Below are 57,671 nucleotides of genomic sequence, written 5' to 3'. Positions count from 1 at the left end.
CATCTCTTGACTCTTCAATTGTTCTATCTTCAATCGTTACATCCATCGGGACAAGGATGGTTGTTCCATCTTCGGATACTACTTGTTCTTCAATTCTTTCATCTGCAGTAAAGTTTAGAATATTAGAAACGCCTAAGGCTTCTTGTTGTTCTTCCAATTTGGAAATGACGTCTGCCACTTCATTCTTTTCCTGATCAGTTAGTGCTTGCTCTTCATGAAAGACTAATACACCAGAAATAGTATTTTCATCATTATCTTCAGACATTTGTCCTAATAATGCGGATGCTTCAGAAGATGAATATCCCTCAGGTACCCCAATTTGTCCTTTTTCTCTAACTAGCTCTTGTAAGTTAGGTGAAAAAAGTAATAATGATACTGCGGTTACAATCCATAAAACAAAAATGGGCCACCGAAATTGTAAAATCTTTCTCATCTAGCTAATCCCCCTTGATTAATTCTCTCTTAAAATGCGTACGAGTTTCTCTAATGATTGAATAAAGGTTTCTATTTCATTAGAATCAAACTCCAATAAAATATCCCCTAGCACGTCATAAAGTTTTTGTGTGCCGTCTTCCATTAATTTTTTACCTTCAGCTGTTAAGGATAAATAAACGATTCTGCGATCGTCTTGATCCCGCTTTCGATCAATCAGTCCTCTTTCGTATAAACGGTTTACCTGCGCAGTTACCGCGCTTTTACCTATCGAAAACTCATGTGCTATATCGGAACTCGTACACGGCTGTTTTTTTTGTAAAAAACGTAATGTAGAAAATTGGTCGGTTGTGAGCTCCTGATGGACTTGTTCATTCATCAACACATTTACTCGGCGATTTACCTCATTCATAGAAGAAGTGTACGTTTCAATGATTTCATTTAGCTTCCTATGTTCCATAGCTACACCTCCATTATATAGTTTAGTTAATGAATAGTTTAATGGGTGAACTATTATAAATTACCATCTTCTATAAATAAAAGCAACATTAAGTTCCTATTTGTTCTTCTTATGTCCAAGTTGTTATAATAGAGGAAATGAAGTAGAGAGGAACGAATGGATGACTCCGAATGTTTGCAGATATTGTCATAAAGAAATTAAAGATCGAGATCAACTTGTAATGGGATCAAACTTCTTGCGTTTACAGCCTTTTCACTACGTCTGTTTTCAGGAAGTTGAAAAAGAAGGAACTACGGTATGGAATTACTGGAAACCACTAAATGGTCCATCCGGAAATATACGAATTATTCTTATGGCGGTTCTAGCTATAGTTTTACTCGTTACAGATTTGCTGGGGGAAATTGGAGATCTAGTAGCCATCTTATCTTTATATCCAGTACTTTTGAGAGTTATATCGATCTTTTTTTTCGAATTAAAGATACCGAAGCAAAAACACCACTAATCGTGGTGTTTTTTTTGCTATTTTCAAAAAAAATTGCATTCAAATGCCAGAGTTGATACAAAATGCGGCGTAACTATCTCCACCCGCTCCACAAGTGCAATTGGCTCCCTTTCCGAGGAGGAATCACGAAAAATCCCAGAACCCGGATTTTTCTAAGTACAGATTCCTCTTGCGGGCACGGCCTCAGCTAACTCAGTCGCAAAGTGCGCTCCTGAGTGGATCTTCGGCTCGCGCTGTTCCCGTAGGAGTGTCGCCAATTGCACTTGCTCCGCTAATAACTGCTTTAATTAAAGTCGAACTTGTGCTGTTCCAAAAGGAAGCCTATGCATTTTCCTCAATTGATTCCTAATTTATCTTAACAGTTGATTTAAGTGAATACTCGCATGATCAAGACATATTACTTCTCACTCTAATAGAAAGCCAATCCTAGCGGAGGAAAAACACGAGACTCCTGTGGGAAAGGAACAGTCTGAAGATCCCGCAGTGAGCGCTTTTTGCGAGCGAGGAAGCTGAAGCGTTCCCCACAAAAGGAATCTGAACTTAGAAAAAGCCATGGGTTAAGGCTTTTTCGTGATTCCTCATAGGAAAGCGAGTGTTTTTCCGGAGCGTTGGATTTCCACTCATCTAAAGAAAGTTACGACGCAGTTTATACAGAATCCGTCCTAAACAAAGAGATTCCTCCTAGAACAACAAAGATGTTATTTACTGTATGGTTTAGCATGTCTTGTACATATTAAAAATAAAACAGATAAAGGAGACACAAACATGAAAAAATTATTGTTATTATTATCGACTATATTTCTACTAGTTCTTGCTGCTTGTGGCGGAACAGATGAAGGAAATGATGCAGGAGAAATTGATGTGGAACAATTAGACACGATTGTTTTGGCTGATGCTGGATGGGATAGCATTAGATTTCATAACAGTGTTGCGAAAACGATAATTGAAAATGGATATGGTTATAGTACAGATATTATTCCAGGTTCGACTGCTGCTACGGTGCAAGGTTTACGTGAAGGGGATGTAAACGTCTATATGGAAGTTTGGACAGACAATATCAAGGAAGTATATGAAGAAGCATTAGATGAGGGAGACATTGAAAGAGTCTCTACTAACTTTAATGACAATACACAAGGATTGTATGTTCCAAGGTATGTGATTGAGGGTGATCCAGAACGAGGTATCGAACCTTTAGCTCCAGACTTAAACACGGTAGAAGACTTGAAAAAGTATCCGGAAGTTTTTGAAGACCCTGAAGACCCGGGGAGAGGGCGTGTTTTAAATGCTCCAAGTGGTTGGGCTACTGCTGAGATAATTGATCAAAAGTTTGAAACATATGGGCTTGGTGAAACGATGAATAACTTCATGCCAGGTTCTGATGCTGCTATTGTAACTTCACTTGCAGATGCATACGAAGCAGGTGAAGGTTGGGTTGGTTATTACTGGACTCCAACTGCCGTATCTGCACAATACGATCTTAGGTTGTTAGAAGAGCCTGAATATGATGAAGAGACATGGGAAGAATCAAAAGCAACCGAGTTTCCACCTAATGATGTCGTAGTTGCTGTACACAAAGACTTTCCAGAGCAAGCACCAGAAGTATATGATTTCTTATCTAATTACGAAACAAGCAGTGCTTTAACAGAAGAAGCTTTAATCTATATGGCTGAAAATGATGTAGATGCAGATGAAGCTGCAAAATGGTGGATGAAAGAACATCAAGATCATTGGACAGCTTGGGTACCTGAAGATGTAGCAACTAAAGTGCTTGAAGCCATTGAGTAATTAAAATAGCTGGCCTCCACGGCCAGCTATTTTTCCTCTAAAAGAGAATATGTTTATCAGATTCCATCATACTAAAAGCATGGTGACAATGATTACTAAAAAGAGAGGTGAAACGACTGCGTTTATGATGCAGTTATTCCTATGGGTAACTTTCCTGATATTGAATTCAAATTAGGTGATTACGTTGAAGATTTTGTTAATTTTTTAGATGAAGTATTAGAACCATTGTTTGATTTAATCTTTTTTATTTCATCAAGGTTTATTGGTGCAATTAGTGACGTTTTAACTTGGATACCTTGGTGGGTTTTTATTATTTTAATCTTTCTACTTGGATGGTATTTTAAATCGATCCTATCAGGTGTGTTTTACGCGGTCTTTATTTTCTTAGTTGGTACATTTGGGCTATGGGAATATTTAATGATGACGATTTCGATTGTCCTGACAGCTGTGATTATTTGTTTAGTAATTGGAGTTCCAATCGGTGTGTGGATGGCATTTAGCAAAGGATTCTCGTCAGTAATGCGGCCGATATTAGATGCGATGCAGACGATGCCTAGTTTCGTTTATTTAATTCCGGCCATCTTCTTCTTTGGTTTAGGTAATGTTTCAGCCATTTTTGCAACATTAATATACGCATTACCACCAGTGATTCGTCTTACAGAATTAGCTATACGAGGAGTCGATCCGGAGGTCATTGAGTCTGCACAATCGTTTGGTTCGTCTAGATGGCAAATGTTAAAGAAGGTACAACTTCCACAAGCCTTACCAACGATCATGGCTGGGGTTAACCAAACAACGATGATGGCATTGGCAATGGTAGTCATTGCTTCTATGGTTGGTGCAAAAGGCTTAGGGGAACAGGTGTTAATCTCAATTAACCGTATCGATATTGCATTAGGTTTTGAAGCAGGGATAAGCATTGTCTTTTTAGCAATTATAATTGACCGTGTGACTGGTGGGGTTGCTGACAAGTTTCAGAAACATAGGAGGGCTAAGTAATGGCGAAAAATAAAATCAAGATTGAACATGTTTCTAAAATTTTTGGCCCAAAACCAAAATCAGTTATTCCGATGGTTAGAGATGGCATGAGCAAAGCAGAAATCCTGAAAGAAACAAATCATACGGTTGGTGTGTATGATGCTTCCATGGAAATAAATGAAGGCGAAATTTTTGTAATCATGGGGTTGTCTGGCAGCGGTAAATCGACATTAATCCGTTGTTTTAACTTATTAAATAAACCGACAGATGGTGCCATCAAGGTAGATGACGAGAATATTGTAAAGTACAACGCGTCTGAGCTTAGAAAATTTCGTCAAGATAAGATTGCTATGGTATTTCAACATTTTGGATTATTTAATCACCGTACAGTCATGGAAAATGTCGAGTACGGCTTAGAAATTAAAAATGTATCAAAAGAAGAAAGGCAAAAGATTGCACAAGATAATATAGAAATCGTTGGGCTGAAAGGGTTTGAAGATAAATATCCAGAAGAGTTATCTGGTGGTATGCAGCAACGTGTAGGTTTAGCTAGAGCATTAACGAATGATCCTGATATTTTACTCATGGACGAACCTTTTAGTGCCCTAGACCCACTAATTAGAAGAGATATGCAGTTAGAATTACTTGATATTCAAGAGCGACTGAAAAAAACAATTATATTCATCACACATGACGTTAATGAAGCATTTAAGATTGGTGACAGAGTAGCTGTTATGAAAGATGGTAAAGTTGTTCAGGTTGGTACACCAGAAGAGATATTAGAATCACCAGCTAATGAATATATTACTGACTTCATTGCAGATATTGACCGTTCAAAAATCTTACAGGCTGAGAATATCATGTTTAAACCGAATGCACTTGTTTCATTGAAGGATGGTCTGAAGGTTGCGATTAAAGAAATGAAGGAAAATGGGATTTCGAGTGTGTTTGTTGTTGATCGCGGCCGCCATTTAAAAGGAATTGTCACCATTGATGCAGCGATTAAAGGTGTGAAAGAGAAAAAGACATTAGAAGATGTGTTGGACACGGATGTTTCGGTTGTAAAAAAAGAAGAGTATGTCAATGATATCATTCCGAAAGCATTGGAATCTAAATTTCCTTTAGCAGTTGTAAATGAAGATAATAAATTAGAAGGTTTAATTTTGCGCGTGCATGTTCTTTCTGGATTAGTTGCAGATGATGTGGAAGAAAGTAGAGAATATCACGGATACATGCAAAATAATGAGGTAAATGAATAAAGAATAAAAAGAATCGCGCTTGGCTTTCTGGGTATCCAAGCGCGATTCCTTTAATGAACGAAACTACCTCTTTAAGTAATATCATTTCTAATATGTGTGCGATTCCTTTAAACTATAGGTGAACATACTTAATATGGAAGGGAGTAATGAAAATGAGCTTAACAACAACAAGCAAATTACATAATGGTGTTGAGATACCATCCCTAGGACTTGGTGTGTACAAAGTGGAAGATGGACAAAGTGTTTATGATACCGTCATGTCTGCCCTAGAAATTGGCTATCGTCATATTGATACAGCCTCTTTTTACGAGAATGAAGAAGGGGTTGGAAAAGCAATTAGAGAAAGCGGCATACCTCGTGAAGAGATTTTTGTAACAACGAAAGTATGGAATGATGAACAAGGGTATGAAAATACAAAACAAGCATTCCAAAATAGTCTAGATCGCCTTGGACTGGATTATGTGGATTTATATCTCGTTCACTGGCCAGTTCCTGGAAAATATAAAGAAACGTGGAAAGCACTTGAAGAATTTTATGAAGATGGAAAAGCAAGAGCAATTGGTGTAAGTAACTTTCTGCCACATCATTTGGAGGACTTACTAAGTGACGTGAAAATTAGACCGATGATCAATCAGATAGAGCTTCATCCACAGTTAACACAAGTCGAAACAAGAGAGTATTGTAAAAAACATGATATCTTAATACAGGCTTGGTCACCACTTGGAAAGGCTAGATACTTAGATGATCCGACGCTAACCGAATTAGCAGAAAAATATAGCAAAACGCCAGCGCAAATCATTATTCGATGGGAATTCCAAAGTGATATCATTACAATTCCTAAATCTGTGCATGCCAAGAGACAAAAAGAAAATGCTGATATTTTTGATTTTGAGCTTACCAGTGATGAAATAAAACATATAGATGCTTTAGATCAAGATAAACGAACTGGACCACATCCGGATGAATTTAACTATTAAAAAAACTGTCCTTCTCCAAGTGTAGGGAAGGACAGTTTTTTACATGCGGTTATTCCGTTATTCCGTGTCGTAAAATGCTAACATTAACATCAAAGGATACATTTATGCTTGGGTACTTTTCTCGCCATTCCTTATCTGTTAAATCTTTACCTCTAACGGTGGAATCATATATATTTCCAAACCCAATGGGATCGACATTAATTTCTTGCAGTTTTGCTACTAAATCATTCAACTTGTTACTAATTGTTTTTTCAATCTCTTTTTCAAATTCATTTAATTGTTCTTTGCCTTCTATTTGAATCTTTTCAGAAATTTCCATTATTCTTGTTTCTATATCTACTTTTACACGAAAGTTTAGGTCTGTTTCGGATTCTAAGGAGATTTTCTTTTTACTTCTCAACTCGCTTAGCGTTACACTTATTTGTTCGGTATTGTTGTTATTAGCTTTTGCCTGAATATCAGATTCAAATGGTTCTTTTAGTATTCCTAATTCCAATTGCCCTGCTTTAAATTCTGAAGAAAGTAATTTTATAAAAAAACCCTCTTGCTGTGACGCTGTTGCTACCCACCTATCATTCTGAAACAACGCAATATTTTTAATGATTGGCTTTTGATTTTCGGTGGTAATCAGAGGTAGAACTGGATCCATACCTGGATCGTTATACTCATGCATAAATTCACGAAAAGAGCTGCGCATGATAATCTCTCTTTTAATGTTGTTATCAATTAATTCAAACAAGTATTCTTCTGCCTGAATGGAATTGTTTTTATCTGCGGTCATGAGTATATCTTTCGCCGTTTGTTCTGTAGCTGCTAGATACATCGTATCCGATAGTTTAGGGTCTCTCGTAAAATTATCGAGTACGGTAATTAATCCTTTTTCAGCTATTGCCTTACCAAATATAGCTAGGCGTAATTGTCCATTTACAAGTTTTAAGTTTGATTCTAAATTTGCACGGTCTTGTGCACCCTTTACTGTATTAGCTTTGGTCGAAGTTGTCTGGGATTGTTCTTTTCCAGTAGGGTCAAATTTAAAAAAATTAAAGGTGGTTTCAATTTCACCCTGCTCTATGGCATCAACACCTATAATACTTATGACACCTAGTTCCTCAATCGGATACATAGGTACACAACCAATTAGTAAGATGAGGCATATGAACGCCAGTAAGCTCTTCTTCATTTCGACTTCTCCTTCATCTTTACTAGTTTCCTTTTAATTAAAACAAGTGGTAGCAAAATTACTGGATAGACAATGGCAATGATAAATCCAATATTCGAAATGGTAGCGATGAACTGTGAAATGATCGTCTGTTTCTTTATATAGATGATTCCAATCAATAATAATGTCGCTATTGTGTACAGTACCTTTCTTTGACTTATGCCGTAAAGGCGCTTCATACTATAAGTAATAAGCCATGCAAAAAGGATGAAATTCGGGAAAATAACCATTGCCCATTGTGTTACTACAATGAGGTCAAACCTTTCAATGATTGGATACTCAATTATTTTGTACATCGAAAGCGCAGGCCAGATTAAATGTTCTAAGGTAATGGATGTAAAAAAGCCAACCGATATGACTGTGACTACTAAAAGTAGGATTGTCGTAGACGCAACACCTGCATGTACTGGCATCGAAATCTTTTTTTTGTTTTCAATGAACGGGTAAATAAAAAAAAGTATTTCTAACCCTACATAAGAATAGCCTGCTTGATAAGAACCGAATAATAATTCCTTAGGGGTGGCCTCCAGCATCGGTTTAAAGTGATTGAGATCCATTAATCTAGCTGGTTCGTATAAAAAGAAGAATAACCAAAAGGATAAAAAGAAAAAAACAAATGTCACACCTACCGCTACTCTAAAACCACCTAATACGGTATAAACGATTAAAAGAATCAGCAGAGCTCCTAATAACCAAGGAGGCATTTGTGGATAGATAAACACTTGAACTATTTGAATATAGTTAATTAAAGAGCTTAGCAAAACGCCAAAGATATAGAGGATATACACTGTACCTAAAGCTTTTCCTATCCATGTACCAAATACATCCACTTGGATGCCAAGTATATCTGCACTCTCATAATTCTTTAATATGATCACCATTACGACAACTACTACATGCATAATGACGCCACCAATTAATACGGATATCCATGCATCTTGTTTCGCTTCTTGGAAAATATGACGTGGTGCACCAAGTATGCCTAATCCGGTTTGAATATTTAGTATAATAAAAAACAAATAAAATGCTCTTATCTGTAGGTTAGGTTTAACAACATGATTGACTTCCATATAACCTAACTCTCCTATTCATCAATGTCTTTTTTCGTTTGGGCTTTCTGCTTAGGATAACGTCTCATATCTTTAGGTTGAAAGGATGTAGACCTAGTGTTACTAAGCGTGAAAGGTAAACGGAAAAAGGAGTTATCCATGTCCTTCCAATTAAAAGGATAAGCAGGTAGAAGGTATGGTCTACCTAAAGACGTCATGCGTATGAGATGAATAAAGAAAAAACAAATCCCTAATGTAACCCCGATTAGACCAATCAACCCAGCTATAATGATCAATGGAAAGCGAATCACCCGTATCGCGGAGCCCATTATATAACTAGGTGCCGTAAATGATGCTAATGCACTGCTAGCAACAACAATAATAAGCACGTTACTCGTTAATCCAGCCTCAACTGCAGCTTGACCTAATACAATACCACCCACAATACCGATCGTTTGGCCAACCTTGGTTGGTAATCTCGCCCCAGACTCCCTTAGCAATTCAATCAGAAGTTCTAATAAAAGTGCTTCAATTATGGGAGGGAATGGCACTTGAGCTCTCGATTGTCCAAGTGAAGCTAGGAGTGGTGTCGGTAAAACTTCATAATGAAAGGTGACACACGCTACGTATGTAGGTGTTACTACAACCGAGATGAACATGGCAACAAAACGAAGTATACGAAGAAATGATCCGACGTTCCACCTCATATAGATATCTTCTGTTGATTCAAAAAAACTAAAAAAAGTACTAGGAGCAATAATTGATGTCGGACTCTTATCAACCAACACACCAATTCTGCCTTTTCCAATTGCGTAACAAAGCCGGTCTGGTAGCTCTGTTAAATAAAATTGAGGGAAAATAGACGTACTGTTATCTTCAATGTATTGAGATAAAATGGAGGAATCTTCTAATTCATCCACAACTAAATTTTGAAGCCTTTGTCTCATCGTTTGGACGTCTGTGTCATTGGCAAGCGTTTTTAAATAAACCATCCTTACTTCAGATTGGCCCCGCTCACCGATGATGAATTTTTCTGTTACTAAATCATGTGTGTTGAGACGCCAACGGATTACATTTAAATTAGTTGCTAAGGATTCTGTGAATGATACCTGTGGACCAAGTACTAGTGATTCTGTTTCTGCTTTTTGCAGATTTCTTTTTTCTTGCTTCGCTATGTTATAAGTAATTGCATCTGGTTCACCTACAACATAAACACCTACTGCACCAGCTATTAATTCCGTTACCATTTTATCTATTTTCGTTTGTTTTGTTCCATTTCCAATAGGAACTTCATTTAAGATCTTATCTGTACTCCACTGTATATCCCTATTTAAAATGGTATCTAACAGGCTATCATCTAATTGCTTTTTGTTAATTTGATAATCAATGTAAAAAATGAGGATGTCTTTTTCTTGTATTTGATATTGTTGAAATAGAATGTCGGGAATGTTTTGTAACTGTTCTTTTACCTTCTGTTTTAACACTTCTATGGACAGAGGAAAATCACTATTTTTTCCATGCTTTATCCTAATCGGTTGCTTTCTCATGATTGCCCCTCCAGATTACAGATAATAATAGTATGGATGGAAATGATGGAAAATATGTAATAGTAATACAAAATAAAGGATAAAAAATCCTATAAGAAAATAACGAAAGGAAAAGCTTACATGAGGATTTTAACTTAGGCATAAATAAAGCGGACTTATGATAAAGTCCGCTTTTTTACATTATTTGTGAAGATGACGATTTAATACCCGTTTTTGACCAAATCTAATTTTCCGGTATGTGGATCAATGACAAGCCCATGGACTGGAATGTTAGGTGGTAATAGTGGATGCTGTTTAATCACACTAATTGATTTTTTTACAGATGCTTCGACATCGTCAAAACCTTGTAGCCATTCATGTAAATCAGTATCAATCGATTCGATTGCACTTTTATCAATACCTCTTTCTTGTATTTTTGAGATAAATCCTTCGGTATCAAAATGATTCATACCACATCCATGATGGGCAATGACAAATATTTCATCTGCTTTTAATGCATGGACAGCAACTAACAAGCTTTTCATAACACTATCATATGGATCCGTTAAGATAGCTCCCGCATTTTTTACAAATTTCACATCTCCATTTCTTAAATAGAGTGCCTTTGGAAGCAGTTCAATAAGCCTTGTATCCATACATGTGAAAATAACAGCTCGCTTATTTGGGTAATTGTCTGTTTCATATGGTTCGTAATCTCTGTTATCTACAAATTGCTCGTTGTATTTTAGGATGTCTTCTAATAACATGTGATAAATTTCTCCCCTCATTTATCATAATATAGTAATTAATTACTTATAATAAAGGAAGTGAAAAAAGGTTGCAATTTATATATACTGAAGAGTTCAAATTTTTAATAGATTTAAAGAATAGTAATATTTACAAAAATATGAAAAATTGCATTGACTTACCAAATGAAGCGTACTATAATTTAGAAAGCAAATATTACAAAAGGAGGTCGCCAAAAATGGAAAAAGTAACAGTAGTAAGTTTAAAACAATTGTATATACGAAGTGGCCTTCAGGTAATAGAACAGTAATCATAGGATAAAAGTAAGAACCGTTTTAATCGGTTGATAACTTTTATATGAATTATGATGTTTATAACAAAAGGCCACACCTTTGTCCGTGGCCTTTTTTCTATTTGAAAACGCATGCGTCTAGGGACGTGTGCGTTTTTTTGTTTCTTGAAGGAAAAAAATGTAAAAGTGTTTAAAATCTGGATTTTCCAGTTTTTAATATAAATCAAATAAGAAAAGGGAGAGATGATCAAATGATTTTTAAATTAATATCTAAAGGTATGGAAGAAAGGAACGAAGGCGGATAAGTGCACAATAAACAACAAAGTAGGTGATTGGATGTTTTCTATGTTTAGGAAGGTCGATTGGTTTTTTACTGACTTTATCAAACGATACACATTTGTTTTTGTCGTAACGTTTAAAAAAGACTTGCCATTAATTGATCAAATGGTATTTATTATTTCAAAAAACTAATATGTAAATCTTTTAATGATGGAAAGGAGAAATGAAAGATGATGAAAGTTACAAGGAGAATGGAATTGTTAGAAGAATGGAAAGAAAGCGGATAGTGAATCTAGAGAGGATGGTGATTGGATGTTTTCGGTATTTAGAAAATTAGATTGGTTCTTTAAACAGTATTGGAAAAGATATACGTTTGCAATTCTTGCTTTAATTGTTGCAAGTATCATTGATATTATCCCACCTAAGTTAATTGGAATGGCCATCGATGAAATACAATATAGTACATTAACAATGGAGAGTTTATTAGATATCTTAATGATCTATGGGATACTGATTGTTTTAAGTTATACTATATCCTTTTTATGGGATTATACGTTGTTCGGTGGAGCATTTATTATGGAAAGGTTGATGCGATCGAAGCTAATGCGTCACTTTTTGAAAATGACACCAACCTTTTTTGGGAAATATCGAACTGGAGATTTAATGGCTAAAGCAACAAATGATTTAAAAGCGATATCGATGACAACAGGGTTCGGAATTTTAACTTTGGTCGATTCAAGCATTTTTATGTTTATGATTATTGCTGTAATGGGATTTACAATTAGTTGGAAATTAACATTAATGGCGCTCATTCCATTGCCAATTATGGCAGTAGTCATGCATAAATATGGGAGCATAATTCATGAACGATTCATGAAAGCACAAGCTGCTTTTAGTGATATGAATAATGATGTATTGGAATCGATTCGAGGGGTTCGAGTCATACGAGCATATGCTCAGGAGAAGCAAGATGAACAACGTTTTCAGAACATGACAGAAGACGTTTATCACAAAAACTTAGAAGTAGCTAAAATAGACGCCCTATTTGAGCCGACCATGAAAGTATTGATCGGGATCTCCTACACGATAGGAATAGGATACGGCGCAACGCTAGTTTTCCATAACCATCTAACATTAGGTCAACTCGTATCCTTTAACGTCTATTTAGGTATGTTGATTTGGCCAATGTTTGCCGTTGGTGAGTTAATTAATGTGATGCAACGCGGAAATGCCTCACTTGATCGTGTTAATGATACGTTAAGCTATCAGAGTGATATTAACGTACCTTTGAATCCGAAAGATATTAGTGTTCCTGAACATATAAAGATGGATCATGTAAGTTTTGCTTATCCAGATAGTAAAACATGGAGTCTCTCAGACATCAATATTACAATTTATCGAGGTCAAACAATTGGAATTGTTGGCAAAACGGGTACAGGTAAGACAACACTGTTAAGACAATTATTAAGAGAGTACCCAGGAAAAACAGGAAATCTGCTTATATCTGGTACTCCAATTGAAGAAATAGCACTAGATAAAACCAGAGAATGGATCGGATATGTTCCCCAGGATCAAATCATGTTTTCAAAGACGATCAGAGAAAACATTCAATTTGGAAGAGCAGATGCAACGGATGATCAGATTAAACACGTGATGAAAATGGCGCATTTTCTAGATGATATAGAAAGTTTGCCAAAAGGATTGGATACAAAAGTAGGAGAAAGCGGTGTAACGTTGTCGGGTGGGCAGAAACAAAGAGTTGCACTTGCTCGAGCATTTATTAAAGACCCAGAAATATTATTGTTAGATGATGCATTATCTGCAGTTGATGGGAAAACGGAATCTATGATTATTGACCATTTGAAAGAACAACGGAAAGGAAAAACAACGTGTATTACTGCGCACAGGCTTTCTGCAGTTATGCACGCAGACCTTATTGTTGTTTTAGATGAAGGTAAGATTATAGAATCAGGCACACATAAAGACCTTATGAAAACGCAAGGTTGGTATTGTGAGCAATTTAAGTTACAACAATTGGAACAACAGGAGGTGGTTTCCTGATGAATGGATCTACAGAAAAACGTTTGTTCCAATATGCTCTATCTTATAAAAAGACAATTATCATAGGACTTCTTTGTTTATTAGTAGCCGTTTCACTTGAGTTGGCAGGACCTTTTATTGCTAAGCGAATCATCGATGAGCATATTACAGGCATTGAATCGATATGGTATCAAGTAGAGCAAGGCACTGACACTAGCCGACTAGTAGAATACAACAACGCATGGTATATTCGTGCAGACCGATTAGATGATGAGGAAACAACAATTATAGACACCTCTACTATTCTACAAATAGGTAGGGATTATTATTGGGTGAATGAGGAGATTCCACTTCAAGGTAATCGAAGTGTTGATAATGGCATAATTACGGTAGAATCGCCAAATGAAACTTTGACAATTGAGTCAGATAAACTATCGATCAATGAGCTGTATTCTTTCTTTAAACCTGAACAACAACCGATTGTCTACTTACTAATTTTATATGTGGCTTTATTATTGATTGCCGCTATTTTTCAATTTGGAAAAACATTTTTGCTTCAAAAAGCATCGAATCGAATTGTTCAAAAGATGCGAAATGATGTATTTAATCACACGCAAAAAGTGCCAATCAATTATTTTGTCGACCGTCCAGCTGGTAAGATCGTAGCAAGAATTACAAATGATACGGAAGCGATACGAGATTTATATGAACGTGTATTATCTGTATTTGTAACTAGTATAATTTACATGTTTGGAATCTTTGTTGCTCTATTTATATTAGATGCAAAATTAGCTGCTTTCTGTTTGCTACTCATTCCAATCATGTATGGATGGATGAAGTTTTATAAGTACTTTGGAACTAAATACAATAAAGTTATTCGTTCAACAGTGAGTGAGATAAATGGAAATATTAATGAGTCGATTCGAGGAATGTCGATCATACAAGCTTTTCAGAAAGAAAACCAGGTAGAGAAGGAATTTGAAGCATTAAACCAACGTCATTTTCTTTATCAGAAAAAACTAGTTCGACTGAGTGCATTAACTTCACATAACCTAGTAAATGTTCTCAGGAATCTGGCGTTTGTAACGCTAATTTGGTATTTTGGTTCCTCTTCACTGGGTGTTGAAAGTATTATTAGTGCAGGTGTGCTGTATGCATTTGTTGATTATTTAACGCGATTATTCGGGCCAGTCAACGATGTGGTAAACCAATTGCCATTGCTAGAACAAGCGCGCGTAGCATCTAGTCGTGTTTTTGAACTGATTGATCATGATGGGGAAGAGATAAATAATAAACCAGTACCCAAGTTCAAGGGGCATATCGTGTTTGATCATGTGTGGTTTGCGTACGATCAAGATGAGTATGTACTAAAGGATATTCAATTGGATGTTCAACCAGGTAAAACCGTGGCGTTTGTTGGTCACACAGGTTCAGGTAAGAGTTCGATTATGAACTTACTGTTTCGTTTTTACGATCCTCAAAAAGGGAAAATCATGATTGATGGAATTGATACGAAATCGATGTCGAGACAACAAGTAAGAAGTCACATGGGTATTGTATTACAAGATCCATTTCTTTTTACAGGGACAATTTTGTCGAATGTCACCATGAATCACCGAGAGATTTCCCGGGAAATGGCGATTAGGGCTTTAGAATCGGTAGGGGCAAATCGATTTATCGCGAAACTTCCAAATGGGTACGATGAACCTGTTAAAGAAGGCGGATCAACATTATCAATGGGGGAACGTCAGTTGATTTCATTTGCTAGAGCGCTTGCTTTTGACCCTGCAATTCTTATTTTAGATGAAGCTATGGCAAATATTGATACAGAAACAGAAGCGGTGATTCAAAGAGCCTTGGAAGTGATTAAACAAGGTCGAACTACTTTAGTCATTGCGCATCGTTTGTCGACGATACAACAAGCAGATCACATTTACGTATTAGATCATGGTATAATGAAGGAGCAAGGTAATCATCTCGAGTTGTTAGAGCAACAGGGAATCTACTACCAAATGTATCAAATGCAACAAGGGAAATTACGAGAACCAGCCATCTAATATTACCTGTGATACCTTATTATTGTTGATGGTCTCCATGCGAGGTGTGAAAATGAAGGAATCAGATAACTACCATCAAGATATTATAGATGAAGATTTATATGAGGAAATAGATCATGAAGAGCTAATAGAAATATTAAAAGTGGAGAGAGAAAATGCTCTGCAAAAGGAAAAAGAGGAAAAGCATGAAGTAAAGCGACCTTTTCCTAAATGGGCTTTTTGGTTAATTGCAATTGCAATGCTTATCAATGTGGTTGCGATTTTACCGCGGACATTTTCAATACCAGCAATTGATTTTCTTGTCACGTCCGCGCAATTAATGACCGATCCTACGATTGATGAATATCAAGAATCGGTAGTTGTCGTTCAATTACCCGAAAGTAAAGGAACAGGTTTTTCTATTTCTCCTGATGGATTGATTATTACAAATCACCATGTAATAGAAGCGGAGAAAATAATTACAGTAGCTTATCCAGAGCAAGGACTTTATGATGCAGAAGTAATCCATGAGTTTCCAGATATTGATTTAGCTGTACTGCAGGTAAAGGGCAATGATCTTCCTTATTTACCATTGGCAAACGATTCATCTTTCTCTGACCATGAGCATATTCACTTTATTGGTAATCCATTGCAATTTAATGGCATTGCGAACGAAGGAGAACTAATCGGATATACCGACCTAAAAGAATGGGATCAAGAAGTGATAATGATGAAAGCTCCTGTCTATCGAGGGAATAGTGGTAGTCCAGTGATTAATAGCGATGGAGAAGTAATTGGTGTTATCTTTGCAACATTAAAGCACGACACCCATGGAAAAGTAGGGTTAGCTGTTCCAATTGATTATTATCATGAAAAAATGAATGAATAAGAGAAGGCCATGTGTATTCGTACGCATGGCCTTTTTTGTAAACAAGGATTGATTAATGTTATTTTAAGGCACAGTAGATGAATATTCCGTCGTAACCAGCCGCTCAGAAATCTATGTTAACTTTAGCGGCTAAGAGATCCGTTATTAGCCTAAAATCTAAGGATATATGGTTTTAGCGGTCACCAGAGCCCTTATTTGCACAAACTCGATTAATTTCATTGGCGATTTGTTAAGATAACGTACTGTATAGCCGCTCAGATAAAAAAACGGTCTAAAAAGGACAAATAAGGGCTCTCATAGCCGCTTGCATAGAATTCACTAATTTCTCCGTGTTGCTGCGGAGTTTATGGAAACTACGACTTAAAATCAAGAAAATAGGTACGTTATTCTAACATAATTTAACAGGAATTTTGCAGTTTGATTAAGAACTTAGTGATTTGTTCCTATTTTTTGATATGAAAATTAAACAAAATGTAAATGAAAACTGATAGATACGGTAATAGAGATAAGCTATCATTGTTCTTACTTGGCTTTTTCTAAATGAAAGAGTTTAAGCTTACATAAAAACAGAGAAAATCGGTGGTGAGATAAATGTTGAGTCTTTGTAAAACAAACAATGAAGTCAAACTATCCTTAGAAGAACAAGTTACATTGGTTCAACAGGGAGACCAAGAGTTGCAACAAACTCTATTAACAAACTATCAACCATTTATTGCTAAGGTTGTTTCACATGTGTGTAAAAGATATATAAATCCGAAAAAAGATGATGAGTTTAGCATTGGCTTATACGCTTTTTATGAGGCAATGATTGGCTATTCAATAAATAAAGGAACTTCTTTTTTATCCTTCGCAAGTCTTGTTATTAAAAGAAAAACAATTGACTATTTGAGGAAAGAGAACAGGAAAGCCGTATGGATTCCACTGGATGATTTTTTCGATTCAGAAGAAATGGAATGCCGAGTAGAGAGGGTAGTCGCTAAAGAGAATTACCAAAATGAAGAAGAGCAATGGCGTCAACGAGAGGAGATCAACCAATTTTGTGATGCGTTATCCTTATATGATATTACTTTAGAGGAGTTAGTAAAGATTTCCCCAAAACACAGTGATGCGAGGGAGTCTGCTATTCAAGTAGCACACATTTTATATCGAGAGCCTTCGTTAAGAGAATATGTGATGGATAAAAAGAAAATACCGATGAATAAATTAGTACCATTAGTTCCTGTTAGTAAAAAAACATTAGAAAGAAATCGCAAATATATTTTAGCCGTATTTATTGTGCTATGTGGAGATTATTTGTATCTGAAGGAATATTTAAATAAAGCAAGTTAAAGATATGACCAACCCGTTCAGATTAAAAATTTGTTCATTAAAGTTAGTTAAAGTAGAATTAAAAAGTATAGGAAGATAGAACGAGGCACTTATTAAAAATAGACTAACTTGTATTAATGAAGAAAGGGTATGGTAGTTTCATGTCTAAAAAATTGGACTTATCAAGCTTTGAAAAAAAGCTTGAAGTAAGAAATATTACTTATGCAGATATTGACGAAATTATTGAAATGCAGAAAACGTGTTTCCCAAATATGGAACCATGGAAGCGAGAGCATTTAGAAAGTCACCTTAACTTGTTTCAAGAAGGTCAATTTTGTGTCGAATACGATGGTCAGATTATTGGAAGTTGTTCCAGTTTAATTGTTAACTTTGACGAATATGATGACAAGCATACGTGGGACGACATTACTGATGAAGGGTATATTACAAATCATAACCCTGAGGGATATAATTTGTATGGAATCGAAGTAATGGTTGATCCGAATTTCCGTGGGATGAAGATCGGAAAAAGACTGTATGATGCTAGAAAAGAGCTAGCGCGTGAGCTAAATTTAAAAAGTATTATTATTGGCGGGAGAATCCCAAATTACCATAAATATGAGCATGAGCTTACACCAAGAGAATATGTAGAAGAAGTAAATACGCAAAATATTTATGATCCAGTTCTAACATTTCAAATAATGAATGGATTTACACTTATGCGTATAAATCCAGGATACCTTCCCGATGACAGCCAATCATTAAAATACGCAACATTAATGGAATGGAATAATATTGACTATAAAGCAAAAACAAAGCGACACTTTAAAACCGCTTATCCAGTCAGAATTACAGTTATTCAATACATGATGAAGAGTATAAATTCTTTTGAGGAATTTGCCAAACAAGTGGAATATTATGTGGATGTAGCGTATGATTTTGACTCTGATTTTGCTGTGTTTCCTGAAATTTTCACTGCGCAGCTTATGTCTTTTCTTGAAGAAAAGGTTCCATCCAAAGCTATTCGTAGATTAGCCAGTTATACGGAAGATTATATTGAATTATTTACGAGTCTAGCTGTTAAATATAATGTGAACATTGTTGGTGGTTCTCACTTTGTTGAAGAAGATGATCACATTTACAATATTGCTTATTTATTCCGTCGTGATGGAACGATCGAAAAGCAATACAAAATACATGTAACCCCTAATGAACGCAAATGGTGGGGAATTCAACCAGGCGATGCGGTGAAAGTATTTGACACAGATTGTGGGAAAATTGCCATTCAAATATGTTATGATATTCAATTCCCTGAATTGGCAAGATATGCAGTTGATCAAGGTGCAAATATCATTTTTGTGCCATTCTGTACAGATGATCGTCAAGGATACTTGCGCGTCCGCTATTGTGCGCAAGCTCGTGCAGTTGAAAATCAAGTATATACAGTGATTGCTGGAACAGTAGGAAACTTAACCCAGGTGGAAAACATGGATATCCAGTATGCACAGTCTGGTATCTTTACACCATCTGATTTTGAATTTGCCAGAGATGGAATTATTGGAGAATGTAATCCGAATATTGAAACAGTTGTTGTTGGTGATGTTGATTTAGAGATTTTACGAAGACAACGACGTTCAGGTACAGTAAGACAATTACGTGACCGACGAAGAGATTTATTTGAAGTGAAATATAAAAACTTAGATACAGAAGTTAAACCAAATAGGGTTTGATTATTTTAAAACGCTTGGAGTTCAAGTTCAACTCCAAGCGTTTTTATATTCTTTATACTTCCATCATCGCAGCTGCTGGGGTTTGCCCCATCGCATGGTCTATATAACGTAATAATTCTTCATGACTGTTCATCACTTCTTGTTCCTTTGCGTGGTAATGGAATGCATGAAGAAAAACTTCAATTCTTTTTGATAATAAATCATCGTTGGTTCTGACCATGAGAACAAGCAAATCGTCCCATTGGCCCCATAACGTGTAATACAATGCTTTGTCGTAATCTGGGATATACATTTGTTTGCCTCCTACTGATGTTGAAGGGTTATCACTAGTATGCCCTACCCTTTCTATACGACTTATGATCATTATTGGTTGCTATTCCATAACTTAGCGTATAGTTTTTTATATGTCTTGCCTTTATAACTTGTTCTTGTTATTCATAAATATAACTGTAAAATCCAAACATTGGCTTCCTGTGCAATTGAATAAGTGAAAAACTCCGAAGCATAATAAGAATGACTCTTTAAAAGGAGGAGTAGCCAATGAATTTGAGAGCAGCAGGTTTTGCTTTATTAGCAACTACCACTTTATCGTTAACAGCTTGCGGCGCAAATGAAAATGAACTCGGACAAGACAGAGGTTTGGATAATGGGGTGCAGCAAACAAGGTTTAATAGCACAACTGATTTTCCTTTATATAATAATGGACAGAACCCAAACGCTAATGACACTGGGCAAAACATGGATAACTATCGACATCAGAACATGTATGGGAATACGACAACCAGAAATGCAATCGATAACCATGGGGAAAATCATGGTTCCTATGATGGTGCTAACTCAAATATAGATGGTGTTAGAATGAATGAACCAACCCGTGAAGGTTTAACGGGAAACCGAAATATAAATGATCGAGCAAATGATATTTATGGGAATACGAGTACAAATATAAGCAACAATAATAACCCATATAATCTTGCCGACCAAATAGGCGATCGTATTACAGATCAAATTGATGCTATTGATGACGCATATGTGTTAACGAATAAAAATAATGCGTACGTTGCAGTTGAATTAAACAATCGCGCCGATGGTATGAATAGACGTAATGGTGGTAATGGGAATAATGTAAGTCGAGACATCGAAAATCAAATTAGACTAATTGTAAAAGAAGTAAATGAAGATGTAGATAATGTGTATGTATCTACTGATCCTGATTTTGTTAATTTATCGAATAACTATCAGGATAATGTGGATAACCTGGGTGAAGCAGACGATGGATTTTTTAACGAGTTTGGTGACATGATTGATCGAATCTTTCCGGATGCACGATAAATAGGACTGTGAAAAAATAGGGGTGCAATTGTAGCACCTCTATTTTTTTGATTAGAAAACTACATATTTTAAAATTGATCACGCCCATTTTGTATGATATATTTAACTTAAATCCCGATAATTCATAGTGTATTAATAGGAATTAAAAAACAATCGTAATGGAGTGAATATAGATGGGGCGAGAGTTTGTTGAGTTATTTGATAAATGGGCATCTTCCTATGATGATACGGTAACAGGACATGACCCACAGTATGCCGCCGTTTTTGAAAATTATGATACAATATTAACAGAAGTTGCAGCACAGGCAGAAGGAAATGTATTGGAATTTGGTGTTGGAACTGGCAACTTATCAAAAAAAATGTTAGACCAAGGTCATTATGTCATTGGGGTCGAGCCATCTCCTGAGATGCGAAGAACTGCTAGCATGAAGTACCCTGAATTAGAGCTTCATGATGGGGATTTTCTGAATTTTCCTACACCTAAAGTTCCTGTTTTCACAATTGTAAGCACGTATGCATTTCATCATTTAACAGATGAAGAAAAAGATAGAGCAATCCAATCATTCGCAGAATTGTTACCTGAAAATGGAAAAGTCGTTTTTGCTGATACTGCATACAAAGATGAAGATTCGAAACAGTCTATATTGCAACATGCAAAAGAAAATGGGTATGAAGATTTATTATATGATTTATCTACAGAATACTATCCAATGATCGATACGTTACAAAAAATATTTAACGATCATGGTTTTTTTGTTACATTTAAACAAATGAATACATTTGCATGGTTAATCGTAGCAGAGAAAGAGTAGTAAATAAGAAAAAGATAAAGGGAGTGGAAGAAATGGTCAAAAAAATGAATGTAGAAAGTTTTAATCTAGATCATACAAAAGTAAAAGCACCATATATTCGGTTGGTAGGTGTTACAACTGGCCAAAGTGGAGACAAAGTGTATAAGTATGATATTCGCTTTACACAACCAAACAAAGCGCATATGGATATGCCGGGACTGCATTCCATTGAGCACTTGATGGCTGAGAATATCCGTAACCATATGGATAATGTGTTAGATATTGGTCCAATGGGATGCCAAACTGGTTTTTACCTCGCAGTATTAAACAATGATAGCTTTGAAGATATTGCTGAAGCTTTAGAAAAAACATTAAACGATGTGCTAGAAGCAGATGAAGTACCAGCTTGTAATGAAGTGCAATGTGGTTGGGCTGCTAATCATAGTCTTGAAGGAGCAAAGGATATTGCTTCTAAGATGTTAACAGGCAAAGATGAATGGCATATTGTGTTTGCTGAATAGAGGATAATTTGATGGCTTTATATAGGAATGTGCACCAGTTGATTGGAAACACACCATTAGTAGAATTAACGAATTTTGCCCTACCAGAGGGTGTGCACTTATTTGCGAAGTTGGAGTTTTATAACCCAGGTGGAAGTGTAAAGGACCGTCTTGGGCTGGAGCTACTGCAAGATGCATTAAATTCAGGTAAATTAAAACCAGGTGGTACTATTATTGAACCAACTGCTGGGAATACTGGGATTGGACTTGCGCTTGCAGCACTAAACAAGGATGTAAACATTGTGTATTGTGTCCCTGAAAAATTTAGTGTAGAGAAGCAAGCATTGATGAAAGCATTGGGTGCTGAAATTATACACACACCAACGGAAGACGGTATGAAAGGTGCGATTGCGAAAGCGGAGCAATTAGTAAAAGAAACGCCTAATAGCTATTCGCCACAACAATTTGCTAATCATGCTAATCCTTTGGCTTATTATAAAACGTTAGGTCCAGAGATATGGAACGACCTTAAAGGCGATGTCGGAGTATTTTTAGCTGGAGCAGGTACTGGTGGAACGTTTATGGGAACTGCAAGGTATTTGAAAGAACAAAATGCCAACGTCAAAACAGCTATTGTAGAACCAGAAGGATCGATTATTGCAGGTGGCGAATCAGGACCACACGAGACAGAAGGTATTGGGATGGAGTTTTTACCAGACTACATGGATCCAGAATATTTTGATTCCATTCATACCGTAACGGATAAAAATGCATTTCTTTACGTAAAAGAATTAGCTAGGAAAGAAGGGCTCCTTGTAGGGAGTTCCTCAGGCGCAGCCATGTACGCTGCATTAGAAGAAGCAAAAGCAGCAAAACCAGGTACGAATATCGTAACGATATTTCCAGATAGTAGTGAAAGATATTTAAGTAAAAACATTTATGAATTCTAAAGTGTGAAGCTTAAGACAAGGCTTCACCTTTTTGTAGGAGGTACACGATGAAACGCAAAACGAAAATGGTTCACGGAGGCATTACTGGTGACGAAAAAACTGGTGCGGTTTCTGTACCGATTTATCAAGTGAGTACGTATAAACAAGAAGCAGCAGGTAAACACACTGGTTATGAGTATTCTCGAACAGGAAATCCTACGAGACATGCACTTGAAACAGTGATTGCTGAGTTAGAAAACGGCAAAGCGGGTTTTGCCTTTGGATCAGGTATGGCAGCCATTACTTCTGTAATGATGCTAATGAACACAGGAGATCACATCGTAATGACAGATGATGTCTACGGTGGATCTTATCGATTAACCACAAAAGTACTGAACCGTTTTAATTTGGATCATACCTTTGTCGATACTAGCAATCCAGAAAAAGTAAAAGAAGCAATCAAACCAAACACAAAGGCCTTATTTATCGAGACACCAACAAACCCATTATTGAAAATAACAGACCTAAAGAAGATGGCTGATATCGCAAAAGAAAATGATCTTCTTTTAATTGTAGACAATACGTTTGCAACACCATATTGGCAACAACCAATTGACTTAGGTGCAGATATTGTAATCCACAGCGCAACGAAATACATCGGTGGACACAGTGATGTTGTATCTGGTTTAGTCGTTGTAAACGATGACAAGGTAGCGGAGGATCTTCACTTTATTCAAAATTCTGTTGGGGGTATCTTGGGACCACAAGATTCATGGTTGCTAATGCGTGGTATTAAAACATTAGGCCTTCGAATGGAAGCAATTGAAAAAAACACGCATGAATTGGTGAAGTTTTTGGAAAATCATCCACAAGTAAGTACGATTTATTACCCAGGACGCCTAGAGCATAAAGGTCATGACATTGCCAAAACACAAGCGGACGGCTTCGGAGGTATGATCTCCTTTGATGTAGGCAGTGCAGAGAAGGCTGATCAAGTGTTAAGTCGTGTTAAATACTTTACACTTGCAGAAAGTCTTGGTGCTGTAGAAAGTTTAATTTCTATTCCTGCCAAAATGACACATGCATCTATTCCTAAAGAACGTCGTGAAGAACTAGGCATTACAGATGGATTAATCCGCGTGTCTGTAGGCATTGAAGATATCGAGGATTTAATGGAAGATCTTAAACAGGCAATGGAATAAATAAAGAAGCAGTCTTCTCTCAGAAGTCTGCTTTTTGTATGTTTCAATTTAAAAGGGAATTATCAAAATAATCATAGCAGCTGCATGGAAAAACATGTAAAATAAAAAGAAAATAATGTGGAGGTAATGAACAAACATGAACGAGGCGATAAGGCAACGTAAAACGTATGTTAGTTTATCATTGGTCTGCTTTCTTCTGGGTATCCTTTCGTGGTTACCAAATTTTCTTTTTCAATATGGTTTTGCTTATTGGATGCTCACGTTCATTATTAATCCAATCGGCATTGTATTCGGTGTGTTCGGGAAAAGTAAGTTTTGTGTAATTCTTAATGTAATCATGACATTTAGTTTCTTTATTTTTATGTTTGTGGGGTCCATCATCGAAGCTTTCGTTCATTAACAAAGTGATTCTTGCTTGAAACGGTGATACAATAAAAAAAGAGCTTAACAAGGAGTGTGAATCATGACAGAACGAGTAATTCAATATTTAAAAGACAACAAGGAAAAACATTTGGCAAAACTTAATGAATTTTTGTCAATTCCAAGTGTTAGTACGGATAGTGTACATAAACAGGATGTTGTGGAAGCGGCTAATTTTGTTGCAGCGTATTTAGAAGAGATTGGGTTTGAAACCGTTGAAGTGCAAAAAACAAAAGGGCATCCACTTGTTTTTGCAGAGTGGATGGGTGCTGGAAAAGATAAACCAACTGCCCTATTCTATGGACACTATGATGTCCAACCAACAGACCCAGTAGAACTATGGAAAAGTGAACCGTTTAAACCAGAGGTTCGCGAAGGACGATTATATGCACGTGGGTCTAGTGATGATAAAGGACAAGTATTCATGCACTTAGCCGTGTTTGAAGCGTTTATGAAAACAGAAGGAAAGCTACCGATTAACATCAAGGTTTGTATTGAAGGAGAAGAGGAAATTGGTAGTGAAAACCTTTACGAGATCCTTAAGACTAAAAAAGAACAATTTAATGCAGACTTTGCAGTGATCTCAGATTCAGGAATGGTTGCAAAAGGACAACCTACGATTTTATATGGCCTAAAAGGATTTACGGGCCTAGAGTTTACCTTAACTGGCCCCTCTAGTGACCTGCATTCAGGTATTTATGGTGGTGCGGTAAGAAATCCAGCAATGGCAATGGCGCATTTAGTTGCTTCGTTAAAAGATGAAAATGAAGTTGTAAAAGTAGCAGGATTTTATGATGATGTAGAACCTATGACGGATGAAGAGCGACAATTAATTAAAGAAGTACCTGGAGAAAATTACACAGAAACAGCGGGAGTAACAGAAACTGTCTCTGAGCAAGGGTACACAGCAAAAGAGCATACAATGGCTCGTCCAACATTAGAGATCAATGGCATGTTTGGTGGATACCAAGGAGAAGGAACGAAAACGATCATTCCATCAACTGCAACGGTTAAACTAACCTGCCGACTTGTGCCAGGACAAGAACCAAATCATATTCAAGAATTATTAGTGAAGCACTTGGAAAAACATGTTTTACCTGGTGTTACATTAAACATCAAGCGTGAACCATTATCGGCAAAAGCGTATAAAGTCGATCCTAATCATCCGTTAATAGAGAAAGCCGCGGTTAGCTATGAAAAAGCTTTCGGGAAAGAAGCGGTATATGTTCGTATGGGTGGATCTATTCCAGTAGTCGAATGGATTGATTCTGAATATAAGATACCAGTAGTGTTGTTAGGTTTTGGTACACCAGAAGATCGTCTCCATTCTCCAAATGAGAGTTTTCCATTAGATAGCTTTGAAAAAGGGATGGAAACATTGGTTTATTACTATGCAGAAGCAACGAATTTAGAATAAATAATAGCCTCCTTTTGATCAGACTAGCTTCCCCATGTTAGGGAAAACTAAATTTGATTAAAAGGAGGTTTTTTTGTGGTTAATCAAGACTTCGATAAATTCATTAATGAACAAGAAAAACACAAGAGCATTTCCCCAGGCAAACCTGATCGACAACAAGAAGGGAATAATCCAAAGGCGAATCAAAGAGGAAACACGGAAAAAAATGTTGGTGCTTCTGGTAAAGAGATATAATCTTTTAGCACGGGGTGTGGATTCTCCAACCTCGTGCGTTATTCTTTTGTCAATTCCATTGTCCCATAATGAAACAGAGAAGTTTTTCGCTTGTGCTGTATAAACCCTAGTTGTGTAAACCGCTCACTTTGCCAATGGTCTTTTAAAATAATCCGTTGTCTAGCTACTCGCTTTGCTTCATCTATGACCTTGGCGGTAAGGGGAGCCATAACGGCTTGTCCTCTTATTGAATTAATCCCATGAGAGGTATCTATCGTTTCATGGAACATCGGATCAAAGTATATTACATCAACAGAACCTGTTTTTGCCTGTTGTAAAAAAGACAAATGATCTCCATATACAACATGAATGCGTCTCATTGCTTGATCAAAATCTGAATTTCCGGTTGTGAAAGACGATAAACCTTCATTTGCTAAGAAAAATAATAATGAATTTCCTTCTATCCCAGTCACTGAACCACTATCCCCAACTGCAATGCTTGCTATAATGCTGTCTGAAGCAAGCCCTAACGTACAGTCTAAAAAAGACATCCCACTTGTTAGCTTAGCAGCCTTAACGAGGGATTCTTCTTCACCTTTAAACATTCGTTTTGCCCGAACCATTGCTAAATTTGGATGAAAAAACAACTTGGCATTGTCATGAAGAGGAGCAATATAGATACGATCTTTTCCAACAACAATAACGTCATCTTGGTGCTTTTGTTGTAAAGATTCAACAGAAACCCCATTCCGCTCTTTGTATGGTAGTTCATATTTCATAGATAGTTCTTTTGCTTTTGCTATTAATTCATTGGACGTTCGTCCTGCAGTAGTAATGATCATCTATTCCCGATCCTCTTTTTATAATAGTTTAAGATTATTATACACAAAAAAACTAACTCTGTTTTTAGAGCTAGTCAAAGGGGACATTATATAGGGTTTGGTTACGTTCCTTTTCCCATTTTATCTATTCTCCTCTTTAGCCTTTTTCTCTGCTTGTAAAAAGGCAAATACGAGAATTAGTGCAAATATAAGTAACAAAGAACTAGATAGATATTGTTGATAAACAACGGATGATAAGATACTTGTTAAAATCATTAGAGAAACCATGATTCGCCAAATGACACGATAATTTAATTTCATTTATTTCATCTCCTTCCACCAGTCTAATCTAATTTGTTTTGTAATTACTACGGAATTTTGATCGATACCTAATAAAAAAGGGTGATATACCAGACAAGATCCACAGGGAAAATATATTACTTATGAATATAAAAAGTACAGGTAAATCGAACAGATAGATAACGAAGACATTCATAATTGCTATTGGCATAGCAATTAAACTAATGACAAGAATAGATGATCCTTCTAACTCGTGTTCTGTACTACACGTATTACAATAAATAAGTTTAGCATTCTTTACATTATATTTATATAATTCCCACCATTTAAATGAGCGCTGGCATCTCTCACATTTTTGCAAACGGACCCTCTCCTTACGAACCTACATCATAACTATATATTAGCATAAATATCCATCTGTACTGGTTTGAAGTGTAGAATTTGTGAAAATCACTCCATCTAATTGGTGAAAAAAGTGAAACCTTCTTACTTTGGAAACGTAGAATTTTAGAACGAGGGGGGATTTTGTGAAGAAAGTTATAGTAGCAATTGCGACGTTAGCTATATTGGTAGCTGTAAACTATGGTATTACTATACTCTTTAATCAAAACTATATCGATTTTTCATTTGTTGTAGGTATGTTAGGTGCTGTAACAATACGTTTTTTCAATTCTTCAGGTGGCTACACAAGTAAAAATTTAGAGATGATCGGACAGGGAATTACAGGAATAAAAATGGAGCAACAAGATAAAAAGTTTGAACCGAATGTTGCTTTCTATATAGCAATACTATATTGCGTAGTAGCATTGATTGTAACGTTTTTCTATTATAAGGATTACTTTATATAAATTCCTTATTATTTTACATACTCTTTAATCAATGTTGATGGAGGGGGCTTCCCTCTTCAACATGTTGATTTCGCTAGTCTCCCTATTTATATCTATTCATGCTTTTCCTCTATATATCATTAGCTTCTCTCCATTTTCCTAAGATCACTGGAATATTTCTTTAGTTGTTTTGCTTATAACGAGGGCTAACATGTTATCCTAATTTTAGTGCTTTGTGGTCATCCTTAACCCATCAAAAGATATTACCTGTATCTTTTATCAATTGTTGTAAGGTTAGAATAGAATGTTGAGTAATTTTTGTTGAAAATAAACCACATTCAAGCGTAAAATGAAAAGTACCTGTTTTAACAAAAATAACTATTATGTTGACATTCATACCCTTAAGGGTATAATATCTTATTGTTAATTGTGCACATATAGATAGGGGGATTACCTATGGTTATTGGAACTTTTTCTCTAATTATCATTATATTCTTATATGTTTTGTATTTACGGTACTTTCCCATTAAAGGGATACCTTGTATAGATGTAAACAGCGATCAAATAGAACAGTTGAAATTAAAACTGGATATTCGGGATTATAATTCTTCTTCAAAACGTGAAGTAAAGGGATCAATCACCATGCCGGTTGCTTATTTAAAAAGATATTATCGTGAGATTCCATCTAAAGAGGTGCACGTGATCGCATCAGACGTTATGGAAAAAAACTTAGGCATAAGATTCTTAAGAAATAAAGGATTTAAAGTCTCTAGTTATACAATCACGGATTGCAAGTGTGAATAACATTATGTAAGGAGGAATACTAAATGGAATATACCGACCAGATGAAGAATAGGGTCAAACGTATTGAAGGACAGTTACGAGGTATTTTGAAGATGATGGAAGAGGAATCGGACTGTAGAGATGTCATTACACAAATGTCTGCGGCGCGAACAGCTATTGACCGTACGATCGGTGTGGTTGTAAGTTCCAATTTAGTGAGTTGTGTTCGTGAAGCGGAAGAAAATGGTGAGAACTCGGAGAAAATTGTGAAGGAAGCTGTAGATTTATTGGTGAAGAGTCGATGAAAAATACTTTTACTTTTTTAAACGATATGGATAAGAACACAGCTAGGATTCATTTGACTTTGATTCTAAATTATAAAGATTTAATTACATGAACAGATAAGTAATAAACAGAGAGCCCACTTACCCCTTAGTGGGCTCTTTTTGTATGCGTATTTTTTATCTATCCGATATTATTTAATGTTGAATGTCCAAGTTTTTCATCTTTTCTCATTTGCATCATATAGTATAGGTAACACTTCTTCTAAAGGGGGAATTCGTTTTTGAAACAGGCTGATCATAAACAATTAGAAAGAGCGATTGAAGAAATAACTGAAATTGCAGAAGGTTTCGGTCTTGACTTTTATCCAATGCGATATGAGATATGCCCTCCTGAGATTATTTATACATTTGGTGCATATGGTATGCCTACTAGATTTTCGCATTGGAGTTTTGGTAAACAATTTCACAAAATGAAGCTTCAATACGACCTAGGGCTAAGTAAAATTTATGAGTTGGTTATTAATTCAGATCCGTGTTATGCATTTCTATTAAACTCTAATAGTCTGATTCAGAACAAACTAATTGCTGCTCATGTTCTTGCACATTGTGATTTCTTTAAGAACAACGCTCGTTTTCAAAACACACAAAGGAATATGGTTGAAAGTATGTCTGCTACAGCTGAGCGTGTATCTGCTTATGAAAAAGAATATGGGATAGAGGAAGTGGAATCCTTTTTAGATGCTGTACTCGCCATTCAGGAGCATATTGATCCATCACTCGTACAAGGTCATCTTGATTGGGATGCGGAAGAATTAGAAGACATCCCTATAAGGAAAGAAACACCATATGATGATTTGTGGAAGTTAGATGATTCAGGTAATGCCAATAATAAAACACCTAGAAAAAGGATAAAGAAACTTCCTCCAAGACCAGAGAAAGATTTGCTTTTATTCATTGAAGAACATAGTCGTCATTTGGAAGATTGGCAACGAGATATTCTCACCATGATGCGAGCGGAAATGCTATATTTTTGGCCACAGTTAGAAACTAAAATTATGAACGAAGGATGGGCCTCCTATTGGCACCAAAGAATCCTCCGCGAAATGGATTTAACTACAGATGAGGCGATAGAATTTGCATCTTTAAATGCTGGTGTAGTTCAACCATCAAAGACACAAATTAACCCATACTATCTCGGGGTGAAAATGTTTGAAGACATTGAAGAACGTTTTGATAATCCAACAGATGAAATGAAACGATGGGGAGCTAAGCCGGGTAAAGGTCGAGAAAAGATGTTTGAAGTGCGTGAGATTGAGTCGGATATATCATTTATCAGAAACTACTTAACAAAAGAATTTGTGGATCGTGAAGATTTATATTTATTTCAAAAGCAGGGCAATGAATATAAAATTACGGATAAGAACTGGGAGAATGTCCGAGATCAACTAATTACGATGAGGCTCAATGGTGGATTTCCGTATATTACAGTTCAAGATGGTGACTATTATCATAATGGTGAGTTGTACTTAAAGCATCACTATGAAGGAGTCGAGCTAGACCTGAAATATTTAGAAAAGACACTGCCTTATATCCATCAACTTTGGGGTAGAACTACTCACATGGAAACAGTAATCGAAGATAAACATGTATTATTCTCATATGAAGGCAATAAAGTAGTAAAGAAATACCTTTAAAAAGCAGGCGTTAGCCTGCTTTTTTAATTTGGGAAAAGTTATGTTTAGTGGTAACACTAAACACAATTGACGTGACTAGATTTGAATTGTGGAACATAGAAGATCAAATGGAATCAAGAGAACCGTCCCCATGTTTCCATTGTGGCACGTCCGGGGGAAGTTTATAATGGAGATCAGTAAGACTTATTAATCAATGACTATCAGAACCCAATGCAGTAATAAGGAATTTTGTTAAACAAAAGAAAGTGGGGGATAGAATGGGATACATAGAAGAGTTAAGGGATTTAGTTGGACATCGCCCACTAATTTTTGTAGGTGCTTTAGCAATCATCGTAAACGATAAAGGTAAGATTCTGTTGCAACAACGTACCTATCCCAACGGCGTGTGGGGATTACCAGGTGGATTAATGGAACTTGGAGAATCTACTGAACAAGTGGCCAAACGCGAAGTATTAGAAGAAACAGGACTGACGATCGACAACTTGCAATTGCTAGATGTGTATTCAGGAGCAGATCAATTTGTGAAAGCAGAGAAAGGGGATGAGTTTTACGTTGTGACGGTGGCTTACTATACATATAGTTATCAAGGAGAATTAGTAATTGACCCGGATGAATCGATAACATGTTCTTTTTTTGATGCTAATAACATGCCAGATACCATGGTTCGAAGTCACCGTGCAGTACTTGATGCGTTTTTAGAGAGACAAGGGGCAAAAAACTAAAAGAAATATACGCATGAAGATGATAAATTATCATCTCCATGCGTGTGTTTTTATTTTTTATTTTTATTTCTAACCTGATTCATATCTTTTGTACCTTCAGTGGTTAGCGCTTCTTCCTCGCGGTCATCCTTATCCGTACCATAATGAAAATTTGTAAGCTTACCAGTGTCTTTTGGTTGGAACGGTTTATCTGCCATAGTATTTCCTCCTTCGTGTAGATACAACTTTATTATTTTTTGATTGTATCTATTTTATGCAATAGGAAGGGAAATAGGGGGGAATGATTTTATGAAAAAGTTGTTGTTAAGACTGCGTATTTATAGAATCAGCCCTGAATTCGGACGAGGAGAGCAAGCGTAAGTCAATAGAAGTCAGAATCAGTCCTGAATTCGGACAAGGAGAGCAAGCATAAGCCAATAGAAGTCAGAATCAGCCCTGAAATCGGACAAGAAGAACAAGCATAAGCAAATAGAAGTCAGAAACAGTTACGGTCAAATAAAAAAAGTAAACATCCCATGAAAAAGTTATACAAAATAGAATGAGGCAGCACCCGTTATCATTGGGCACTGCCTCAACCTACATTCTTTAATGGAATTAGATACTTTCTATCAAGTCTGACACCCTAAAAAGAAGACTAATAATGCAATGCGTGGTTAATCGTTTGTTGTAGTATATGCATTACGTGTTCATCGTCTTGTGAATAATAGATCGATTTTCCATCGCGTCTATATTTCACCAGCCTGAGATTTTTTAGAAATCGTAATTGATGTGATACATTTGACTGTCTCAGTTGAAGAGTTTCTGAAATATCATTCACCGAAAATTCCCCTTCAAAAAGTAAATGAAGGATTCGAATTCTAGTCGGATCTGCTAATGCTTTGAACGTTTGCGAAACGATAAATAAAGTTTCTTCATCAAGTTCCTTATATTCTGGATTATTCAGTTCCTCAACCATTGTTTACTTCCCCTTTATATCTAGTTACATGACTGTTCATGCTCTTGAATTTTCGATGTTTCGCCTTCCATTTGAATCGTTGTATGTTTTAAATGAAATTCATCCTGCAAAACATGTGATATTTCATGTAAAAGGTCATCACGATTTATATTTTCTTTCACTACTAGATGACAACTTAATGTTGGAAAGTCGGAAGTAATTGTCCATATGTGTAAGTCATGGACGTTTTTCACCCCTGGGAAGGAAAGGAGTTTCTCTTCTACTACTTTAAGATCAATATGACTAGGTTTTCCTTCCATCAACACATGAAAAGAGTCTTTGGTTACACGCCATCCACTTATTAAAATAAGAATAGCAACGATGACACTTGCAATTGGGTCTGCAATGTTCCAACCTAGGAATATGATTAATAGTCCGGCTATAATTGCACCAACAGATCCTAATAAGTCACCCATAACGTGGAGAAACGCACTGCGCATATTTAAATTTCCATGCGTATCTCCTTGCATTAAGATCCATGCAACAACAATGTTAACAATCAGACCTATAATAGCAATGAATAACATTCCGCCACTAACATTTGGTGGTTCTAAGAAACGATGGTATGCTTCCCAAAAAATATATAGGGAAATAGCAAGTAATGTTAGGCCATTAATAAAGGCGGCTAATATCTCCAAACGTTTGTACCCAAATGTCTTTGTAGACGAGGAAGCCTTTTCGCCAATTTTTATAGCTAGCAGGCTTAACCCTAATGCAGCCGCATCACTTAACATATGCCCTGCATCCGATAATAATGCTAAGCTATTTGTTACAAGGCCACCAATTACTTCAACAACCATGAAAGAAGCAATTAGAATAAAGCTAATGAATAAAGCTTTTTTATTGGCACCATGGTGATGATTATGACCATGGTGGTGATCATGACTATGTTCATGCCCCAAAAATATCACCTCATTATACTCATATGTTCATATATTCATATGATAACATGAAATATGTAGTAGCAACATATGTAAGTATAAAAAAAGTGTGACAGTTACCTTTGCTCCACAGGTAAGTGAACAGGTACATCAAAATACCATATAAAGAAGAAGGCAATTGGCACGGAAATGATATAAGCAATTAATGGCCTTTTATAAAATAACCAAAGCATCGGGAACATAAAGATATCAAATCCAGCTGACCAGGCTAAGCTCCAACCATATTGATAATCAATATGAGAGGTTAGGCTCATAATCCATTCTATTGCAACAAAAATTGTGATCCACCAAACATAATGGCGAAGAACCTTCACTTTTCCAGTTGGATAATTGCCTACAAATAGTAGTGCACAACCAGGAAAAACAATAAAGGTGTACAACATTTCTGTAAGTGTGTGATTGGAAAGGAAATCAGAATCTAAGCGCCATAAAAAATAGCTTGCTGTTAAAAAATTATAAGTAAGATTACCGATTGCAAAATAAAGCATAACCGTATGGTACTTTTTCCAATTTCTCCAATCACCCCAACGCCAAACCGAAAAGATTACAAAGAGGGTAATAACTACATGCATCAAAATCATTCCTTAAAAAAGATGTTCAATATACTTACAAGTATGTGTAATTTTGATGAAAATATGAAAGCAGTACTTAATAGTAAAAAATAGGTAATTATTTAACAAAATAATTACAATAGTATTAAAATTTAAATTCTATTTCTTTCCTAGGGTGGTTATTATTGTTATAATAAATAAACTATAATGGATATAAACTTATGGAAGCGAAAGGGAAAAATTATGGTAAAGTCAAAAGAAGAATTAGAGAAGAAATTTCATATGAAGCACAATAATCTTTCTAGTGGTGGACATATTTTATATGTGTATGATGATGAAAGAAAATATGTGGACAACTTGTTTAATTATATTGTTGAAGGGTTAGAAAATAAAGAACACATCATTGTGTTTGAGTCTGATGTCCGTGTTACTCAGATGCAAGATAGAATAAAAAAACATGCAGTAGCAAAGCATCTAATTGATCAAGTAATTTTTTTGAAGGAAGATTGGCTGTATGAGAATCAAGAACAATCTTATGACCTATTTACGAACCTTGCTGATCAATACATACAAAATGAAATTCCGTTAAGAACATGGGGAAATGTAAAGGTAGGTCATCCCGAAAAGACTTTAACATATGAATCAGACTGTAATGACTATATTTGTAAGCAACAATTTTTTTGCGTTTGTGCATATAATGGTCGAGAAATCTCAGCAACGCTTCTTACAAAACTACTTACTGTTCATGAGTATTTTATGACAGACGATTCATTAGTACCTTCAAGTTATTTTCATCATAATCCTAAGTCAGTCCCTTCTATTACGGAACAAATTAAGCTAGAACGTAGAGCGGAAAATGAATTACTAAGATCTGAACAACTGACGTTTGCAGGTCAATTTGCAGCAGGCATTTGTCATGAGATTAGAAATCCATTAACGACAATCAAAGGTTTTTTTCAGTTGCTAAAAGAGGATAATCTTAATGATATGTACTATCAAGTTATTGAAAAAGAGTTAGATCGGATTCAGCAGATTACGAGCGAATTACTCCTATTAGCCAAGCCACATTCTGAAGAAAGAGAACACCATAATTTGGCAGAACTAGTGAATGAGGTAATTATCTTGTTAGAATCGCAAGCAATTATGAAAAGTATCATAATTGAAACAAATATACATGAAGAAGATTTGATAATTGATTGTGAAGATACGAAAATAAAACAAGTCATTATAAATGTTGTGAAGAATGCAATTGAAATTATGAATAAAGGTACTATAACTGTAGAAGTGGGTAAGAAAGATCGGTTTGCCCAGTTAAAAATAAAAGATGAAGGACCAGGAATACCAAGAGATGTCATAGATAAAATAGGGCAACCATTTTTTACAACTAAAAAAGAAGGAACAGGACTCGGATTAATTATATCTTTTAACATTATTAAGAGTCACGGTGGTACGGTTGAAATCGATAGTGAAGAAGGAAAAGGGACAATATTTACTTTTTCATTACCATTAATTTAGCATTTATATTATATACTACATAATCCTATTTCAAAATAAAAACAGCATGGTTACTCATGCTGTTTATTTATATTCAAAAGTATAACGTAGTTAAGCGCGGTGGTCTCTATCTTTTTGTTGAATGTATCTTTTCAAGTGTATAGAATGAATTATCCTGATTAACGGTCGAATACTGTATTGTACACTTGCAATTACAAAGAGCCATATTCCTATGTTCTTCAGGGACTCATAAAAAAACAAAATGCTTCCAATGAGGAACCATAAAGCAATGAGAAAGTCATTGATATTGTATATGATTTGATAAGACTTTTTGAAAAATAAATCATATTTGCCAAGTAGAACTTCAACATAATCATTATCTCTTCTGTTCTGCATCTAGATGAATCATCCTTTCGTTTGTGATTTACTCTTTTACCTATACCACATAAGGACTCATCTGTAACATTAACGATTTAGATTGAAATAATATAAATAACAATACATAATATGAAAACAACCATACTAACAAAGATTAGCGCGAACTTTCTTGAAGTATTTGCAGTCTGTATTTCTTTCCAATTAACTGGCTTAATACCACTGAACCAAAATACAAGAATAGCCGATAAAATAATGGAGCTTATATTCACTAATAAAAGAAGTAAAGGGGTAACGGATGCTGTCCAATTACTAGAACCAAGCATCATACCAAACACTACAGTAGGCGGTAATAGTGCTACAGAGACCATTACACCAACAAGTGCCTCTGATACCCTTTTAATAAAAGATAATGCCCCAGCTGCTCCAGCTGCTAAAGCAACTGCAATATCCATCATTTCAATTTGAGTGCGAGCTTGGAATTCATCACTTTCCACTGGTAACTCTAAGAAAAAGCCTACAGCAGCTGCAATACATAAAGGTACTACTAGTCCGTAGAGTGATGTGATTACGCTTTGACGCATTAATTTATAATCACCTAAAATAGCAGCGAATGCTAAAGAAGTAAATGGTCCAATCAATGGGGCAATCACCATTGCTCCGATGACAATTGCAGGGCTATTTTTAATGATTCCTGCTGTCGCAACAATTGCAGATAATAATAGAAACCAAGTAAAACTTCGTGTAATCTCGCTTGAGGAATGAACAACTGTATATAACTCGTGTCTACTTGCACGGAGCAGCTCAGCTTTTTTTTCTTGGTTATCATTAGTAGATGGATTGTTATCTTCTTCATCTTCGACTCGAGGGATATAGGTGTGAACGTTATATAGTAAAGCATGAAGATGCTCATCGTGTTTGGCTTCCATCTCTAAAAAATTTAGGATTTCTTCAGAAAGTGTCTTTTTTACAAGTATTCGTACTAATGATTGGTCATCCGATGGATCGGTATGCCAGTAAGAAATGGTACTATATTCTTCAATCTTTTCCAATAGCTTTTGAAGTGACTGCTTAGGGATATAAACTTCAATTAGTTGTAGTTCCATTGATTCCACTCCAGTTTCACAGAAGAATTAATTCGTAGTATGTGATGATAAACAAATTAATATGTAAGCAGAGGTTAGTGGTTACTAAGCTGGAAATTCATTCTGACGGTTTATTTAGTTTTAAATAAGTGAACGATATTATTGTATAATAATAAAGTGAAAATGCTTAAAATAATAATGGAAAGTTAACGTTTGTCTAATAGGAGGAAAAAATTGTTTATTGCAATAGCTTTTTTCATAGTCATGTCTTTTTTTCTATCTGGTAGTGAAACAGCTTTAACAGCTGTTAATCGAACAAAAATCCAATCCAAAGCAGAGAGTGAGGATCCGAAGTCACAACGACTGCTAAAACTTATATCTAATCCAAATGAATTGATTACTGCCATTTTAATTGGCAACAATATATCAAATATTATGCTTCCTACCCTTGTTACCATTGTAGCCATTGATCGAGGGATTAATGTTGGAATTGCGACGGGGGTACTTACAGTTGTTCTGATTATTTTTGCAGAGGTACTGCCAAAGTCAATTGCAGCTACTTTTGCAGATAAAATTGCTTACATGGTTGCTCCTGCAATACGTATTTTACTTATTATTACGAAACCCCTGACTTTTCTTTTATCGAAATTTACAAATGCAGTTATCAGATTCCTTTCCAAAGGAAAAGAAAACGAGGCTACTGTTTCAAAAGAAGAATTAAAAACAATGGTTGACATTGCGCTTACAGAGGGTACATTCCACCATGAGGAAACGCATCATATTAAAGGTGCAATTGATTTTTATAGCAAGGACGTAAGGGATGCACTAAAAACACCCCGAATTGATATTCAAGGTATTCCATCTGATGCTACCTTTGAAGTAGCAAGAGAAATAGTACTATCGAACAACTATACACGATATCCAGTATATAAAGATAACATGGATCACATTGTAGGGGTATTTCATTCCAAGCTCTTATTGGAATGGTCGATAAATCCTGCCAAGCAATTAAAAGATTTTGCTGATTTAGATCCTTTATTTGTGTCAGAAACGGCTTCAATCGAAAAAGTTTTTAAAATGATGTTAAAGGAGAAAAAGCACCTCGCTATTGTTATTGATGAATATGGTGGGACAACAGGTATCATCACTAATGAAGATATTATCGAAGCCATGATTGGGCTTGAGATAGAAGATGAGACCGATGAAGAAGAAGATGTACTGATTGATGAACTAACAGAGTCCCACATCATATGTCATGGGAAGTTAGCAATCCGCCGACTAAACGAAGTGTTTAAAACAAAAATACCTGAAGATGAGGATATACTAGCAGGTTTTTTACTTAAGGAGTTTGGCTATATACCAGATGAGGAAGAAGATCTTGAGTACCACCATCTACATTTTGTTATTAAGAAAGTGGAGGAGAATAAGTTAACACAAGTGGAAATTACAAAAAAAATAAACCAAAGTAATTAGAAGAAGCAGGCATTTGTGCTTGCTTTTTTTTATTTGCATTAATTCTTTCATAAAGACAAGCATATACATCTACAACACATTCTGTTAACAAAGTTGGTGTTGTATTGTATTTTTTAAAGAAAGGACTAGCCATTGTTATAGGCAGTATTTTACTGGCAATTGGAGTGAATTACTTTTTTGTACCATATCATGTCCTCGATGGTGGAATGATTGGTATTGGCCTAATTGCAAAATATATTTGGGGAATGAAAATTGGGCTTACGATTATCTTGTTAAGTATCCCGATCTTCGTTATTGCGTGGTTTAAATATAGAACGTATTTCTATAATAGCTTACACGGTCTATTAGTATCCTCTTTTTTTATTGATTTGTTTCGTACGATCAGAAGCGCCCCGATTCAACTAGATGCGCCATTTAGTTCTATTATTGGTGGGATATTCGTTGGACTTGGCATTGGGATCATGCTTCGTGTCAAAACGAGTACTGGTGGAACAGACTTGATTGCCCAATTTATTTCGGATTTGTCCGGGATAAATGTAGGAATTATTATATTTCTAATTGATTCGATTGTTATCTTAGTGGGGGGATTACTAATATCAATGAATACATTATTGCTTTCAATTGTTGCCATCCTTGTAGTTGGTATTACAACCAGTATCTATACGTGGAAACCTGCCAAGCATGATGTTGATCAAATTCATTAATGGGTTATAATCTAAGCAGATGGAAAGTATTCATTAAAAGAGGTAGTACGTACTGCAAAAAATGTATAAACTCTGTCGTAAGCCAATATTCTCAAGGAACACGATCACTGACTATAACTTGATCCGAGGGCTAATTACAGTAAGTTAATGAAGAATACAGACAATAATCGGCTCTTCGTTCTCTTTCTTGTCCATAGTTGTGCTAACCTCGGACATCAATAGGCTCTTCGTTCTCTTTCTTGTCCATAGTTGAGACAACTTCGGACATCAATGGGCTCTTCGTTCTCTTTCTTGTCCGTAGTTGAGCTAACCTCGGACAACTATCGGTTCTTCGTTCTCTTTCTTGTCCGTAGTTGTGCTAACCTCGGACATCAATAGGCTCTTCGTTCTCTTTCTTGTCCATAGTTGAGACAACCTCGGACATCAATGGGCTCTTCGTTCTCTTTCTTGTCCGTAGTTGTGCTAACCTTGGACACTAATCGGCTCTTCATTCTCTTTCTTGTCCATAGTTGAGACAACTTCGGACATCAATGGGCTCTTCGTTCTCTTTCTTGTCCGTAGTTGAGACAACCTCGGACACTAATCGGCTCTTCAGTCTTTTTTGAGAGGTGGTTATAGTAAGTGAAGTGCACAATTAACTATAATAAGACCCGAGAGTCATTTATAGTTAGAGAAGAGCACAAACACTGACAGTTAGTTAGTGCACTGTAAAATTTCTTGTTTTCCATATATGTTACGACGCATTTTCCATCAACTCTTTAACACAATCTTATAATAAGTAGAAGCAAAAGCGAGGTGTCCTATGGAAATTATCCAATCAAAGGATTATGAACAGATTGCCCGTTTGAACAAATCGGTCCATGATCTACATCATTCGTGGTATCCTGATGTCTTTAAACCGTATGATTATGAAAATATAAAATATTTCTTTCAGCAAATCATGAAAGAGCCGACATGCAAGTTTTTATTAGTACAAGACGATTCACATGCAGTTGGGTATGCATGGGCTGAAATAATAGAATATAAACACAATCCCTTTAGGAAAGATGTTAAGCTTCTTTATCAGATCGCAATTGATGAACGGTATAGATCAAAAGGATATGGTGAAAAGCTAATGGATGCTTTGTATAGTGTAGCGAGGAAGAACGAAATAAAAAGAATAGAGCTTGATTACTGGGTGCAGAATGTCATGGCCGATACTTTTTATAAAAAAGAAGGTTTCAAAAAGACAAGAGCGTTTGTTTACAAGGAACTCTAATACGACGTTATTAGCTTGACATAAAAACAAACCACTTGGAGCCTATCCAAATGGTTTGTTTTGTCTAATGTTCATACATCATTTTTCTAGTCATGCCACCATCAATAACTAAATTTTCTCCATTGATAAAATTGTTTTTAGGATCAGTTAGAAATAGACAGGCACTTGCGATGTCTGAAGGAGTCCCAACACGCTTAGAAGGGTGTTGATCATGATCGATTTCACGTAATGAATCGTAATTAGTTGTTTCAATCCACCCAGGACTTATTGCATTTACAGTGATATGTTCCTCTTGTAATGACATTGCTAACGCATGCGTTAGCGATGAAATCCCACCTTTTGTCGCAGCATAAGCTTCAGAATTTGCCTCGGACATGGACGCACGTGTAGAAGCAATATTAACAATAGAACCTCCATCTTTATTCGTTCGCATATGCTTTGCTGCTTCTCTGGCACAAAGAAAGGCGCCACGTAAATTTGTATTGATTACGTCATCCCATTCATCCACCGTAATATCAAAAATAGATGTAAAGCGAGAGACACCTGCATTATTGATCAGAACATGTATATGACCAAAATGATTTATTGCCTTGTCCATTAAGTTTACAATGTCTTCGGGCTTCCGAACATCTGCTTGAACGAAAACTGCATTACCATTAAGATCTGTCTGAATTTGTTTAACTGTTTTCCTCCCAGCCTGTTCATCTACATCAGCCACAACGACTTGTGCACCTGCTTCTGCATATGCCATAGCTACTGCTCTTCCAATTCCGTTTCCTGCACCAGTTACGATAACAGTTTCCATATATAACACCTTCTATCATAAATTATTTATGTTGATCCATAGGGAAAGATAAAATAAAGGTTGTACCTTCTCCAAGTTTGCTTTGTATCTCAATTGCCCCATCATGAATATCTACCAGTTTCTTTACGATCGACAATCCTAAACCAGTCCCACCATGTGACCTAGAACGTGATTTATCAACACGATAAAATCTTTCAAACAAATACGGTACATCTTTTTCGGAAATACCTATCCCTGTATCTTCTACAGTTATTTTGATTTGCTTGGAATGTTTAAAAACTCGAACAAGGATGTTTCCCTTTTCTGTGTATCTTGTTGCATTTTCTAACAGGTTCGTTAATATTTGTTCCATTCGTTGACCATCTGCATATAAGACTACACCCTCAGGAGGTGCTTCATATGACACAGTAATTCCTTTGTTTTTGGCTTTTATCATGATTTTATTTATCACCATATCAATGACTTCTGTTATATCTATATCTTCTTTATGAAGGTTTAATTTCCCTTCCTCGATCTTAGATAAATCCATTAAGTCATCCATTAAGTTGTTCATTTGATTTGTTTCTTTTTCAATGATATCTAAATAAGTCTCTTTTTCTTCCTCTGACTGATAGAGCTTTTTCTTCAAGGCGTTGGTGTACCCTTTTATATAGGTAAGAGGTGTTTTTAATTCGTGTGTAATATTAGCAAAGAATTCATTCCGATTTGTTTGATATGTTTCTAGGGTTTGGGACAGGTTGTTGATCGCATTTGCAAGAGATCCAATTTCATCGTTTCCTTTGTAGGTAACTCTCGTACTGAAATCTTTTTTATCTGCAATACGTTTGGTTGCCTTTTCCATTTGTAACAGTGGAGAAGCAAGTTTTATCGACATAAAAAAAGTAAAGCCAATCGCTAATACCACTGCACCAATACTAGCCAAGATTACTAATTTTGTAATATTGTAAACCGATTGATAGGTTGAGTCTAATGATGATAAAAGATAGATACTTCCTGTATAAGTGCTGCCTGCCATGATCGGTTGGGCAACCTTTAAGTATTGGGTGTCGTTATTTATGTATTCTGTATTTATAGGTGTACCTGATTTTAGTAACGATTGTTCTCGGGGAGTCGAAAGGCCCTCTTCTTTTAGTTCGCTTAGTCCTGCCTTTGAAATAATACGCCCATCTGGGTCTATTAAAACAGCTTTCATGCCGGTGACCTCTGTATAAGTATAAATAGAATCCCAAGCATGTTGATCATTTACCGATGTAAAGCTTTGTGCGTATTTTCTAGACAGGTCAATAAGTTGCGATTCTACTTCATTATAAGAGTAGTTAGATACAATCTGTACGATGATGTATCCTAGTGGTATCAAGATAATTAATTGAAGGAAAAGAATAGTAGCTCCTAATTTTGTCACCACACTGTTTAGCTTCATTCCGAATCACCTGAGGAAAATTTATAACCAACACCCCAAATGGTTTTTATCGGTTGCACCTGCAGTCCAGCTTTTTTTAGCTTATCTCGTACATACCGGACGTGCGAATCCACGGTGCGGATATCGACAATGTCATTTAAACCCCATACCTTATCTAGTAATTGCTCTCTTGTGTACACCCAATTTTGATTGGAGGCGAGCAAATATAATAAATCAAATTCTTTTGGCGTTAATTTAAGTGGGATGTTAGACACAAGTACCTCTCTTGATTCAGGCTTTATGATTAGCTCATTTATAGAAAGTATAGAGCCTTCAGTTGATGGGGCAGGAACTCTTCTCAATTGAACGTGTATTCTTGCTGCAAGCTCTTCTGGGTCGAAAGGCTTTACGACATAATCATCTGCGCCGATCGTTAAACCTTCTACTTTATCTTTTGATTCATTTAATGCGGTAAGTAAAATAATAGGGATATCTTTATTGAAAGTTCGTATTTTTTTGCACACTTGTTTTCCGTCTAAATTTGGCATCATAATGTCTAGCAAAACAATATCCACTGGTTCTTTCTCTACTAATTCTATTGCCTCATAACCGTTAGATGCTTCTAATAATTGATAAGAGTCCTGTAAATGAATGCGTAATAACATGCGCATTTGGGCTTCATCATCCACGATGAGAACCTTAGGTTTCTTCATATTTTTCACTCGCATTCCATTAATAATATATTCTTATTCTTCCACTTGATCATAAAGAAAAACACGCATATAGTAAAATGTTTTCCTTCTAAAAAGCAACCGAATCCGCGATACTGTGAAATAGCGCATAGATGCAGGGGGTAAATGTGAACTTTTTATGTCTAAAAATATTTCTTCATACTTTCATCATATTTACATGTCAAAATGATTCATTAGTTAAAGGAATATTTTATGCACTTTATAAACGCTTAAGTTTATTAATTATTTTATTCAAGGCATGTATAGAAAAAGTGGTCCGCTTTAGTTAGAAAGGAGATATTTTTGTGAAGAAAATTCGTCGTCTGCTATTTATTATTCTAATCGCATTAACAACTGTAACCTTAACTGGATGTGAAAATAAACTTGTTGTATTTGATCCTCAAGGACCGGTTGCACGCAATTTATCAGATCTAATTATTTATTCCATTATTTTCATGGCAGTGATCGTAGTAATAGTTTTTATTCTATTCGGAACGATCATTTGGAAATACCGTGAAAGAAAAGACAATATGGATTATGAACCCGAAGAGGAAGAAGGTAGTAAAGCACTAGAGATCACGTGGTTCGTTATACCAGTACTAATTGTTATTGCCTTAACAATCCCAACGGTTATGGTTACTTACGAATTGGAAGGAGTTCCAGAAGGATATGAGGATGAAGAACCTTTAGTAATCCACGTTACATCTGCCGACTGGAAATGGGTATTTAGTTATCCTGAACAAGATATTGAAACAGTTAACTATATCAATATTCCTGAAGACCGCGCTGTGCAATTTAAGATGACTTCTACAGGTACGATGCAGTCATTTTGGGTTCCAGCTCTTGGTGGACAAAAATACACCATGGCTAATATGCAAACGAATCTATATTTAGTAGCTGATAATCCAGGGTCTTATATTGGTAGAAATACTAGTTTTAACGGAAAAGGATATGCACACATGGACTTCGAGGTCTTAGCGCAAACAAGAGCTGATTTTGAAGAATGGGTTGAAGAAGTAAAAGCAACTGCTGATACATTAACAGCAGAGAAATATAAGGAAATTATTAAGCCAGGAAATGTTGGGCGTATGACATTTAATGAGACGCATCTTCAATGGATTGACCATGCTCATGGGTATTCAGAGGAATTTATAGATTTTAGTAACTATAAAGCACCTCATGGTGACCATGGAGACCATGGTGACCACGAAGAAGATGAAACTTCTGAAACACCGGAAGAAAGTAATGGAACTAGTCATGAGGGGCATGACAGTCATAGCAGTCATGGAAATGGAGGCGAGTAAGCATGAGTCTTGATCAAATATTAGTTACTGGTGATCCGATGATCTTAGCATCTCAGATCGCTATCTTAATCACAATGATCGCGCTTATCGTTGGTATTAGCTATTTTAAGAAATGGAAATATCTATGGAGCGAATGGTTTACAACGGTTGATCATAAGAAAATCGGTATCATGTATATTTTAGCTGGTGTAATTATGTTCTTCCGTGGTGGGGTAGATGGCCTGATGATGAAGGCACAGACTTCCCGCCCGAATATGGAATTCTTAGATGCCCAGCATTATGATGAAATATTTACAACGCACGGCGTCATTATGATTTTATTTATGGCGATGCCTTTATTAATCGGTATTATGAACGTAGTAATCCCGCTACAAATCGGTGCACGAGATGTTGCATTTCCGAAATTAAATGCACTTAGCTTCTGGACGTTCTTTGTTGGAGCAATGCTATTTAACATTTCATTTGTTATTGGTGGTTCTCCTGATGCTGGTTGGACATCTTATTTCCCACTGGCTGGTAAAGAGTTTACACCAGGCGTAGGAAACAACTATTACGCAATCTCACTTCAGATTGCTGGTATTGGTACACTTGCAACAGGAATCAACTTTATAGTAACGATTCTTAAAATGAGAGCACCTGGTATGACATTGATGAAAATGCCGATGTTCACATGGACATCACTAGTTACTTCAGTAATTATTGTTGCAGCATTCCCAATTTTAACTGTAGCTTTAGCTTTTATGACATTAGACCGTTTATTCGGAACACACTTCTTTACCGTTGCTGGTGGAGGAGACCCGATGCTATGGTTAAACTTATTCTGGTTATGGGGACACCCTGAAGTTTATATTGTAGTATTACCAGCTTTTGGCATGTTTTCAGAAGTAATTTCAACATTCTCTCGTAAAAATCTTTACGGTTATTCTTCAATGGTTATCTCGATTGTTGGTATTGCATTCTTAAGTATGCTTGTATGGGTACACCACTTTTACACAATGGGTAATAGTGCGGCGGTTAACTCCGTATTCTCCATAACGACAATGGCGATTGCGATCCCAACAGGTGTAAAGATATTTAACTGGTTATTTACGATGCGAAAAGGACGAATTCAGTTTTCAACAGCGATGCTTTGGTCGCTTGCATTTATCCCATGTTTCACAATTGGTGGGGTAACTGGTGTTATGCTAGCGATGGCTGCAGCTGACTATCAATATCACAATACGATGTTCTTAGTGGCCCACTTTCACTATGTATTAATTCCTGGTGTTGTATTCGCCGTATTTGCAGGTCTTTACTACTGGTGGCCGAAAATGTTCGGATTCAAACTTAATGAAAAAATCGGTAAATGGCACTTCTGGTTATTTGTAATTGGATTTAACCTGACGTTCATGCCAATGTTCTTTGTTGGTTTAGACGGAATGACACGTCGTATGTACACGTACTCAGAAGGTCTTGGTTGGGAAGCATGGTTAGGTGTTTCAGCAGTAGGTTCACTTATTATGGCTGCAGGTTTTGCGGCACTATGTTACAACATTTATTGGAGCTTCCGTTTCGCTTCTCGTGAAGTAGGAAATGATCCTTGGGATGCACGTACACTTGAGTGGACAATGGCATCACCTGCACCACATTATAACTTTGCGGTAGTTCCAGAAGTGGATTCGATTGATCCGTTATGGAAGATGAAGAAAAAAGGAATAAAAGCCTTTACGAAAAAAGATTTAAAACCGATCCATATGCCAAGTAATTCAGGCATTCCGATTATAATGGGTATTGCATTTGGTATCGTAGGATTTTTCCTTGTATTCGAATGGTTCACGTTAGCCGCGATTTGGTCACTAGGAATCATTGGTGGACTAATTGCAAACTCCTTTGACTACGATGATGGATATTATGTACCTGTCGATGAAATTACAAAGACAGAAGGATTAGATGATACAGAACGCAAGTGGAAGGGTGATCAATAATGGCTTCAGGAACATCTTTACCATTAGAATATTCAACGAAACAAAATGAAATGAATATATTAGGTTTTTGGATTTTCTTAGGTGCAGAGATTGTACTATTTTCAACATTATTTGCTGGCTATGCAGTGTTAGAACATAACACTGCTGGTGGCCCAGCTGGTAGTGACATATTCATTATGAAGGATGTTATGATCCAAACATTTTTACTATTAACGAGTAGTTTTACATGTAGCTTAGCGATCCACCAAATGCGTAATAACAACTTGAAAGGTTTAATTACATGGTTGCTTATTACAATGGCGCTTGGTCTTGGTTTCTTGTACATGGAAATTAATGAGTTTATTCATTATGTGCACGAAGGGGCAACAATGCAAACAAGTGCATTTCTATCTGCTTTCTTTACGTTACTAGGTACGCACGGTGCACACGTAACACTAGGTATAGGCTGGTTAACGTTATTAATTATTCAACTAGTAAAACGCGGTATAACGCCAGTTACTGCGCGTAAGACTTTTATTATCAGCTTATACTGGCACTTTTTAGACGTTGTATGGATTTTCATCTTTACTTTCGTTTACTTGAAGGGGTTGATGTAGGTTGGAAAAAACAAACAAAATCTTCCCTGGTAAAATGGTCTTTGGTTTCTTTTTGTCGATTGTCATGACTGTATTAGCAGCAATTGTTTTCTATACAGATTTCACTTCATCCGTGAAATTGTGGATCATCGGGGCATTAGCAATATTCCAAGCCGGTGTGCAGTTAATTATGTTCATGCATATGAATGAAGGAAAGTCTGGAATGATTAATACGATTAATATTGTTTATAGTGTGTTTATTGCCGCAGTAATTGTTGCTGGTTCAATCTGGATTTTATCTACTGGTCACGCAGCCCATTACTAATAAAATATATTTGGAGTTTATTTAAACTGCACCTCTCGTAGGTGCAGTTTTTTTGTTAACAAAATGAATAAAAATATGGACTTTATAGCACACATAAATAGAAGTCTGAATACGGTATTCGTGGGATAATTAATATATGTAGTATTTATTTTAGTATTTGCGATTAAACAACGGAAAATAGTGAAAGAATGTAGAAAATGACTGAAAGGGGTTTGCGTTCATGCTTCTATCCTTATTTATTATAACGATGACGGTTTTTGTTGTTTTTGGATTATTAACCTTCATTGAAAAAATTAGTTTCCGCAAAAGAAGAAAAAACTCCTTAGATTCAGAATCTAATTTACCATCCTCCATAATATTCGAGCGAAGGTGAAAAATTATGTTCATACTAAATTAAGAACCGCCTTTTATACAGGGAATTAAAAAGGCGGTTTTTAAATATATCTAGTGTATAACATCATTTTTCTTATCGATGTATAGGCTTCCATCTTTTTGTAATTCTGCATAAAAAACGTCACCAACATCCTTTATTCCAACATCTTCTAGTTGCTTATCTATCCATTTTTTGTCTAAATTTAAATCCTCTAAGTTCTTCTGATTTACGGTACCATCGGAGATAACTTCAGTCGGCATTGGATACACATCATCAGCCACTTTTTGCAATAGCATATCACTTCTTTTAACCGATTGTTTATTATGTTTTTTCATAACAGATAGTTTCCCATCCGTTTCAAAAATGGCATAATCAACATCAGCGATAGAAAAGGCATTTTTTTCTCTAAGTATTGCATTTAATGCATCTATGTCTAATCTTGCTTTTCGAAGTGCCGATTCCATAATTTGTCCATTTTTAATTAGAATTAATGGTTCGCCTTCGATGAATTTTCTTGCTTTCTTTGATTTTATATCAATTAGTCCCATTACAATAGTTAATGCACTCCAACCTGCTAGGGCAATAATACCATTACGAATACTAAGGTTTTGACTTACAACTAAATTAGCTGCAATCGAACCTATTGCAATTCCGGATACAAAATTAAAAAAAGTTAATTGTGATAATTCTTTTCTTCCCATTACTCTTGTTAATCCAAGTAGAACGAAGAAAGACAAACCAATTCGAAGCAATAATTCAGATAGCTCCATTTTATAAGTTCTCCTTTCTAGATAGAAGTACGTTTATCATGCTCGAAAAAATAATGATTATGTAATGAACAAAAGTTAACTGGAGACTAAATTTAAAGTAATAATTTAGGAATCGATACTAGTATGATCTTACTGTTTAAGTGGGTATCACAAGTAGTGATCGAATACATGAAAATACCTTTTCCGAAAAATTCGGGAAAGGTATTTTTGTTAGAATTAAATATTCATAATCCGAGTCTAAAGACAGATAATATAAACAATAAAGATGAAAGGAGTACGACTATGTCAATAAAACGTTTCTCATTTGTAGTTTTCTCGATTATCCTTTTAACTCCTATTATAGTCGGAGGCCATGTGAAGTGGTTTGCAAAGGTACCGGCTGAGAAAGTGCCTATTGAAGAAATACTTTCTCCACTTTTTATAACAGTGTCTCTCTTGGTTGCGGTACTTTTAGCTGTTTTGTCACAAGTCATGAACAAGTTACTGGATATTCCCATTGCTAAGAGAATGGATAAAACACTATCTAATTTAAGAAAGTATTCTAGGCATATTTTAAAATATGGTACTGCATTATCCTTTATTATTCAGGTGCTCTCAGGCTCTATGTTTGCTCCAGACTTTCCAATAACACAAACCTGGGAAGCTGTGGTCATGTGGCTTATTATTGTTGGTTTGTTAATACCTCATCACCTTGCTACCAAATGTGCTGCGATAATAATGCTAGGTTTATTTATCTATCAGTGGACTGATTCGGGCTGGTTCTATATGCTTGATTATGGCTTCTACATTGCCATTATCGGCGTGTTAATATTATGGAATACGAAATTTGAGAATTGGGGTTTCCCATTTCTATATTTAGGCACCGGACTTAGCTTATGTTGGGTCGCTGTAGAAAAATGGGTGTACCCCGGTATGACGGTTGATATTATTCATACACACCAAGTACCAACCTTTGGCTTTGACCCTCTTATATTTATTGTCTTAGCCGCATTTATCGAGTTTGTTGTTGGCTATCTACTCGTTGTTGGAATCTTAAATCGTATTCTAGCGGTTGTAGTAACCATCATATTCATTTTAACTACGACTATTTTTGGAATGACAGAAATCATTGGACATGCTATGATTCATGTTGTATTAATTCTTTTCATTATAGAAGGGGTGTCTTTCTATAATCCACCGGTAAAGATTCATAAAACAAGGTTTGATCAGATGGTCTTTGTTTTTCTTAATTTTATCTTTGTTTTATCAACTTTTATCTTAATTTATTATCGTTTTGCATAAAAATAAGTCAATTTATACACAATTGAAAAAAATCTTTGTGTTATATATAAATAAATGTTGTTGTTTAACTCAACTTCTATCAAAATAGAAGTAGGTGTTAGTACCAAATACTTATGATTGGGGTTTGAATGATGAAAGTTGCATGGATTACTGACAGTACGTGTGGTTTGTCAGCAGAATATATACAAAAACACAATATACATGTCTTACCTATGGTTGTGATTATTGATAATAAAGCATACAGAGAAGATGTAGATATTTCTAAAGAAGGTATCTATGAACTTCTAGAGAACTATGGTGAAGGGGCTAAAACAAGTCAACCTGCATACGGTGAGTTTGTTTCTTTATACGAAAAACTAAAAGAAGAGAAATATGATTGTGCCATTGCTATTCACGCATCAAGCGAATTAACAGGCACATATCAAAGTTCAGTAAGTGCGGCTCAGGAAGTTGATTTTCCTGTTGAGGTAATTGATTCAAGAATCGGCGATTACTGTTTAGGCAAGATGATTGAAAATGGAATTGATCTGCAGTCAAAGGGTAGTTCTTTTGAAGAAATTTCTTCTGTATTAAAGACTTATCCAAATAGCACTGAAATGTATCTACTTCCCAAAAGTTTAGATCAACTAAAGAGAAGTGGAAGGGTCAGTACTACACAGACCGTATTTGCTAACTTATTGCACATAAACCTTATTTTGAAGTTTGATAACGGTAAAGTTGTTGTTGACGATAAAGTTCGTATAAAAAAGCGTGCGCATAAGAAAATCTTTCAAGTACTAGAGGAGGCAATTGCGACCTATCAACTGAAAGAAATTTGTATTTCCCATGCTGGAGTAAAAGAACAAGCACTTAATTGGAAAGAAGAGTTAGAGAGAGTGCATAAGGAACTCAAGATAAGGGTACAGTCGTTAGTTCCAGTAGCAGGTGTACATACTGGACACGGAACACTGTGCGTGTCTTGGATGAAAAAATAATAAAATATGTTGATAAAAAGGATAAGCGATGTCGACATGCTTATCCTTTTTTTACAATTTTATTTGGGAGGGAAGTTATGAATAGTTTTACTGACAAAGCTATTTCTATTATTAAAAGTATTCCAGAAGGGCAAGTGATGACATATGGCCAGATTGCAAGAAGTGCAGGTAACCCCCATGGTGCCAGACAAGTAGCAAGATTATTGCATACCATGAGTAAAAAGCATGGTTTACCCTGGCATCGTGTGATCAATAGTAAAGGCGAGATTAGCCTAAATGGCGAGGGTTTTGAAACACAAAAATATCTGTTGGAAAAAGAAGGGATAGCGTTTAGTTCAAACAGTAGAATTAATTTGACCTTTTATCAATATGAGTTTGCGTATAGTGAATAAGTAATCGAAAGAAACAACAGATGAAGGTGCATATATAACCAATCTTAATTGTAGGTTATTGGCTTTTTTTGTTTGATACGTTAAAGTAGAGTAATAAAAAGATAATTAAAGGAGAGACAGTTATGGGGCAACATTTTGATACAAAATCTGTACATCTAGCATTGAAAAGTACAAACTCCATCGATAGTAAAGTAACCCCTATTTATCAAACATCTGCATTTAAATTTACTGATTTAGAGGATTTAGAAAGCTTTTATCAGGGAAAAAAAGAATATTTATACACACGTGTTGGGAATCCCAATACAGATGAACTTGGAAGTGCTGTTGCTCAATTAGAAGGTGCACCTAGTGGTGTAGCAACTTCTTCAGGGTTATCTGCTATATTGGTAGGTGTGCTATCTGTAGCTAAAGCAGGAGATCATATTCTTGCATCTACAGATATTTATGGTGGGACATATCAATTGTTAGCGAATGAGTTAATTGATTTTGGTATTGAAGTTTCAATCGTTGATTTTGATGATCCACAAGTTGTTGAAAATAATATAAAAGAAAACACGAAATTAATCTATACGGAATCGATTACGAATCCACTACTTAGAGTGGAGAATATACAAGAAGTAGTAACTATAGCCAAAAAACACAATCTCTATACAATGATTGATAATACATTCGCTACTCCATATCTTTGCCAACCATTTGTAGAAGGTGTTGACTTAGTTGTACATAGTGCTACGAAATACTTAGGTGGTCATAGTGACGTAACTGCTGGAGTATTGGTTGGTCAAGAGGAGCTTGTAGCCAAAGCTAAAACAAAAGTTGTTAATATAGGCACCAATCTGAGTCCTTTTGATGCGTGGTTGGCTTGCCGCGGTATTAAGACATTGAGTGTACGAATGGAAAGACATGTGAAGAATGCACAAGCTTTAGCAGATGCACTAATAAACAATGAGTATGTGGATAAAGTTTATTATCCAAAATCGGTCTCACCTAAAGGGAACGGTGCCATTGTATCGATCGATATTACGAACTCATGTGACATTGATACATTCTTCAAATCGCTTGGGTGGGTCAAGATTGTTCCGACACTTGCTGGAGTCGAAACATCCGTTTCCTACCCATTATCTACCTCGCACCGTGCGCTTCCTAAAGAGGCACAAGATGAACTTGGTATTACGAAAGGTTTAATTAGAATTTCAGTAGGTATTGAAGACCAAGCAGATATTATTGCTGCATTTGAACAGGCGATTGCTATTTCTAAAAAATAATAAACAAAATGAAGCATGGGAGAGTAGTTCCTATGCTTTTTTACTTGAATATATGGGCAAGAACTCACCCCACACTCCGTACGCTAACGTCAGACTTTGTTTTTTTCTTTCCTCCACCATTCTTTTACATAATTTGTTTCTTTTAAGATAACGATAAACTAGAATTCATATGGAAGAAGGGAAGAAGCAAATGAAAGCTGTTACGTATCAAGGAAAATATTCGGTTGCAGTCACAAAGAAAGAATACCCTAAAATTGAAGATGCAGAAGATGTAATTATAAGAGTGACGTCCACCGCGATATGTGGCTCTGATTTACATTTATATCAAGGCAACTTTCCACTACCGATTGGTTACAGTATTGGGCATGAACCTATGGGAATTGTAGAAGAGGTTGGCCCGGGTGTAACGAAAGTGAAAAAAGGTGATCGTGTAGTTATCCCTTTCACAGTAGCATGTGGGCATTGTCAATATTGTAATGAACACCATGAAAGTCAGTGTGACAATGCTAACCCACATTATGATTCTGGAGGGTATTTTGGATATTCCGAGAAATTTGGCAACCATCCAGGAGGGCAAGCAGAGTATTTAAAAGTGCCTTATGGAAACTATACACCATTTCTAATACCTGAAAGCTGTGAGTTGGAAGATAACTCTTTATTGTTTTTGTCAGATGTGCTTCCTACAGCGTACTGGAGTGTGAAAAATGCTGGTGTGAAACAAGGAGACACGGTTATTGTCCTTGGTTGTGGTCCTATTGGATTGATGGCTCAAGAATTTGCTTGGAAGGAAGGAGCTAAGCGGGTTATTGCAGTTGACTATATTGAAAATCGCTTAGCGCATTCAAAACAAGTGAATAAAACGGAAGTATTTGATTTTACCAAGCATGAGGATATGGGAGAAGTGTTAAAGGAAACTACCAAGGGTGGTGCAGATGTTGTTATTGATTGTGTAGGTATGGATGGAAAAAAATCACCACTCGAATTTGTTGAACAAAAGTTAAAATTACAGGGTGGTACAATCGGACCTATTCAAATAGCAACAAAAGCAGTGAAAAAATGTGGAACGTATCAAATAACAGGCGTCTATGGCGGTCTTTATAACATGTTTCCATTAGGACCGTTTTTTTCTAGAAACATAAATATTAAAATGGGGCAAGCACATGCTAGATCTTTTATGGAACCTCTATATAAACAAGTAGTAAATGGAGAAATCGATCCAACAAAAATCATTACACATGAACTTCCTTTAGACGAAGCACCACATGGGTATGATATTTTTAACAAAAAAGAAGATAATTGCATAAAGGTAGTACTTCGGCCATAAAAATAGTTTTAAGTAAAAAAATCGCATGATGATATGCGATTTTTTTGTTAGTACAAAAATAAATAAGTATAGGAGTAAGGAATGTCCTCAAAATACATATCTATTTCTGTTATTATACTCTTGTGCATTATGATTCTTTTAGTAAACATGAAATCCAATATTGAAATGGATAAAGCTCAAGCGAATGAAAACACCCTTCAATATGATCGTAGAGATGATATGTTTCGTAAGCTTTTAAATATAGATAATGTAGAATTAACGATTAATAGCATAGTGATCGATGAAAAAGTTATTCAATATCAAAACCATTATTATATTCCAATTAATCTGCTTGATTATTTTTTTGGTGTAAATGTAATACAATCCCCACTCCTTCATGTTGTAACAGTAAACTATGATGAAAAATCTATTAATCTCCCATTAATTAATCCATTCGAAGATGAACCAATTGCAAAAAAACTTTCGTTAGACAAAAGGGCTAATCAGAAATATACTACGCTTCATGTTGATGGAAAGACGTTTATTCCATTACAGTTTATCGAGAAGGAATTAGATTATAACTTGCAGGTCTCGTATCATGAAAAGCTAAGCATCAAAATCAGTAATGCAATGGAATTTCCCCTAGATGTTCCATTAATAAACCAAATGGAAAGCCCGAGGCTATATAATGGCTGTGAAGTTACAAGTTTAGCCATGATCCTTCAATATCACGGGGTAGAGGTATCAAAAAATCAGCTAGCAGATGAGATCGCAACAGTCCCTTTAACCTATAAAGATGGACTAAAAGGTCATCCGAATGAAGGTTTCGTTGGTGATATGGTAGATGGACCTGGATTAAGTGTCTATCATCGGCCGATTACAGAACTTGCGCAGTCCTATGTTGGTGAAAAAGCAGTAAATCTGACTGGATCTGAAATGGATACTATATTAGACTATCTAGATCATGGCATGCCGATCTGGGTGATTACGACTTCAAACAATACGCCTGTTTATAATTTTGAAACATGGCAAACACGTTCAGGTGATATAGAAGTCACTTACAGTGTGCATAGTGTCGTCGTTACTGGTTATGATGATACGCATATCTATATCAACGATCCTTATGGTGAGAAAAATAAAAAGGTTGACCGTTTTACTTTTAAACAAGCATGGGAACAGATGGGAAAACAAGCACTGATTATTAAAAAATAATCAGTGCTTGTTTTTTTTTTGCAAGTCCAAAACTGTATACATATCATGAGCAAGGTGAAAGATAAGTGTATAAAAGGAGGGTGACAACATGAATAAAGATCAGCAATTTCCTTTTAAAAAGAGTTATGAATCGGATGGAGTCATGGGTAAAGATAAAAAGAAGACGGAACAAAGGAAAAAACAAAATGAGGACGAAGTGGACGAGACAATGTTTTTCAATATTACAGAATCAAGTGAATAACATGCGAATGAGCCCCGTTATCAATATGGCTATAGCCTTTTGATAATGGGATCCATAATGAAAAAATCAAAGATACAGTAATAGGAGAGCTATCATGTTAATATAGAGGCAAATGTTATAATAAAGGTGGATAACTTAATGGAATTACAACCCATTCCAGATTACATAGATCGGAATCTTAAAGTGCTATTTGTGGGATTTAATCCCAGTATTCGTTCTTCCGAAACAGGTCATCATTTTGCAAATCCCAATAACCGTTTTTGGACTATTTTATATGAATCTGGTTTAACTAGTACAAAGCTGAATCCGCAAGAAGATCGTTCGTTATTGAATATTGGATATGGTTTATCTAATATTGTGGCAAGACCAACAAAGGAAGCGGCAGAGATTACGAAAGAAGAATACCAACAAGGTCGTTTGGAGCTTTTAGAAAAGATTAACAAGTACAGTCCTAAGGTTGTATGCTTTGTTGGAAAAGGTGTGTACCAGCAATTTAGTAAAGAAAAAAAGGTACCCTGGGGAAAACAGACGGATTCCATATCTAATTCAATTGAGTTTGTTGCGCCATCATCAAGTGGATTGGTAAGAATGAAATTGGATGAAATTGTATCGATCTATAAGCAATTACATAACTACATATAGGGAAGGGGAGGAACATAACGATGAAGTTTGCGATTGTTACCGGTGCTTCTAGAGGACTAGGAGAATCAATTGCTACGTTATTACTTAAAGAAGATTTTCATGTTATTGGTGTATCAAGAAAGAAAAATACGGAGCTAGAAAAGGTTGCAAAGCGGCATTCGGTATCTTACGTACATTATGCCTGTGATTTATCTGCTATAAAACAAGTAAACGATGTGTTTACAGAAATAGCAAATGAGTTTTTTTTAAATGGAGTAGAAAGTGTTCACTTGATCAATAATGCTGGAACCGTATCGCCAATGGATCAAGCAAAAAACTATGAATTTGAATCAATATCCGATCATATAACTGTAAATCTTACTGCACCAATGACTACAACTGCATTATTTTTAAGCAAGGCGAATGAATCAAATGTACCTGTTATAATTACGAATGTTACATCTGGTGCTGCAGATAGATCAGTGTATGGCTGGAGTGCCTATTGTAGTTCAAAGGCAGGCTTGAATCGCTTTACAGAAACTGTCGCAGTAGAACAAGATGAAATTGGGACTATGAATAAAGTTATTTTGTTTAACCCTGGAATAATGGATACAGAAATGCAAGGTGAAATTAGGTCATCCAGTGAAGAATCATTTAAGGATGTAGAAACATTCCGTCAATATAAACAAGATAAAAGTTTGAGAGATACAGATACGGTTGCAAAGACATTAGTGGATGTGTTAGTTAATGAAAATCAAATTATAAATGGTAAACAATATAATGTTAAAGAGCTGTTATAAAAGGCTTGATGCAAGTTCATAAAATCAAAATATATATAGACATTTACCCATTTTTTATTTTAGCCCTTCCATTCTTAGAAAAACGACATAGTCTATAAGTGAAATAAATAAAGGAGGGGTTATTGAATGAGTGCAGGTTATGGATATGGATCTGGCTTCGCGCTAATCGTCGTATTGTTTATCTTGTTAATAATTATTGGTGCTTCATGGGGTTATGGCGCTTATTAATAAGTAGCCTTCATCCTAGAAGGAAGAGACTATCTCATTTTGGGATAGTCTCTTTTTGTGTATGGGGCTTTTGTTAGGGATTTGTGTTACGACGGAATTTATATAAACTGTATATTACTTTAATTATTGAATTCACCGTCAATTAGCACAAGAAGACGTTCAGTAGCCAATCAAAATCACACACCGATTCGGACATCAATTAAGTGCGACTGCCATTCAGAGTCAGAATCTCCCACTGATTCGGACATCAATAACGTGCGACTGCCATTCAGAGTCAGAATCTCCCACTGATTCGGACATCAATAACGTGCGACTGCCATTCAGAGTCAGAATCTCCCACTGATTCGGACATCAATAACGCGCGACTGCCATTCAGAGTCAGAATCTCCCACTGATTCGGACATCAATAACGCGTGACTGCCATTCAGAGTCAGAATCTCCCACTGATTCGGACATCAATAACGTGCGACTGCCATTCAGAGTCAGAATC

61 protein-coding genes and 1 pseudogene (1 of these 62 running past the window's edge) are annotated in these 57,671 nt (G+C 35.9%); 42 read left to right on the top strand and 20 right to left on the bottom strand.

Annotation, left to right across the window (positions count from 1 at the left end; all coding sequences use genetic code 11):
* Both NYQ66_RS08420 and NYQ66_RS08415 read right to left on the bottom strand, forming a co-directional pair.
* Window positions 1-433: the beginning of an MMPL family transporter gene (locus NYQ66_RS08420; RefSeq protein WP_259868785.1), read on the bottom strand. 2,663 nt of this gene lie to the left of the window's left edge; 433 of the gene's 3,096 nt are visible here — the first part of the coding sequence; the start codon lies at window positions 431-433; its stop codon lies beyond the left edge, outside the window.
* Window positions 434-451: 18 nt separating this feature from the next.
* Window positions 452-892 carry a MarR family winged helix-turn-helix transcriptional regulator gene (locus tag NYQ66_RS08415; RefSeq protein WP_259868784.1) on the bottom strand — a complete coding sequence of 147 codons (441 nt, stop codon included), beginning with the start codon at window positions 890-892 and terminating at the stop codon, window positions 452-454.
* Between the two features lie 160 nt (window positions 893-1,052).
* On the opposite strand from NYQ66_RS08415, the gene NYQ66_RS08410 reads away from it, so the two are divergent.
* The 5 genes from NYQ66_RS08410 to NYQ66_RS08390 all read left to right on the top strand — a co-directional run bounded on the left by NYQ66_RS08410 (window position 1,053) and on the right by NYQ66_RS08390 (window position 6,393).
* Entirely contained in the window at window positions 1,053-1,394 is a 342-nt protein-coding gene (locus tag NYQ66_RS08410) for a hypothetical protein (protein ID WP_259868782.1), read from the top strand.
* A 765-nt stretch (window positions 1,395-2,159) separates the two neighbouring features.
* Window positions 2,160-3,179, top strand: a complete 1,020-nt coding sequence (locus tag NYQ66_RS08405; protein WP_259868779.1) for an ABC transporter substrate-binding protein — start codon at window positions 2,160-2,162, stop codon at window positions 3,177-3,179.
* 141 nt (window positions 3,180-3,320) lie between these two features.
* A complete protein-coding gene (locus tag NYQ66_RS08400; RefSeq protein WP_259868777.1) occupies window positions 3,321-4,178 on the top strand; it encodes an ABC transporter permease in 858 nt (285 codons plus the stop codon).
* Window positions 4,178-5,416, top strand: coding sequence for a quaternary amine ABC transporter ATP-binding protein (locus NYQ66_RS08395; protein ID WP_259868775.1), 1,239 nt, complete (start codon window positions 4,178-4,180; stop codon window positions 5,414-5,416). Before NYQ66_RS08400 ends, NYQ66_RS08395 begins: the two co-directional genes overlap by 1 nt.
* Before the next feature lie 146 nt (window positions 5,417-5,562).
* The gene (locus NYQ66_RS08390; RefSeq protein ID WP_259868773.1) at window positions 5,563-6,393 is read left to right on the top strand and encodes an aldo/keto reductase; all 831 of its coding nucleotides are present in this window, start codon (window positions 5,563-5,565) and stop codon (window positions 6,391-6,393) included.
* A 49-nt stretch (window positions 6,394-6,442) separates the two neighbouring features.
* On the opposite strand, the gene NYQ66_RS08385 is transcribed toward NYQ66_RS08390, so the two are convergent.
* The 4 genes from NYQ66_RS08385 to NYQ66_RS08370 form a co-directional block, all read right to left on the bottom strand.
* Entirely contained in the window at window positions 6,443-7,573 is a 1,131-nt protein-coding gene (locus NYQ66_RS08385) for a Ger(x)C family spore germination protein (RefSeq protein ID WP_259868772.1), read from the bottom strand.
* Window positions 7,570-8,682, bottom strand: coding sequence for a GerAB/ArcD/ProY family transporter (locus NYQ66_RS08380; protein WP_259868769.1), 1,113 nt, complete (start codon window positions 8,680-8,682; stop codon window positions 7,570-7,572). Before NYQ66_RS08380 ends, NYQ66_RS08385 begins: the two co-directional genes overlap by 4 nt.
* A 14-nt stretch (window positions 8,683-8,696) precedes the next feature.
* On the bottom strand, window positions 8,697-10,208 hold the full coding sequence (locus NYQ66_RS08375) for a spore germination protein (protein ID WP_259868768.1): 1,512 nt from the start codon (window positions 10,206-10,208) through the stop codon (window positions 8,697-8,699).
* A gap of 200 nt (window positions 10,209-10,408) precedes the next feature.
* Window positions 10,409-10,954, bottom strand: a complete 546-nt coding sequence (locus tag NYQ66_RS08370) for a beta-class carbonic anhydrase (RefSeq protein ID WP_259868767.1) — start codon at window positions 10,952-10,954, stop codon at window positions 10,409-10,411.
* Window positions 10,955-11,571: 617 nt separating this feature from the next.
* Here NYQ66_RS08370 and NYQ66_RS08365 point away from each other — a divergent pair.
* From NYQ66_RS08365 to NYQ66_RS08340, 6 genes are all read left to right on the top strand, one after another.
* Entirely contained in the window at window positions 11,572-11,697 is a 126-nt protein-coding gene (locus NYQ66_RS08365) for a hypothetical protein (protein WP_259868764.1), read from the top strand.
* A gap of 120 nt (window positions 11,698-11,817) precedes the next feature.
* Window positions 11,818-13,566, top strand: coding sequence for an ABC transporter ATP-binding protein (locus tag NYQ66_RS08360; RefSeq protein ID WP_259868762.1), 1,749 nt, complete (start codon window positions 11,818-11,820; stop codon window positions 13,564-13,566).
* The gene (locus NYQ66_RS08355; RefSeq protein ID WP_259868760.1) at window positions 13,566-15,602 is read left to right on the top strand and encodes an ABC transporter ATP-binding protein; all 2,037 of its coding nucleotides are present in this window, start codon (window positions 13,566-13,568) and stop codon (window positions 15,600-15,602) included. The genes NYQ66_RS08360 and NYQ66_RS08355 overlap by 1 nt, the downstream gene beginning before the upstream one ends.
* Window positions 15,603-15,654: 52 nt before the next feature.
* Window positions 15,655-16,470, top strand: coding sequence for a S1C family serine protease (locus NYQ66_RS08350; protein ID WP_259868759.1), 816 nt, complete (start codon window positions 15,655-15,657; stop codon window positions 16,468-16,470).
* 591 nt (window positions 16,471-17,061) lie between these two features.
* Window positions 17,062-17,799, top strand: coding sequence for an RNA polymerase sigma-I factor (gene sigI, locus NYQ66_RS08345; RefSeq protein WP_259868758.1), 738 nt, complete (start codon window positions 17,062-17,064; stop codon window positions 17,797-17,799).
* Between the two features lie 140 nt (window positions 17,800-17,939).
* Window positions 17,940-19,508 (top strand): bifunctional GNAT family N-acetyltransferase/carbon-nitrogen hydrolase family protein, encoded by a 1,569-nt coding sequence (locus NYQ66_RS08340; RefSeq protein ID WP_259868756.1) that lies wholly within the window; start codon window positions 17,940-17,942, stop codon window positions 19,506-19,508.
* A gap of 52 nt (window positions 19,509-19,560) precedes the next feature.
* On the opposite strand, the gene NYQ66_RS08335 is transcribed toward NYQ66_RS08340, so the two are convergent.
* The gene (locus NYQ66_RS08335; protein ID WP_259868753.1) at window positions 19,561-19,800 is read right to left on the bottom strand and encodes a YhdB family protein; all 240 of its coding nucleotides are present in this window, start codon (window positions 19,798-19,800) and stop codon (window positions 19,561-19,563) included.
* Between the two features lie 248 nt (window positions 19,801-20,048).
* On the opposite strand from NYQ66_RS08335, the gene NYQ66_RS08330 reads away from it, so the two are divergent.
* From NYQ66_RS08330 to NYQ66_RS08295, 8 genes are all read left to right on the top strand, one after another.
* Window positions 20,049-20,840 (top strand): YhcN/YlaJ family sporulation lipoprotein, encoded by a 792-nt coding sequence (locus NYQ66_RS08330; protein WP_259868750.1) that lies wholly within the window; start codon window positions 20,049-20,051, stop codon window positions 20,838-20,840.
* 173 nt (window positions 20,841-21,013) lie between these two features.
* Window positions 21,014-21,652, top strand: coding sequence for a class I SAM-dependent DNA methyltransferase (locus NYQ66_RS08325; RefSeq protein WP_259868746.1), 639 nt, complete (start codon window positions 21,014-21,016; stop codon window positions 21,650-21,652).
* A gap of 32 nt (window positions 21,653-21,684) precedes the next feature.
* Window positions 21,685-22,152, top strand: a complete 468-nt coding sequence (locus NYQ66_RS08320) for an S-ribosylhomocysteine lyase (RefSeq protein WP_259868743.1) — start codon at window positions 21,685-21,687, stop codon at window positions 22,150-22,152.
* An 11-nt stretch (window positions 22,153-22,163) separates the two neighbouring features.
* On the top strand, window positions 22,164-23,081 hold the full coding sequence (locus NYQ66_RS08315; RefSeq protein ID WP_259868740.1) for a PLP-dependent cysteine synthase family protein: 918 nt from the start codon (window positions 22,164-22,166) through the stop codon (window positions 23,079-23,081).
* Between the two features lie 47 nt (window positions 23,082-23,128).
* Window positions 23,129-24,262: a bifunctional cystathionine gamma-lyase/homocysteine desulfhydrase gene (locus NYQ66_RS08310; RefSeq protein WP_259868739.1), complete on the top strand. Its 1,134-nt coding sequence runs from the start codon at window positions 23,129-23,131 to the stop codon at window positions 24,260-24,262.
* Window positions 24,263-24,398: 136 nt separating this feature from the next.
* Window positions 24,399-24,662 (top strand): hypothetical protein, encoded by a 264-nt coding sequence (locus tag NYQ66_RS08305; protein ID WP_259868737.1) that lies wholly within the window; start codon window positions 24,399-24,401, stop codon window positions 24,660-24,662.
* A 63-nt stretch (window positions 24,663-24,725) separates the two neighbouring features.
* Window positions 24,726-26,099: a dipeptidase gene (locus tag NYQ66_RS08300; RefSeq protein ID WP_259868736.1), complete on the top strand. Its 1,374-nt coding sequence runs from the start codon at window positions 24,726-24,728 to the stop codon at window positions 26,097-26,099.
* A 75-nt stretch (window positions 26,100-26,174) separates the two neighbouring features.
* Window positions 26,175-26,333: a hypothetical protein gene (locus NYQ66_RS08295; RefSeq protein WP_259868734.1), complete on the top strand. Its 159-nt coding sequence runs from the start codon at window positions 26,175-26,177 to the stop codon at window positions 26,331-26,333.
* 38 nt (window positions 26,334-26,371) lie between these two features.
* Here NYQ66_RS08295 and NYQ66_RS08290 read toward each other — a convergent pair whose 3' ends face one another.
* The 3 genes from NYQ66_RS08290 to NYQ66_RS21495 form a co-directional block, all read right to left on the bottom strand.
* Window positions 26,372-27,154, bottom strand: a complete 783-nt coding sequence (locus NYQ66_RS08290) for a class I SAM-dependent methyltransferase (RefSeq protein ID WP_259868731.1) — start codon at window positions 27,152-27,154, stop codon at window positions 26,372-26,374.
* A gap of 120 nt (window positions 27,155-27,274) precedes the next feature.
* Window positions 27,275-27,454, bottom strand: a complete 180-nt coding sequence (locus tag NYQ66_RS08285; RefSeq protein WP_259868728.1) for a hypothetical protein — start codon at window positions 27,452-27,454, stop codon at window positions 27,275-27,277.
* A gap of 28 nt (window positions 27,455-27,482) precedes the next feature.
* The gene (locus NYQ66_RS21495) at window positions 27,483-27,794 is read right to left on the bottom strand and encodes a TIGR04104 family putative zinc finger protein (RefSeq protein ID WP_407652060.1); all 312 of its coding nucleotides are present in this window, start codon (window positions 27,792-27,794) and stop codon (window positions 27,483-27,485) included.
* Between the two features lie 166 nt (window positions 27,795-27,960).
* On the opposite strand from NYQ66_RS21495, the gene NYQ66_RS08280 reads away from it, so the two are divergent.
* The 5 genes from NYQ66_RS08280 to NYQ66_RS08260 all read left to right on the top strand — a co-directional run bounded on the left by NYQ66_RS08280 (window position 27,961) and on the right by NYQ66_RS08260 (window position 31,743).
* Window positions 27,961-28,281, top strand: a complete 321-nt coding sequence (locus NYQ66_RS08280; protein ID WP_259868727.1) for a hypothetical protein — start codon at window positions 27,961-27,963, stop codon at window positions 28,279-28,281.
* A 435-nt stretch (window positions 28,282-28,716) separates the two neighbouring features.
* A complete protein-coding gene (locus NYQ66_RS08275; RefSeq protein WP_259868726.1) occupies window positions 28,717-29,064 on the top strand; it encodes a rhodanese-like domain-containing protein in 348 nt (115 codons plus the stop codon).
* Between the two features lie 23 nt (window positions 29,065-29,087).
* On the top strand, window positions 29,088-29,348 hold the full coding sequence (locus tag NYQ66_RS08270; protein ID WP_259868725.1) for a metal-sensitive transcriptional regulator: 261 nt from the start codon (window positions 29,088-29,090) through the stop codon (window positions 29,346-29,348).
* 260 nt (window positions 29,349-29,608) lie between these two features.
* Window positions 29,609-31,021 (top strand): SpoVR family protein, encoded by a 1,413-nt coding sequence (locus NYQ66_RS08265; RefSeq protein ID WP_259868722.1) that lies wholly within the window; start codon window positions 29,609-29,611, stop codon window positions 31,019-31,021.
* Window positions 31,022-31,278: 257 nt separating this feature from the next.
* Window positions 31,279-31,743 (top strand): NUDIX hydrolase, encoded by a 465-nt coding sequence (locus tag NYQ66_RS08260; protein ID WP_259868720.1) that lies wholly within the window; start codon window positions 31,279-31,281, stop codon window positions 31,741-31,743.
* A gap of 50 nt (window positions 31,744-31,793) precedes the next feature.
* Here the strand turns inward: NYQ66_RS08260 and NYQ66_RS08255 are convergent, their stop codons facing one another.
* The 4 genes from NYQ66_RS08255 to NYQ66_RS08240 form a co-directional block, all read right to left on the bottom strand.
* A complete protein-coding gene (locus NYQ66_RS08255) occupies window positions 31,794-31,940 on the bottom strand; it encodes a hypothetical protein (protein WP_259868719.1) in 147 nt (48 codons plus the stop codon).
* 437 nt (window positions 31,941-32,377) lie between these two features.
* Window positions 32,378-32,698, bottom strand: a complete 321-nt coding sequence (locus tag NYQ66_RS08250) for an ArsR/SmtB family transcription factor (protein WP_259868717.1) — start codon at window positions 32,696-32,698, stop codon at window positions 32,378-32,380.
* Between the two features lie 20 nt (window positions 32,699-32,718).
* A complete protein-coding gene (locus tag NYQ66_RS08245) occupies window positions 32,719-33,639 on the bottom strand; it encodes a cation diffusion facilitator family transporter (RefSeq protein WP_259868714.1) in 921 nt (306 codons plus the stop codon).
* 95 nt (window positions 33,640-33,734) lie between these two features.
* Window positions 33,735-34,250, bottom strand: coding sequence for a CBO0543 family protein (locus tag NYQ66_RS08240; RefSeq protein WP_259868712.1), 516 nt, complete (start codon window positions 34,248-34,250; stop codon window positions 33,735-33,737).
* A gap of 222 nt (window positions 34,251-34,472) precedes the next feature.
* On the opposite strand from NYQ66_RS08240, the gene NYQ66_RS08235 reads away from it, so the two are divergent.
* On the top strand, window positions 34,473-35,744 hold the full coding sequence (locus tag NYQ66_RS08235; RefSeq protein WP_259868711.1) for an ATP-binding protein: 1,272 nt from the start codon (window positions 34,473-34,475) through the stop codon (window positions 35,742-35,744).
* A gap of 90 nt (window positions 35,745-35,834) precedes the next feature.
* Here NYQ66_RS08235 and NYQ66_RS08230 read toward each other — a convergent pair whose 3' ends face one another.
* A complete protein-coding gene (locus tag NYQ66_RS08230) occupies window positions 35,835-36,119 on the bottom strand; it encodes a YrhK family protein (RefSeq protein WP_259868709.1) in 285 nt (94 codons plus the stop codon).
* Window positions 36,120-36,196: 77 nt separating this feature from the next.
* Window positions 36,197-37,204 (bottom strand): TIGR00341 family protein, encoded by a 1,008-nt coding sequence (locus NYQ66_RS08225; protein ID WP_259868707.1) that lies wholly within the window; start codon window positions 37,202-37,204, stop codon window positions 36,197-36,199.
* Between the two features lie 213 nt (window positions 37,205-37,417).
* Here NYQ66_RS08225 and NYQ66_RS08220 point away from each other — a divergent pair, with 213 nt between their 5' ends.
* The 3 genes from NYQ66_RS08220 to NYQ66_RS08210 all read left to right on the top strand — a co-directional run bounded on the left by NYQ66_RS08220 (window position 37,418) and on the right by NYQ66_RS08210 (window position 40,618).
* The gene (locus NYQ66_RS08220; RefSeq protein WP_259868706.1) at window positions 37,418-38,656 is read left to right on the top strand and encodes a hemolysin family protein; all 1,239 of its coding nucleotides are present in this window, start codon (window positions 37,418-37,420) and stop codon (window positions 38,654-38,656) included.
* A gap of 104 nt (window positions 38,657-38,760) precedes the next feature.
* A complete protein-coding gene (locus NYQ66_RS08215) occupies window positions 38,761-39,360 on the top strand; it encodes a YitT family protein (protein WP_259868703.1) in 600 nt (199 codons plus the stop codon).
* Window positions 39,361-40,162: 802 nt separating this feature from the next.
* Window positions 40,163-40,618, top strand: coding sequence for a GNAT family N-acetyltransferase (locus tag NYQ66_RS08210; RefSeq protein ID WP_259868700.1), 456 nt, complete (start codon window positions 40,163-40,165; stop codon window positions 40,616-40,618).
* Between the two features lie 64 nt (window positions 40,619-40,682).
* Here the strand turns inward: NYQ66_RS08210 and NYQ66_RS08205 are convergent, their stop codons facing one another.
* Genes NYQ66_RS08205 through NYQ66_RS08195 form a run of 3 tightly spaced genes read right to left on the bottom strand, consistent with a single transcriptional unit; the run spans window position 40,683 to window position 43,535 of the window.
* On the bottom strand, window positions 40,683-41,423 hold the full coding sequence (locus tag NYQ66_RS08205) for an SDR family NAD(P)-dependent oxidoreductase (RefSeq protein ID WP_259868699.1): 741 nt from the start codon (window positions 41,421-41,423) through the stop codon (window positions 40,683-40,685).
* Window positions 41,424-41,445: 22 nt separating this feature from the next.
* A complete protein-coding gene (locus NYQ66_RS08200) occupies window positions 41,446-42,843 on the bottom strand; it encodes a HAMP domain-containing sensor histidine kinase (protein ID WP_259868698.1) in 1,398 nt (465 codons plus the stop codon).
* On the bottom strand, window positions 42,840-43,535 hold the full coding sequence (locus tag NYQ66_RS08195; RefSeq protein ID WP_259868696.1) for a response regulator transcription factor: 696 nt from the start codon (window positions 43,533-43,535) through the stop codon (window positions 42,840-42,842). Before NYQ66_RS08195 ends, NYQ66_RS08200 begins: the two co-directional genes overlap by 4 nt.
* Window positions 43,536-43,858: 323 nt before the next feature.
* Here NYQ66_RS08195 and qoxA point away from each other — a divergent pair, with 323 nt between their 5' ends.
* The 4 genes from qoxA to qoxD are packed head-to-tail and all read left to right on the top strand — an operon-like array spanning window position 43,859 to window position 47,721.
* Window positions 43,859-44,857 carry a cytochrome aa3 quinol oxidase subunit II gene (qoxA, locus tag NYQ66_RS08190; protein ID WP_259868694.1) on the top strand — a complete coding sequence of 333 codons (999 nt, stop codon included), beginning with the start codon at window positions 43,859-43,861 and terminating at the stop codon, window positions 44,855-44,857.
* A gap of 2 nt (window positions 44,858-44,859) precedes the next feature.
* The gene (gene qoxB / locus NYQ66_RS08185; protein WP_259868692.1) at window positions 44,860-46,821 is read left to right on the top strand and encodes a cytochrome aa3 quinol oxidase subunit I; all 1,962 of its coding nucleotides are present in this window, start codon (window positions 44,860-44,862) and stop codon (window positions 46,819-46,821) included.
* Entirely contained in the window at window positions 46,821-47,417 is a 597-nt protein-coding gene (qoxC, locus tag NYQ66_RS08180; RefSeq protein WP_259868690.1) for a cytochrome aa3 quinol oxidase subunit III, read from the top strand. Before qoxB ends, qoxC begins: the two co-directional genes overlap by 1 nt.
* 1 nt (window position 47,418) lies before the next feature.
* A complete protein-coding gene (gene qoxD / locus NYQ66_RS08175; RefSeq protein WP_259868688.1) occupies window positions 47,419-47,721 on the top strand; it encodes a cytochrome aa3 quinol oxidase subunit IV in 303 nt (100 codons plus the stop codon).
* A 444-nt stretch (window positions 47,722-48,165) separates the two neighbouring features.
* Here qoxD and NYQ66_RS08170 read toward each other — a convergent pair whose 3' ends face one another.
* Window positions 48,166-48,864: a DUF421 domain-containing protein gene (locus NYQ66_RS08170; RefSeq protein ID WP_259868687.1), complete on the bottom strand. Its 699-nt coding sequence runs from the start codon at window positions 48,862-48,864 to the stop codon at window positions 48,166-48,168.
* 282 nt (window positions 48,865-49,146) lie between these two features.
* Here NYQ66_RS08170 and NYQ66_RS08165 point away from each other — a divergent pair, with 282 nt between their 5' ends.
* From NYQ66_RS08165 to NYQ66_RS08120, 10 genes and pseudogenes are all read left to right on the top strand, one after another.
* Entirely contained in the window at window positions 49,147-50,145 is a 999-nt protein-coding gene (locus NYQ66_RS08165; protein WP_259868685.1) for a DoxX family membrane protein, read from the top strand.
* 131 nt (window positions 50,146-50,276) lie between these two features.
* Window positions 50,277-51,119, top strand: coding sequence for a DegV family protein (locus tag NYQ66_RS08160; RefSeq protein ID WP_311202012.1), 843 nt, complete (start codon window positions 50,277-50,279; stop codon window positions 51,117-51,119).
* A gap of 77 nt (window positions 51,120-51,196) precedes the next feature.
* On the top strand, window positions 51,197-51,511 hold the full coding sequence (locus tag NYQ66_RS08155) for an MGMT family protein (RefSeq protein ID WP_259868681.1): 315 nt from the start codon (window positions 51,197-51,199) through the stop codon (window positions 51,509-51,511).
* A 122-nt stretch (window positions 51,512-51,633) separates the two neighbouring features.
* Entirely contained in the window at window positions 51,634-52,776 is a 1,143-nt protein-coding gene (locus NYQ66_RS08150) for a trans-sulfuration enzyme family protein (protein ID WP_259868679.1), read from the top strand.
* A 190-nt stretch (window positions 52,777-52,966) separates the two neighbouring features.
* Entirely contained in the window at window positions 52,967-54,100 is a 1,134-nt protein-coding gene (locus NYQ66_RS08145) for a zinc-dependent alcohol dehydrogenase (RefSeq protein ID WP_259868677.1), read from the top strand.
* A gap of 618 nt (window positions 54,101-54,718) precedes the next feature.
* Window positions 54,719-55,291: pseudogene (locus NYQ66_RS21435) on the top strand (C39 family peptidase); the annotation flags it as partial.
* Window positions 55,292-55,379: 88 nt separating this feature from the next.
* On the top strand, window positions 55,380-55,532 hold the full coding sequence (locus tag NYQ66_RS08135) for a hypothetical protein (RefSeq protein ID WP_259868674.1): 153 nt from the start codon (window positions 55,380-55,382) through the stop codon (window positions 55,530-55,532).
* A 138-nt stretch (window positions 55,533-55,670) separates the two neighbouring features.
* A complete protein-coding gene (mug, locus tag NYQ66_RS08130) occupies window positions 55,671-56,174 on the top strand; it encodes a G/U mismatch-specific DNA glycosylase (protein ID WP_259868672.1) in 504 nt (167 codons plus the stop codon).
* A 20-nt stretch (window positions 56,175-56,194) separates the two neighbouring features.
* A complete protein-coding gene (locus tag NYQ66_RS08125) occupies window positions 56,195-56,953 on the top strand; it encodes a (S)-benzoin forming benzil reductase (RefSeq protein WP_259868670.1) in 759 nt (252 codons plus the stop codon).
* A 126-nt stretch (window positions 56,954-57,079) separates the two neighbouring features.
* The gene (locus NYQ66_RS08120) at window positions 57,080-57,181 is read left to right on the top strand and encodes a YjcZ family sporulation protein (RefSeq protein WP_259868667.1); all 102 of its coding nucleotides are present in this window, start codon (window positions 57,080-57,082) and stop codon (window positions 57,179-57,181) included.
* The last annotated feature ends 490 nt before the right edge of the window (window positions 57,182-57,671 follow it).

The organism is Aquibacillus koreensis (genome assembly GCF_025154055.1).
In the GTDB taxonomy this organism is placed as follows: domain Bacteria; phylum Bacillota; class Bacilli; order Bacillales; family Amphibacillaceae; genus Aquibacillus_C; species Aquibacillus_C koreensis.
The sequence above is the reverse complement of the archived record's forward strand: the minus strand, read 5'-3'. Positions and strand labels throughout refer to the sequence as shown.

Excerpts from the sequence above, each read along its gene's own strand:
- NYQ66_RS08375 (WP_259868768.1), bottom strand. The coding sequence starts at position 10,208 with ATGAGAAAGCAACCGATTAGGATAAAGCATGGAAAAAATAGTGATTTT.
- NYQ66_RS08395 (WP_259868775.1), top strand. The coding sequence starts at position 4,178 with ATGGCGAAAAATAAAATCAAGATTGAACATGTTTCTAAAATTTTTGGC.
- NYQ66_RS08285 (WP_259868728.1), bottom strand. The coding sequence starts at position 27,454 with ATGAAATTAAATTATCGTGTCATTTGGCGAATCATGGTTTCTCTAATG.
- NYQ66_RS08330 (WP_259868750.1), top strand. The coding sequence starts at position 20,049 with ATGAATTTGAGAGCAGCAGGTTTTGCTTTATTAGCAACTACCACTTTA.
- NYQ66_RS08310 (WP_259868739.1), top strand. The coding sequence starts at position 23,129 with ATGAAACGCAAAACGAAAATGGTTCACGGAGGCATTACTGGTGACGAA.
- NYQ66_RS08260 (WP_259868720.1), top strand. The coding sequence starts at position 31,279 with ATGGGATACATAGAAGAGTTAAGGGATTTAGTTGGACATCGCCCACTA.
- NYQ66_RS08360 (WP_259868762.1), top strand. The coding sequence starts at position 11,818 with ATGTTTTCGGTATTTAGAAAATTAGATTGGTTCTTTAAACAGTATTGG.
- NYQ66_RS08305 (WP_259868737.1), top strand. The coding sequence starts at position 24,399 with ATGAACGAGGCGATAAGGCAACGTAAAACGTATGTTAGTTTATCATTG.
- NYQ66_RS08385 (WP_259868772.1), bottom strand. The coding sequence starts at position 7,573 with ATGAAGAAGAGCTTACTGGCGTTCATATGCCTCATCTTACTAATTGGT.
- NYQ66_RS08340 (WP_259868756.1), top strand. The coding sequence starts at position 17,940 with ATGTCTAAAAAATTGGACTTATCAAGCTTTGAAAAAAAGCTTGAAGTA.
- NYQ66_RS08325 (WP_259868746.1), top strand. The coding sequence starts at position 21,014 with ATGGGGCGAGAGTTTGTTGAGTTATTTGATAAATGGGCATCTTCCTAT.
- NYQ66_RS08225 (WP_259868707.1), bottom strand. The coding sequence starts at position 37,204 with ATGGAACTACAACTAATTGAAGTTTATATCCCTAAGCAGTCACTTCAA.
- NYQ66_RS08125 (WP_259868670.1), top strand. The coding sequence starts at position 56,195 with ATGAAGTTTGCGATTGTTACCGGTGCTTCTAGAGGACTAGGAGAATCA.
- sigI (WP_259868758.1), top strand. The coding sequence starts at position 17,062 with ATGTTGAGTCTTTGTAAAACAAACAATGAAGTCAAACTATCCTTAGAA.
- NYQ66_RS08290 (WP_259868731.1), bottom strand. The coding sequence starts at position 27,154 with ATGATCATTACTACTGCAGGACGAACGTCCAATGAATTAATAGCAAAA.
- NYQ66_RS08240 (WP_259868712.1), bottom strand. The coding sequence starts at position 34,250 with ATGCATGTAGTTATTACCCTCTTTGTAATCTTTTCGGTTTGGCGTTGG.
- NYQ66_RS08200 (WP_259868698.1), bottom strand. The coding sequence starts at position 42,843 with ATGAAGCTAAACAGTGTGGTGACAAAATTAGGAGCTACTATTCTTTTC.
- NYQ66_RS08210 (WP_259868700.1), top strand. The coding sequence starts at position 40,163 with ATGGAAATTATCCAATCAAAGGATTATGAACAGATTGCCCGTTTGAAC.
- NYQ66_RS08335 (WP_259868753.1), bottom strand. The coding sequence starts at position 19,800 with ATGTATATCCCAGATTACGACAAAGCATTGTATTACACGTTATGGGGC.
- NYQ66_RS08135 (WP_259868674.1), top strand. The coding sequence starts at position 55,380 with ATGAATAAAGATCAGCAATTTCCTTTTAAAAAGAGTTATGAATCGGAT.
- NYQ66_RS08365 (WP_259868764.1), top strand. The coding sequence starts at position 11,572 with ATGTTTAGGAAGGTCGATTGGTTTTTTACTGACTTTATCAAACGATAC.
- NYQ66_RS08300 (WP_259868736.1), top strand. The coding sequence starts at position 24,726 with ATGACAGAACGAGTAATTCAATATTTAAAAGACAACAAGGAAAAACAT.
- mug (WP_259868672.1), top strand. The coding sequence starts at position 55,671 with ATGGAATTACAACCCATTCCAGATTACATAGATCGGAATCTTAAAGTG.
- NYQ66_RS08250 (WP_259868717.1), bottom strand. The coding sequence starts at position 32,698 with ATGGTTGAGGAACTGAATAATCCAGAATATAAGGAACTTGATGAAGAA.
- NYQ66_RS08355 (WP_259868760.1), top strand. The coding sequence starts at position 13,566 with ATGAATGGATCTACAGAAAAACGTTTGTTCCAATATGCTCTATCTTAT.
- NYQ66_RS08255 (WP_259868719.1), bottom strand. The coding sequence starts at position 31,940 with ATGGCAGATAAACCGTTCCAACCAAAAGACACTGGTAAGCTTACAAAT.
- NYQ66_RS08400 (WP_259868777.1), top strand. The coding sequence starts at position 3,321 with ATGGGTAACTTTCCTGATATTGAATTCAAATTAGGTGATTACGTTGAA.
- NYQ66_RS08415 (WP_259868784.1), bottom strand. The coding sequence starts at position 892 with ATGGAACATAGGAAGCTAAATGAAATCATTGAAACGTACACTTCTTCT.
- qoxB (WP_259868692.1), top strand. The coding sequence starts at position 44,860 with ATGAGTCTTGATCAAATATTAGTTACTGGTGATCCGATGATCTTAGCA.
- NYQ66_RS08390 (WP_259868773.1), top strand. The coding sequence starts at position 5,563 with ATGAAAATGAGCTTAACAACAACAAGCAAATTACATAATGGTGTTGAG.
- NYQ66_RS08275 (WP_259868726.1), top strand. The coding sequence starts at position 28,717 with ATGGTTATTGGAACTTTTTCTCTAATTATCATTATATTCTTATATGTT.
- NYQ66_RS08165 (WP_259868685.1), top strand. The coding sequence starts at position 49,147 with ATGTCAATAAAACGTTTCTCATTTGTAGTTTTCTCGATTATCCTTTTA.
- NYQ66_RS08380 (WP_259868769.1), bottom strand. The coding sequence starts at position 8,682 with ATGGAAGTCAATCATGTTGTTAAACCTAACCTACAGATAAGAGCATTT.
- NYQ66_RS08405 (WP_259868779.1), top strand. The coding sequence starts at position 2,160 with ATGAAAAAATTATTGTTATTATTATCGACTATATTTCTACTAGTTCTT.
- NYQ66_RS08170 (WP_259868687.1), bottom strand. The coding sequence starts at position 48,864 with ATGGAGCTATCTGAATTATTGCTTCGAATTGGTTTGTCTTTCTTCGTT.
- NYQ66_RS08150 (WP_259868679.1), top strand. The coding sequence starts at position 51,634 with ATGGGGCAACATTTTGATACAAAATCTGTACATCTAGCATTGAAAAGT.
- NYQ66_RS08145 (WP_259868677.1), top strand. The coding sequence starts at position 52,967 with ATGAAAGCTGTTACGTATCAAGGAAAATATTCGGTTGCAGTCACAAAG.
- NYQ66_RS08320 (WP_259868743.1), top strand. The coding sequence starts at position 21,685 with ATGGTCAAAAAAATGAATGTAGAAAGTTTTAATCTAGATCATACAAAA.
- NYQ66_RS08120 (WP_259868667.1), top strand. The coding sequence starts at position 57,080 with ATGAGTGCAGGTTATGGATATGGATCTGGCTTCGCGCTAATCGTCGTA.
- NYQ66_RS08160 (WP_311202012.1), top strand. The coding sequence starts at position 50,277 with ATGAAAGTTGCATGGATTACTGACAGTACGTGTGGTTTGTCAGCAGAA.
- NYQ66_RS08195 (WP_259868696.1), bottom strand. The coding sequence starts at position 43,535 with ATGAAGAAACCTAAGGTTCTCATCGTGGATGATGAAGCCCAAATGCGC.
- qoxC (WP_259868690.1), top strand. The coding sequence starts at position 46,821 with ATGGCTTCAGGAACATCTTTACCATTAGAATATTCAACGAAACAAAAT.
- NYQ66_RS08205 (WP_259868699.1), bottom strand. The coding sequence starts at position 41,423 with ATGGAAACTGTTATCGTAACTGGTGCAGGAAACGGAATTGGAAGAGCA.
- NYQ66_RS08235 (WP_259868711.1), top strand. The coding sequence starts at position 34,473 with ATGGTAAAGTCAAAAGAAGAATTAGAGAAGAAATTTCATATGAAGCAC.
- NYQ66_RS08350 (WP_259868759.1), top strand. The coding sequence starts at position 15,655 with ATGAAGGAATCAGATAACTACCATCAAGATATTATAGATGAAGATTTA.
- NYQ66_RS08370 (WP_259868767.1), bottom strand. The coding sequence starts at position 10,954 with ATGTTATTAGAAGACATCCTAAAATACAACGAGCAATTTGTAGATAAC.
- NYQ66_RS08410 (WP_259868782.1), top strand. The coding sequence starts at position 1,053 with ATGACTCCGAATGTTTGCAGATATTGTCATAAAGAAATTAAAGATCGA.
- NYQ66_RS08230 (WP_259868709.1), bottom strand. The coding sequence starts at position 36,119 with ATGCAGAACAGAAGAGATAATGATTATGTTGAAGTTCTACTTGGCAAA.
- NYQ66_RS08315 (WP_259868740.1), top strand. The coding sequence starts at position 22,164 with ATGGCTTTATATAGGAATGTGCACCAGTTGATTGGAAACACACCATTA.
- NYQ66_RS08270 (WP_259868725.1), top strand. The coding sequence starts at position 29,088 with ATGGAATATACCGACCAGATGAAGAATAGGGTCAAACGTATTGAAGGA.
- NYQ66_RS08155 (WP_259868681.1), top strand. The coding sequence starts at position 51,197 with ATGAATAGTTTTACTGACAAAGCTATTTCTATTATTAAAAGTATTCCA.